A 42,677-nucleotide genomic window follows, 5' to 3' on the forward strand; every position below is an offset into this window, starting at 1 on the left:
TCCGCAGGGCTCGTCACTGGACTGGACGCAACGGCGCAGCCAACAAGGACTGCCCCGATTGTTCAGCGCCGTAGGCTTGGCACGAGAAACCCTGCACCAGGAAGCGCCAGAACTTGCCAGGCGGGCCGATCACGTCGTGATTGACGGACCGCCCCGGATCGCCGCCTTGGCGCGCTCAGCGCTGCTGGCTGCGGATTGCGTGCTGATCCCGGTACAACCCAGTCCCTACGACCTGTGGGCCAGCGCCGAGATGGTGGCACTGATCCGCGAAGCCCAGGTGTTCAGGCCTGCGCTGCGCGCGGCCTTCGTGATCAATCGGCGCGTCAGCACCACCGTGATCGGACGCGAGGCGCGCAGCGCGCTCGCCGATCAGCCCTTGCCCGCGCTGCGCGCCGAGATACGCCAACGCATCGTCTTCGCCGACAGCGTGGCCGCGGGTCGGCTGGCGCGTGAGCTGACACCGGACGGCGCCGCCGCACGCGAAATCACTGCATTGGTCGATGAACTGCTGCGGTGGCCATCATGAGCAGCGGATCAGACAAACGCACGGGCAAACGCATCGCCATTGGCGCGCGTCCGCCCGCGAATCCGCACGCCGAGGCGTGGATTCGCCAGGGCGACGGCGTCGACCTCAACAAGAGCGACCTTTACACGGCTCGCTTAACCCTCGACGTGACGCCCGCACTGCGCGCCCGCATCAAGGTTTCCGCCTTCACGCAGAACACGACGGTCGCCGAGTTGCTGCGCGTCTTGTTGGAACGCGAGTTCCCGGAGAACACACCATGAATGCCCCCAATCTGGCGGCTACGGCTGCCACAACAATCACGGCGGCGCCGTCGCTGCATGCACTCGCCGGCCAGGCCGGCAATGTGCCGTTGACTCGCGTGGCGCTGGCCTTCGTGGAGCAGCGCATCAACCTCTATCTGCGCTTTGGCAACGCGGCGCGCACCCTCCAGCTCGACCGCTGGCGGCGCAGCGCAGTGTTTCTGCCGGCGTCCATTTTCTGCCGCATCCGCTGGGAATCCAACGACTACGGAACGATCCGCTGGCAGCATCATGGTGATGCAGGCTTGCACGCCGCTGGATGCCGTGCAGCGCATTCCCGGCGTGCAGCCTGGCGCGCGCCTGCTGCTGCACGCCGAGGGCGAACAGAAGGTGCGCGCGGTGCTGGTGAATATCGATGCCATTGAGGCGATAGGCATTGCCGCCATCGACGTATCGCCCGCGTACTGGCGCACGTTGAGCAACCGTCTGGCGGCTCGCCTGTCGCTGCCGGACTACACCGCCGAGCGGCACGCCGCCTGGCTGTCCGGGAGGGGGCTGCAATGACGGCCACCACAACCGGCACCGCGTCTGGAATCACGCCAGAACCTCGCTCGCGCCTGCGCGCTCGCATCGTGCTGACCGTCTTGTCCGCCTGCGGCCTTGCTGCGCTGGCTTGGGCATCCTTCGTGCGGCCTGCGGCGCAGGTCGTCTACAACCTATCCGACAGTGTTCCGGTCGGTTGGTATCGCATCAAACCTGCTGACTCGCCGCCACGTCCTTTATCCGTGGACAGCATCGTGCTCACCCCACTTCCGGCTGACGTGGCCGCGCTCGCTGCGCAGCGCGGCTACCTACCATCGCACATCCCGTTGCTCAAACGTGTGGGCGCGGTCGCGCCGCAACACGTCTGCATCGTGGAGGGTGTCGTGCGCATCGACGGCGTGCCTGCGGCCGCCGCGCTGCCTGCTGATCGCATGGGCCGGCCGCTGCCATCCTGGCCGCAATGCCGGCATCTTCATCCGGCCGAACTGTTCCTGTTGAGCACGACCAATCCGGCATCGTTCGACAGTCGTTACTTCGGGCCGATTGCTGCATCCGCCGTGATCGGAACCGCGCAGCCGATCTACCTGGAGAAGCGACCATGACTTTGCCCGACTTCCGGTCTCGCTGGCACATTGGCCGCAGCTCCGCCTGCCTCACGTCCGGCGCGCTGGCGCACGCCATTGACGTGCTATCAGGCGTGTCGCTGCGCATGGGCTCGCCGTGTCGGCGTGCGTGCAGCGCGAGCGCATCCGCGCCGCGCTTTGCACGGCATCGACTGCTGCATTGCGCCGTGCACTCCCCTGTGCAGACCGCTTGCCCCGAACGCGCCATGCCTGCGGCATGGCTGGTGTTCGCCGGCTGGCCGGCTGCGCTTTGCGCAGCGCAGCCGGGGCATCGCATCCCCGTGCCGTCAGGCCGGGGAAAGATGCAGGGCAAGATTGAAGGGTGCGGCACCAAGGTGCGCACAAAGCCAGTCTGCACGTGGGGTTGGCGCGGCACGCGCTCTATCGCGGCACCGTGCCGCGAGTTGGCGCAAAGCCTTGTCGGCCTTGACGAAACCACGTGCGCACCACGCCATGGCCCGATGGCCTGCGCTGGAACCACGTGATGAGCAAGCGCGGCAGTTCGGACGATGAAGACCGTTTCCGCATCCGACCGGGTAAGCCGAAGCAGCGCGGCGATGCCTTTGTTTCGCAGGTGTTGCGTCAGGCCGCCAAAGCGGCCAACGCTACGGGCGGGAAGCGTGGCAAGACGCCTGGCTCACGCCTGGGGCGTGGCCATGTGGCGGCGCGCTTTACCGGTCAGTCGCTATCCGCGTCATCCCGGCGTGTCATGGTCAAGGTGCGTTTGGTGTATCTCAAGCAGGCCGGCGCGCGCTCGACCATCACGCACCTGAGCTACATCGAGCGCGAAGGTGTGGGCCGTGAGCAGGACTCCGGTAAGGCGTATGGTCCGATGACGGACGAGGCTGATACCACTGCCTTCGAGGAACGCGGGCGCAAAGACCGCCATCAATTCCGCCTGATCGTCTCGCCCGAGGATGCCGAACAGCTCGACGACTTGCGCACATACACCCGCCACCTGATGAGCCGCATGGAAGCCGACCTGGGCACGCGCCTGGACTGGGTGGCAGTGGACCACTGGAACACCGACAACCCGCACACCCATGTCGTGCTGCGCGGCAAGGACGACACCGGAAAAGACCTCATCATCTCGCAGCAATACATCACGCAGAGCATGCGCGAACGCGCCGCCGAACTCGCCACCGAATGGTTGGGACTGCGCACCGAACTGGATATCCAGCGCACCATGCAGCGCGAAGTAGAGCAGGAGCGCTGGACTGGATTGGATTGGACGTTGAAGCGCGAGGCTGTGGATGGTCTGGTGCGAGTCGAACGCCTCAGCGAACCCCGGTTGCAACGTCAGCGCCTGCTGCTCGTCGGCCGCCTCCAACGCTTGCAGCGCATGGGGCTGGCGACCGAAGTTCAGCCCAGCGTGTGGACCGTTCATGCCGATGCCGAATTAACCTTGCGGGCGATGGGCGAACGCGGCGACATCATCCGCACGATGCAGCGGGCGATGAGCGGCCAGCAGCGCGAACTGGCGGTGTTTCAGGCTGGCGCGGATGGTCGCTCCATCATCGGCCGCGTGGCCGGCAAGGGGCTGGCCAACGAGCTGTATGACAAGGGCTATCTGATCGTCGATGGCGCCGACGGCAAGGCGCACTATGTCGCGCTGCCGCCGGGGACGGAACTGGATCAATACCCGACCGGCGCGGTGGTGGATGTCAAAGGCTCGACCACCGTGCGCGCGGCGGACAAGACCATCGCCGCGTTGGCGGCGGATGGCGTATACCGCACCGATCATCATTTGGAGATCGCTCAGGCTCGGCCGGATGCCGACCGCGATCCACGCGACGTGATCAGTGCCCATGTGCGCCGGCTCGAAGCATTGCGCCGCGCAGGCATTGTGGAGCGCGTCGCTGAAGGCGTCTGGCGCGTGCCAGGCGACTTACCCGAACAGGGCCGGCGATACGACGCTCAGCGCGTGGACGGCGGTGTAACTGTGGAGCTGAAGTCACATCTGCCCATCGAGCAGCAGGCCCGTGTGATCGGCGCTACCTGGTTGGATCAACAGCTGATAGGCGGCGGCAAGGGACTGTGCGACCTGGGCTTTGGCGGCGAAGTCAGAGGCGCGCTAAAGCAGCGCATCGACTTTCTTGCCGAACAGGGGCTGGCCGAGCGGCACGGGCAACGCGCGATCCTCGCGCCCAACTTGCTGGCGACATTGCGCGGTCGCGAGCTGGCGGAGGCCGCGCGGGAAATCGCGGCACATACCGGCCTAAAACATCAGCCAGTGATCGACGGCCAGCGCGTGGCCGGCATTTATCGGCGTCGGCTCATGCTCGTCAGTGGACGCTACGCGGTGCTTGATGACGGAGTGGGTTTCAGCCTAGTGCCTTGGAAGCCCGTAATCGAACGGCGCCTTGGGCAGCAACTCGCCGCGACCGTAAAAGGCAGCAGCGTGTCCTGGACATTCGGACGGGCCCGCGGTCCGTCCATTGGTTGATGTCATGACCTGCTTGCCGACGTAGCTGGCCGCATTGGCCTGTGCAGTCAACGCCTAAAGCGTGTTAGGCGCAGGAGCGGCAGTGTCGATGATTTTCAGAAGGGCGTCACGCAGCACGTCTCTTTCGTTTGGACTGAGCCGTGCCAACAGCCTGCGTTGTATGCAAGCCGAATGAATCGGCACCGCGCGGACGAGGAGTTCGGCTCCCGTTTTCGTGAGGTGAAGGCTGTAGCGGCGGCGGTCATTCGGGCTGCCGGAGCGCGTGACAAGTTCCCGATCCATCAGGCGCGCCACCATTCTGCTAATCGCCGGTTGACTGAGCCGCACCAAGCCATCGAGATCTGAGAGGGGCAATGACTTGCCAGGTGCGGCGTCAAGGCCAGCGAGCACGTCGAATTCATTAATGCTGAGGCCAACGCTTTCCCCCAACACGGTCTCGAGTTCGGCTGCGACCAGCGCATGTGCGAGTGCCAAGGCGCCAAAGGCCCGTGTGCAGTTGGCGTATGGAGGGTTCTCGCCCTCAGTCTCACTAGCGTGCTTCATCCTCGATCCATGCTCCGTTGCGCTATTTTTTTACCAATAGGGTTGCAAGTATGCATGCGCATGGATATAGTACATGCATGCGCATAGATTTAGTATATCTAAGCTCGTGACTTCCCTCAATCTACTGCCCCATGGGCAGGCCATCGGAGCCATACATCCATGTCTAAATTGAAGATCGCCGTCATCATCGGCAGCACGCGAGATGCCCGGTTCGCCCCCATCCCCGCCCAGTGGATCTTCAAGCTGGCGCAGCAGCGCGAGGACTTGTCCGTGGAGTTGGTGGATGTAAAAACCTTTGATCTCCCGTTCTTCAACGAGAAGATGTCCAACGCGTGGGCGCCGAGCGAGGATGCACGCGCGGTCGCCTGGCAAAAAAAGATTGGCGAATTCGACGGATACATCGTGGTCACGGCGGAGTACAACCGTTCCATCACCGCGTCGCTTAAGAACGCCTTCGATCAAGCCTACGTCGAATGGAGCAGGAAGCCGATCGCTTTTCTCGGCTATGGTGGCTTGGGCGCGGCTTGCGCCATCGAGCATGCACACTCGATCTCCATCGAACTGCAGATGGTGCCGGTAAAGACATCCGTGAACATCGGTGGAGGAGAGTATCTGCGCACAGTACATCAGCGCGAGCCCATCGCCGGAATCGAACAAGTTCTTCTGCCCAGCGCCAAGAAGATGTTGGATGAACTGGTTTGGTGGGGATCTGCCACTAAGACTGCCCGCGAATCACAAGCCTCGAAGACTTGAGGGGAAACGCCCCCGCCAATCCCCTACCCTACTTGTTGATGCGAAGGATACGGTTATGCACGCAATGATCCGATGGAAGATCAAGCCCGACCAAGTGGAACGGGAGCTCGAACTGCTGGCCGCTGTGTACGAAGAGTTGCAGCAGCGAAAGCCAGGGAACTTGGACTACTCAACGTTCCAACTCGATGACAAGGTGACGTTCGTGGCCATGGCGAACATGCCCCACGGCCTCGGTGTACTGGCTGATCTGCCGGCTTTTCACCGATACCGATCAACTCTTGACGCTCGATGCGAGCAACGGCCGATAGTCACTGAACTAGGCGAGATCGGGCTGTACACCTCCGTGCCACGGACCGTCGAAGGGGCCTGACGAGGTGATTGGCGCTCGTACCAAGTGGTAGCGTTGGGGCGCCGTGGGATAGCTTGAGACCTACCGAAGCGGACGGGATACCGTCAGTCCTTCGATCAAACAGCTGACAAAAGCCTGCCTAGTTCGGCTGGCGCCCCAAGTTTCAGCCGTTACCTTGAGGCACCTATCTGCCACTATGCTGTCGCCCGCGGCGTCTCTGGCGCAGCGTCGGCACTCGCGCCGTGCAGGAACATTTTGTCCACCATCATCGGCATGCCGAGGGAGGCAATTTCCCCCCGCAGGGCCGATTCGATCGCCGCATAAAGCAGAAAGTCGTAGGACTTAGCCAGCCACCTGGCCGGCATGTCGATCCTGAAGATGCCGGCCTTTTGCCCGCGCAGAAAGAAGTCTTCAAGCGCATCGCTGAAGAACGAGGCGACGTACCCCTTCACGTCGTGGTCCTTGGCATCGCCAAGGTTCACCCACATGGCGGCGTTCCAAAACAAATAGAACTCGCGCCTCGTCATCAGATGCTCTGTCAGCCGATGGAGCGCATCCACGAACGGCGGTTGCATTAAGTGGGCTTTGTCTAGCGCTTCGCGCATATGGCGCTTGGCACGCTCCATCAGTATTTCAATCACGCCCTCACGGGTCGTGCAGATGCGGTAGAGCGTGCCCTTGCTGGTTCCAGCCGCCCGCGCGAGCTGCTGGAGGTTCGCTCTTGGGTGCTGGGATACCGCAAGCGCGAGCGCGCCTGCCAATTTGTCATCTAGTTCGATGGTCATTTCTGCGTCGCCCTCTGCCTCAATCAACCCATTTGAATCGAGATGGGTCCATTTAAGTCGATTCTTCTAAAACCTGGAGGATACACCAGCCTCTAGATCAGGTCGACCCAGGCCCCCAATGAATCTAGTTAGACTCATTTACATCTTTATGGTACACTACGTGTCTGAATAGCCTCAAGAAGGTGTAATGTGAACTCCAAAAGGCCCCTCATGGCGAAATACACGGCCGGTTTCAAAGCGCTTGGGTTGAGCATCGCGTTGTTCCTTTCTGGCTGCGATGGCGGCCAATCCGACCCTGGGAAGCAGACAGGGGCGCAGCCTGTCGAGGTCGACGTGCGTACGGTGGCGACCGCGGCGCGCGCGTTCACCAGCGAACTGCCAGGACGGATCTCGCCTGTCCGGGTGGCCGAAGTACGAGCCCGCGTCGCCGGCATCGTGCACAAACGTCACTTCGTCGAGGGCGCCTCAGTCAAGGCGGGTGACCTGCTATTCACCATTGACTCGGCCCCGTTCGAGGCAGCGCTGGCGCGCTCTCGAGCTGCTGTTGCACGGGCGGAGGCTCAGCTCAAGCAGGCACAGTCCGTCGCGCGGCGCTATGAGCCGCTCGCAAAGGCAAACGCCGTGAGCCAGCAGGAGTACGACGATGCGATTGCAGCTCTGCAAACGGCACAGGCAGGACATGCTTCTGCGCAGGCGGAGGTCAGGACCGCACAGCTCGACCTGAACTACGCAACGGTGCGAGCCCCAATCTCAGGTCGCGTTGGCCGCAGTCTGGTCAGCGAAGGCGCTCTGGTCGGACAGGGTGAAACCACCCCCATGGCGCTGATCCAGCAGATGGACCCGATCTATGCGGACTTCACCCAACCGGCTAATGCGCTGCTGCGGCTGCGCGAAGCGATTGCTGACGGCACGTTGTCCGCCGACAGCAAAGGCCAACCCAGGGTCAGCATCAGCGTCGAAGGCACACGCTACAAGGCGCAGGGCCACCTGATGTTCTCCGATGTGACGGTCGATCCCGGCACGGGGCAAGTGATGCTGCGCGGCATGTTTCCCAATCCACAGGGTGCCCTGCTGCCTGGGATGTACGTACGCGTCAGCACAGAACAGGGAGTTGACGAGAGGGCCATTTTCCTGCCGCAGCGAGCAGTTCTGCGCGGCCCGGATGGTGTCGCCAAGGTGATGACGGTCTCAGCCGAAGGCACGGCGCAAGAGCGCCCCGTGCAAACCGGCGTCATGCAAGGTTCGGAATGGCAGATCACCGATGGCTTGAAAGCGGGTGACAAGGTAGTCGTCGATGGCGCGGAGAAGCTGACACCCGGTACGCCGGTGACTGTCAAGAAGCCCGCCGAACAGGGCGAGAGGAAGAAGTAAGCCCTTGGATGCCACGCCACAGCGTGGCCCACATCCGCATACGCGCTGACCGACGGAAATCTCAATGCCCAACTTCTTCATACATCGACCCAACTTCGCTTGGGTCATCGCAATCTTCATTGCATTGGCGGGCGTACTCGCTCTGCCATCTCTACCTGTCGCTCAGTACCCCAGCGTGGCGCCTCCGCAGATTCTGATCACGTCCACGTATCCAGGCGCGTCCGCAGAAAGCATCAACACCAGCGTCACGAGCTTAATCGAAGAGGAACTCAACGGTGCCAAGGGGCTGCTGTACTACGAGTCGCAGAGCAACGGGGCCGGTGTTGCAGAAACCTACGTCACCTTCCAGCCGGGCACCAATCCGGCCCTGGCGCAGGTGGATGTCCAGAACCGCATCAAGCGTGTGGAGCCCCGCCTGCCGCGAGCCGTCACGCAACAAGGCCTGCAGGTGGAACAGGCCAGTGCCAACTTCCTGATGATCTACGCCTTGACGTACAAGGAGGGCGATAAGGATCCTGTTGGCCTGGCCGACTACGCCGCGCGCAACGTGAACAACGAAATCCGGCGCGTCCCGGGCGTGGGTCGCGTGCAGATGTTTGCAGCCGAGCGGGCGCTGCGTATATGGGTGGACCCGGCCAAGCTGGTTGGCTACGGCCTTTCTGTCGCCGACGTTGATCGTGCGATCGCGGCACAGAATGCCCAAGTGCCGGGCGGCAGCATCGGCGACCAACCCGGCCAAAAGGACCAGGAAATTTCCGCCACCATAATGGTGCGAGGACAATTGGCGTCGGTTGACGAGTTCTCGCGCATCGTGCTGCGCGCCACTACGGACGGCTCGACCGTCAAGCTGGGTGATGTTGCACGCGTGGAGCTGGGCAGTCAGGACTATCGGTTCTCGTCGCGTTTGAACGGTCGCCCGGCGGCGGCCATTGCGGTGCAATTGTCACCGGGTGCCAACGCGCTACAGACGGCCGAGGGTGTCAAGGCGCGGCTGCAGGAACTATCCACCACATTCCCGAGCGACATCGGATACAGCGTGCCCTATGACACCTCACGCTTTGTCGAGGTGGCGATCAAGAAGGTGATACAGACGCTGGCCGAGGCGATCATCCTCGTCTTTCTGGTGATGTGGTTGTTCCTGCAGAACATCCGCTACACGCTGATCCCCGCCATTGTTGTGCCGGTATCGCTGCTGGGCACGCTAGCAATGATGTTGCCCCTGGGATTTTCGGTGAACATGATGACGATGTTCGGCATGGTGCTCGCGATCGGCATCTTGGTGGACGACGCCATCGTAGTGGTCGAGAACGTCGAGCGCATCATGTCTGAAGAGGGCCTGTCTCCTAAAGACGCCACGATCAAGGCCATGAAGCAGATCAGCGGTGCCATCGTCGGCATCACGCTGGTTCTGACGGCGGTGTTCCTGCCGCTGGCCTTCATGAGCGGGTCGGTGGGCGTGATCTACCGGCAGTTCTCGGTCTCCCTGGCTATCTCCATCCTGTTCTCGGGCTTCTTGGCGCTGACCCTGACGCCGGCGCTGTGCGCCACCCTAATCAAGCCGATTCACAAAGGACACCACGACGAGAAGAAAGGCGTCTTCGGCTGGTTCAACCGGAGTTTTGGTCGCATCACTCACGGCTATGCAGCTACCACCTCGCGCCTAGTGACGCGCAGTGGGCGCGTCATGCTGGTGTACTTAGCAATCGTCGGCGTGCTGGCATTCTCCTATTGGCGCATGCCGTCAGCGTTCCTGCCGACCGAAGACCAGGGGTACATGATTACCGACATCCAGCTGGCGCCGGGTGCGACTTTGCCGCGCACGCTGGCCACAGCCGAGCAAATGGAGCAGTACCAGTCCTCGCGCCCTGCGGTGAAAGACGTGATCTCGGTACTTGGCTTCAGCTTCGCCGGCATGGGCCAGAACGCTGGCTTGGCCTTCACCATCTTCAAGGACTGGTCTGAGCGCTCCAGCGAGGAGTCCGCCATGATCGAAGTGAACAACGCCAATGGTGCTTATCAGGGAATTCAGGACGGGACGTTGTTTGCCGTTGCGCCGCCGTCTATCGAGGGCATGGGTACCTCTGCCGGTTTCTCGCTGCGCTTGCAGGACCGTGCTGGCCTTGGCCGAGAGGCTCTGTTCGCCGCCGGCGCAGAACTCATGGGTAAGGTGTACCAGTCGGGCATGTTCACCTACATCATGATCGAAGGGCTCAAGGACGCCCCTCAGTTGGACCTCAAGATCGACCGCGAAAAGGCCGAGGCGCTGGGTGTGTCCTTCGATGTCATCAATGCGTCGCTGTCTACCGCTTTCGGTTCTGCGCAGATCAATGAATTTCCCAATCAGGGGCGCATGCAGCGCGTCATCGTCCAGGCCGATCCCGGAAGCCGGGCCACCCCGGAGGCGCTGGGCAAGCTCTACGTCACCAATCGTTCCGGCAAGCTGGTCGCATTGGAGGCGTTCAGCGAAATCGGCTGGAAGACCGGACCGATGCAGATCGTCCGCTACAACGGCTATCCCAGCATCAAGTTCACTGGCAGCGTCGTACCTGGCCTCAGCAGCGGCGATGGCATGAAGGAGATTGAGCGGATCGTAGCCGAGCTGCCCAAAGGCATCGGCTACGAATGGACGGGACTTTCCTACCAGGAAAAGGCAGCGGGTTCGCAGGCACCGATGCTCCTGGCGCTTGCGTTGCTGGTCGTGTTCCTGGTGCTGGTGGCGCTGTATGAGAGCTGGAAGATTCCCATGTCGGTGCTACTGATCGTGCCGATTGGCGCTCTCGGTTCGGTCGCTGCAGCCACGCTGCTCGGTATGCCCAACGATGTCTACTTCAAGGTGGGGCTCGTAACGATCATCGGCCTGGCCGCAAAGAACGCCATCCTGATCATTGAGTTTGCCAAGGACTTGCACGCGCAGGGCAAATCGCTGACGGATTCGGCAATGGAGGCAGCGCGCCTGCGTTTCCGCCCCATCGTGATGACTTCGCTGGCCTTCATTCTGGGTGTCGTGCCTTTAGCGATCGCCACTGGCGCTGGCGCCGAGAGCCAGCGTGCCATCGGCACGGGAGTGATTGGCGGAATGCTTAGCGCCACCGTGCTTGGGGTGCTGTTCGTTCCGGTGTTCTTCGTATGGGTGCTGTCCGTCATCAAGCGGCGCGCACGCGCTCGCGTGGATGCAGCGCCGGAGGCTAAGAGAAATGCGTAATGCAAAGATCTGTCTGGTGCTAGCAGCATTCTCGCTGGCATTGAGCGCATGTTCGCTCGCGCCGATCCATAAGCAGCCGGCCACCCCGGTTCCTGCTGCATATCCGTTGCCTGCCGATGAGACCGCAGCCACGGGCGCGGCGATGCCGGATTGGGAGGATTTCATCCAGGAACCGCACCTGCGGCTACTCATCCGGTCCGCACTGATTCACAACCGTGATCTTCGCCAAGCCTTACTCAACATTGAGGCCGCCCAAGCGCAGTATCGGATTCAGCGTGCCGACAGGCTGCCTACCGTCAATGCAAATGGCGCGTTGGACCGGCAACGCATTCCCGATGCCCTGAGCCAGAGCGGGCAAGGTGGTGTGCAATCGACGTATCGCGCCGACATTGGCCTGAGTGCGTTCGAGCTTGACTTGTTCGGCCGCACGCGCAACTTGTCACAAGCGGCGCTGCAAGAGTATCTGGCCACCGAGCAGGCTGCGCGTGGCGTACGTATCAGCCTGATCGCCAACGTCAGCGAGGCTTACGTGCGCTACACCGCAGCACAGACGCGTATCGCACTGACAAGTCAGACCCTTGAGGCGCGCGAGACATCGTTGGAACTCATCCGATTGCGGCTAGGGGTGGGCACTGCTGGCGAGGTGGACTTGCAGGAGTCCATCAGCTTGGTCGAGCAAGCCACAACTGAACTGCTGCGCACACAACGGGAAAGCGAACAGGCGCGAAACGCTCTGCAACTGCTGGTTGGCGAAAACGCACTCGGTGCGACCCTGACCCCAGCATCAATCCAGGGCGCGCTGTTTCAGAACGTTCCTGCGGGCCTGCCGTCCGAACTTCTGACGCGACGCCCGGACGTCGTGGCAGCGGAACATCGTATCCGGGCGCGCAATGCCGACATCGGCGCCGCACGTGCCGCGTTCTTTCCGCGCATCACGCTGACCGGATCGCTCGGCAGCGCCAGCCCGGAACTGTCCGACCTGTTCTCGTCCGGCACCCGCGCCTGGCAGTTTCTTCCTCAGATCACGCTCCCCATCTTCGCTGCCGGCCGCAACCGGGCGAACCTGGACCTGGCGCAGATTCGCAAGGAGTCATCGATCGTCGAGTTCGAGAAAACGATCCAGATCGCTTTCACGGAGGTCGCAGATGCTCTGGTGGCGCGCTCGACGTTGCAGCAGCAGATGGCCTCACAGAGCCGGCTTGTTGCCAGCAGCGAACAAACGCTCAGGCTGGCGGAGCTTCGTTACCGTGGCGGTGTGGATAGCCACCTGCGCTATCTGGATGCCAAGCGACAGGATTTCTCGAACCGTCTGGCGTTGCTCGATACCTGGTCAGCACTTCAGGGCAGCCGCATTGGACTCTACAAGGCCCTCGGAGGCGATGAGGGACGGCTCCGATAGGCTGGCCACGCGACATTCTTTCACGGCAGCAATGGCTGATCGGAATTAACTAAGTAGCAACTATTGATTGGAGATTCTCATGATTCTAGTAACTGGCGCAGCGGGACAATTGGGCAGATCGGTCGTGGAACATTTGCTGGCGCGCGTTCCCGCGCATCGGATCGTAGCGGCCGTCCGGCATCCCGAGAAGGTCGCCGATCTTGCTGCAAGAGGCGTCGTGGTTCGTCGCGCAGATTACGATCACCCCGAGGATTGGCCAGCCGCACTGCAGGGTGTCAGGAAGGTGCTGCTCATCTCGGGGCCCGAGGTCGGCACCAGAATCCGCCATCATAGGACCGTCGTTGAGGCCGCCGCAGCGAGCGGATCGGTCTGGCTAATGGCCTACACGAGCATGCTTCGCGCTGACACGACCGAAGTTCCGTATGCGAGCGAAGACCGCGAGACCGAGCGCCTGATCCGGGAAAGCCGCGTGCCCTATGTCTTCCTGCGGCACGGTTGGTATACGGAGAATTACACGATGAACGCCGGCTATGCCGTACATGAGGGCAAGCTCTACGGCTGCGCAAAGAGCGGCCGTATTTCGGGTGCCAGTCGGATCGACTATGCCGAGGCAGCAGCGACGGTTCTTACCGCTGTGGGGCAGATCAGGCCCGTCTACGAGTTGGCCGGCGACGAGAGCTTCACGCTCTCGGAAGTTGCAGCCGAGATCTCCCGACAGTCAGGTCGTTCCGTCGAATACGTCGACCTACCGGAAGAGGACTATCGGGCGCTGCTGGAGAGCTATGGGCTTTCCAACGGGCTGTCGAGCACCTTGGCCCTTGCCGACACCGGCGCGGCCAATGGCGACGTGTACAGCGAGAGCAAAGATCTGAGCAACCTGATTGGCCGGCCCACGACCTCGCTTGCTACGGCAGTGGAAATCGCATTGGCGGGAGGGGAGCAAACATCGTGAAAACCTACCTGTTTTTGATTGTTGCGATCCTCGGAGAAGTTGGGGCAACCAGCGCGCTCAAGGCGTCAGATGGGTTCACTAAGTTGTGGCCGTCGCTATTGTCGTTTCTGGGATATGGCGTCGCCTTCTACTTTCTGTCTTTGACGCTTCGCACCATTCCCGTGGGCATTGCTTATGCGATATGGGCGGGCTTGGGCATCGTATTAATGGCGCTCATCGGTCTGGTCGCTTTTGGACAGAAACTGGATATACCGGCGATTGTCGGGATAGGACTGATCCTTGCCGGGGTCCTTACGATCAATATCTTCTCCGCCTCAGCGCACCACTAGCCAGTGGCTCATCACCGTTCAGAAAGCAGTCGTTTCAACATCACCGAGATTAGGAGAAGCCATGATTAATTTCGTCAAACTCGCGATTGCAGGGCTGGCCATAGCCGTGAGCAGTACCGCCTTCGCACAGTCGCGCGACATCGCCACCGAAGAAGCCAATCGAAAACTGGTTTTGGCGTTCTACGATCAATTCTTCAATCGACACGATACGGTCACGGCTGCGAAGGTGGTTGCTGACGGATACCGGCAACACAACCCAGAAGTCCCCGACGGCAAAGCCCCGTTCGTTGGGTACTTCACTGAGCTCTTCAAGAGCAACCCCCAATCGAAAGCGCGCATCTTGCGCAGCGCGACAGATGGAGACCTCGTTTATCTGCACGTTCACTCTACCAACGGCGCAGGCGACAGGGGCCAGGCTGTGGTGGACATTTTTCGCGTCAAGGACGGGAAGATCGTCGAACACTGGGATGTGATTCAGAACGTGCCCGAAACAACAGCGAATCAGAACACGATGTTTTGAAATGGCCTCGTGACCAACCAGTTGATCAACGCAATGTTGCGTTGATCAACTGGCTCAATCGCAGGAGGAAGTAGATGGATTTGCGCCATCTTCGATGCTTTATGGCCGTTGCCGAAGAACTTCACTTCGCTCGGGCTGCTGAACGACTGCACATCGAGCAGTCTCCGCTTTCGCGGGCGATCAAGGAACTGGAAGAGGACCTTGGCGCGCCGCTGTTTGCGAGAACAACTCGAAACACTAGATTGACCCGTGCCGGAAAACTGTTTCTCGAGCATGTTCCTCGAGTCTTTGTCGCGTTACAGCAGGCGCGAGACAGCGTAACGGCGGCAGCCAAAGGCTATCACGGTCAGTTGCGCGTCGCGCTGTCGGATGGCATTACTCCCTCGCGCCTTCCAACTCTGCTGGCGCTATGCCGGCAAGAAGATCCCGAAGTTGATATTCGGCTATTTGAGGTGCCACTGGCGCAACAGATCAAAGGATTGCATGACGATCTCTACGACGTTGGATTCGCCCAGGCTTGCGATGTGGGTGACGGACTCGTGGCTGAGCCAGTCTGGCATGACCCGCTAATGGTCGCCGTCCCAGCGCGACACCCATTGCTGGCCTACAAGCGCATCCCGTTAGACGAGGTTCTACGCTATCCCATAGTCATAGTTGACCCGCAGGCGTGTGAAGGTCTCGCCCGGCAGATTGCTAGAGTATTGCGAACAGTGGACCGAGAACCGCTGGTTGCCGAACAGGCCGCTTCGTTCGACTTGATGATGACCCTTGTCTCGGCAGGTTATGCATTGGGCTTGGCGGGCGCAGCGCAGATTGCTGCCAGCCGCGAATCTGGCGTCGTCGCCCGGCCGCTCGCCGGACGATCACCGAAGTTGACAACCTACCTTCTTCGCCTGGATTCCGAAGCATCCGAGTCGCTGGGGCGATTCATTAAGCGGGTTGGCAGTATTGACGTGCGGGAAGACGAAAAACAGACTTCCGCTGATGCCCCTACCACTCAGGATATTGAGCCATGAAGATAAGCATTCCGCTCCTGCTTGCCATGGTGCTAGTGGCCTGCGGTAAACGCGAGCCGTCCCAAACAGTCACTACGCCCGAGCCGACCGACACCGTCGAATCGCTCGCGGCTAATCCGGAACGTCTGAAAGAACTGCGTTCGCAGTGCAAGGCTGATCGCGCCAAGCTCGGCGATGCGCTATGCAATGCAGTGGCCGAGGCCACGCGCCGCCGTTTCATTGGCGATGGCAAGGTGCCGCATACGCCACCCAAAGAGCCACCGAAGTTCTGACTATTGATGGCCGGCCAAAGATCTTTGACTGGTCTTCACAACACGCTGCAATGCGACGCCGCTTGCGGCGTCTTCTTTGTCCGCGCCCCGACCATAAATCTTGCTTTCGCCTCGACCTTTGTCCTGATAACGGTCTTTGACCGGCACTGACACGACACCGAACCTCACGTCTGCGGCACGTCTTCGTGCTTGCGATGTGCAAGAGCAATTCGGAGGTCGGGGTGCAGGGAACCAGTGTGCTGTTCGGTCAGGTGATGACGGTGTTCGGCATCGTCATCGCCGGCGTGTGGGGTGCCACGCAGTGGACGGCCGCAGCCCTGGGTTATCAGCTGCGCCTTGGCTCGCCCTGGTTCGACTTCTTCGGCACGCCGATCTACCACCCGTGGCGGCTGTTCGAGTGGTGGTTTTTCTTCGATGCCTATGCGCCAAAGACCTTCGACATCGGTGGCGCCATCGCGGGCGGCAGTGGCCTCGTTGCGGTGGTCGTCGCCATCGGCATGTCGATCTGGCGCTCTCGACAATCGAAGCTGGTCACGACCTATGGCTCCGCACGATGGGCCGATGCCGCTGAGATTCGCAAGGCCGGACTGACCAGTCCAGCAGGTGTTTTTCTCGGCCTGCATGACGATCAGTACCTGCGCCACGAAGGGCCGGAACACGTCCTGACCTTTGCGCCGACGCGCTCCGGCAAGGGTGTCGGCCTGGTCGTGCCGACCTTGTTGTCGTGGCCCGCATCCGCAGTCATCCACGACATCAAGGGCGAGAACTGGAACATCACGGCCGGCTGGCGCTCGCGCTTCTCGCATTGCCTGCTGTTCAACCCGACCGATCCCAAGTCTGCTGCGTACAACCCGCTGCTGGAGGTACGACGCGGCGCACATGAAGTGCGTGACGTGCAGAACATCGCGGACATTCTGGTGGACCCCGAAGGCGCGTTAGAGAAGCGCAACCATTGGGAGAAGACTTCGCATGCGCTGCTGGTCGGCGCGATTCTGCATGTGCTGTATGCGGGCGAAGACAAGACGCTGCGCGGCGTCGCCAACTTTCTCTCTGATCCGGCGTGCCCGTTCGAGCTGACCTTGCACCGGATGATGACGACGCGTCATCTCGGCGATGTTGCACATCCCGTCGTCGCCTCAGCTGCACGCGAGGTGCTCAACAAGAGCGACAACGAACGCTCTGGCGTGCTGTCCACCGCGATGAGTTTCCTCGGTCTGTACCGCGATCCAACCGTCGCCGAAGTCACGTCACGTTGCGACTGGCGTATTGCCGACCTGATCTCCGCCGAGCATCCGGTGTCGCTATACCTGGTCGTGCCGCCGTCCGACATCAGCCGCACCAAGCCGCTGATCCGGCTGATCCTCAACCAGATCGGTCGCCGCCTGACCGAGTCGCTCGATGGGTCCGATGGCGTGGAGCGCCGCCACAAGCTGCTACTGATGCTCGACGAGTTCCCCGCGCTGGGTCGGCTGGACTTCTTTGAGAGCGCCCTGGCCTTCATGGCGGGCTATGGCCTGCGCGCCTTCCTGATCTCGCAGTCGCTCAACCAGATCGACAAAGCCTACGGCCAGAACCATTCGATCCTGGACAACTGCCATGTGCGCGTGACCTTCGCCACCAATGACGAACGCACGGCCAAACGCATTTCCGAAACACTGGGCACGGCCACCGAACTGCGCGCGCAGCGCAACTATGCCGGTCATCGGCTGGCACCGTGGCTTGGGCACTTGATGGTGTCGCGCCAGGAGACGGCGCGCCCGCTGCTCACGCCCGGCGAGGTGATGCAGCTTCCGCCGGAAGAGTCCGTGGTGATGGTTTCGGGCCATGCACCGATCAAGGCCAGGAAGCTGCGCTACTACGCCGACGCCAACTTCAAGCGCCGCGTGCTGCCACCGCCCGTGCTCGCGGTAGGCGGATACGCAGACATCCCGCCTGCTCGTTCTGACGACTGGAGTGGCTTGGCCATTGATGCCATCCGCTGTCCCGGGGCTTTCCGGTTTCGGTGAGCACGCCGATGAAGGCGGCCCGCGCCAGCAGCCGGAGTTGTCCGAGATCGCCGCCTACGCCCCCGAGGCGGAGAGCCCGGCCAGCGACTTGTCGCTACTCGATGACGACGACTTTCCGCTTCCCCTCCCAAGCCAGCTTGATCCGGCCATGCAGCGCACGGCCCGGCTGGCATCCCTCTACCCTGACGACGGAATCCAGCTATGAGCCAAGCGCGCCTCAATCTCTTTATCCGACCCGACCACGCCAAGCGCCTGGACGAACTGGCCGCCAAGAAAGGCGTGTCCAAGTCCTCCATCGTCGCGGCGGCACTGGCATCTTGGCTGTCGCCGGACGCGGGCGACCAGCGCGAGGCGGCCATCGCCAAACGGCTGGATCGCCTCTCGCGCCAGTTCGAGCGGCTGGAGCGCGACCAGAACATCCAGATAGAGACGCTAGCGCTGTTCGTCCGCTACTTCCTGACAGTCAGCACGCCGGTGCCCGAAGCGCATCAGGACGCGGCCAAGGCCCAGGGCAAGGCGAGGTTCGAGCAGTTCGTTGAACAACTTGGCCGTCACCTGCTGCGGGGGCGCAGCCTGGTACGCGACGTGGTGGACGAGCTGCAGCCGCAGGATCATCCATTGGGGGCGCGGTTGGACGACGCGGCGGTCATGACTGAAACGCGCGAGCGTGTCTCATGAGCGCCGTTCCGAAGCCCGAACCTTCATCCGCAGCGACTTCCCAGGATCGCCGCATCCGCATGCTGCGCACGGCAATGGGACCGCTGATTGCCGCCGCGCTGGACGACCCGGACGTGGTGGAGATCATGCTCAACCCCGACCGGACGTTGTGGATCGACCGGCTTTCCACCGGCCGTGCGCCGATGGGCATAGAGATGTCCGAGGCGGATGGTGAACGCATCATCCGGCTGGTCGCCGCCCATGTCGGCACGGAGGTGCACCGCGGCCAGCCGCTGCTGACCGCCGAGCTTCCCGAAACCGGCGAACGCTTCGAGGGCATCCTGCCGTCCGCAGCGCCCGGCCCAGCCTTCGCGTTGCGCAAGCGTGCCATCAGCATCATCGGCCTGGACCGCTATGTGGCTGACGGCATCCTTTCCGCCGAGCAGGCCGGCTTTCTGCGCCGCGCCGTGCGCGAACGGCAGAACATCCTGATCGCCGGTGGCACCAGCACCGGCAAGACCACGCTCGCCAATGCGTTGTTGGCCGAGATCGCCCTGACCGGCGACCGCGTGCTGGTGCTTGAAGACACCATCGAGCTGCAATGCGCGGCCCGTGACCACGTGCCGCTGCGCACCCGCGCGGGCGTGGTGTCCATGCAGGAGCTGGTGCGCGCCACGATGCGCCTGCGCCCGGATCGCGTGATCGTCGGCGAGGTACGCGGTGGCGAGGCGCTGGATCTCATCAAGGTCTGGGGCACCGGCCATCCGGGCGGCATCGCCACGATCCACGCCAGTTCCGCGCTGGGCGCGCTGCTGCGCGTGGAGCAACTGATTCTCGAAGTGGCTGTGAACCCGCCGCGCGCGCTGATCGCAGAGGCGGTCAACGTCGTGATCTACATCGCTGGCCGAGGCCGCTCGCGCCACATCGAGAGCATTGCCCGCGTGGTCGGCTTCGACGGCGTGGGCTATCACCTGGCGGATGCCCTGCAGCCGCCGCTTCCATCCCTGTCGTTTCCTTCCTCAACCACCCCTGGAGAATTGCCATGACGCACGCCCATATCCCTGCCTTCCGTACTTCCGTAAATCCGCATCCGCGACTCCACTCGCGACTCCATCCGCTTCTGCGTCCAGCACAACAAGGGCTGCTGCTGGGCATCCTGATGCTGTGCCTGGCGACGACAGCGCAGGCGGCAGGTTCCAGCATGCCCTGGGAAGGGCCGCTGACCTCGATTCTGGAATCGATCCAGGGGCCGGTGGCCCGCATCGTGGCGGTGATCATCATCATTTCCACCGGACTGGCGCTGGCGTTCGGCGACACCAGCGGCGGCTTTCGCAAGCTGATTCAGATCGTCTTCGGCCTGTCCATCGCGTTCGCCGCATCGAGCTTCTTCCTGTCGTTCTTCAGCTTCTCCGGCGGAGCCCTCGTATGAGCGTGCAGGCCGAGTTCGCACCGGGCTTCGAGGTGCCGCTGCATCGGTCACTGACCGAACCGATCCTGCTGGGCGGTGCGCCGCGCACGGTCGCCATTGCGAACGGCACGCTGGCTGCCGCCGTCGGGCTGGGCCTGCAACTGTGGATTCCCGGTTTAGTGCTGTGGATCGTCGGCCACTCGCTGGCGGTCTGGGGCGCACGGCTCGATCCGCAATTCATGGCCGTGTTCGCGCGGCATATCAAACACCGCCCGCTGCTGGACGTGTGAGGACGCACCCATGATGAATCTCGCCGAATACCGCCAGCGGCCCGCCCTGCTGGCCGACTGGTTGCCCTGGGTCGGTTTGATTGCGCCAGGCGTCCTGCTCAACAAGGATGGAGCGTTCCAGCGCACGGCCCGCTTTCGTGGGCCGGACCTGGACAGCGCGACACAGGGCGAGTTGATCGCCACGTCCGCGCGGTTGAACAACGCACTGCGCCGACTCGGTTCCGGCTGGGCCTTGTTCGTGGAAGCCGAGCGACGCACGGCTGAGCACTACCCGCAGTCCGACTTTCCCGAACCGCTGTCCTGGCTGGTGGACGAAGAACGCCGGGCATCGTTCGAAGAAGACCATAGCCACTTCGAGAGCAGTTACCACCTGACGCTGGTGTATTTGCCGGCCGAGGAGTCGCGCGCCCGCGCGGCCAAGCTGCTGTACGAGAACACGCCGCAGGGTGGCGTGGACTGGCGGGAACGGTTGACCGCCTTCATCGCGGAGACGGATCGCTTCTTCGATCTGCTCGATGGCGTGATGCCGGAGATCGACTGGCTCGATGACAGCGAGACGTTGACCTATCTGCATGCCACTGTTTCGACCCGCCGCTATCGGGTCGCGATGCCGGAGCATCCGTTTCATCTGGATGCCTTGCTGGCCGACTCTGCCCTGGTCGGCGGGCTGGCGCCCATGCTGGGTGACCAGCATCTTCGCGTGGTGTCCGTGCGCGGATTCCCGACCTCGACCTGGCCGGGACTGCTCGACGATCTGAACCGACTCGGCTTCGCCTACCGCTGGTCCACGCGCTTCCTGTGCATGGACAAGTCCGAAGCCGAGAAGGAGTTGGGCCGCCTGCGTCGCCAATGGTTCGCCAAACGCAAGAACGTCGTCGCGTTGCTGCGCGAGACGATTTTCCAGCAGGAAAGCCCACTGGTCGATACCGACGCCTCGAACAAGGCATCAGATGCGGATGCGGCCCTGCAGGAACTGGGCAGCGATCAAGTCGCCTTTGGCTACGTCACTGCCACGGTGACGGTGTTGGATGCGGACGCTGCCGGAGCCGACGAGAAATTGCGCATGGTGGAGCGCGCCATCCAGGGACGTGGCTTCGTCACGATTCCGGAAACGCTCAACGCCGTGGATGCGTGGCTGTCTTCGACTCCCGGCAACGCCTACGCCAACGTCCGCCAGCCCATCATCTCGACGCTGAACCTGGCGCACCTGATGCCGGTATCGGCGGTGTGGGCCGGGCCGGAGAAGAACGCGCATTTCGATGGGCCGCCACTGATCGTCACGCGCACCGATGGCGCGACGCCGTTCCGGCTGGTGACGCACATCGGCGACGTGGGCCACACGCTGGTGGTCGGGCCGACCGGCATGGGCAAGTCGGTGTTGTTGGCGACGCTGGCGATGCAGTTCCGCCGCTATGCCGGCTCGCGCATCTTCGTCTTCGACATGGGGCGTTCGATGCGCGCCACCATCCTGGGACTCGGCGGTGAGCAATACGACCTCGGGACCGATGGCGATATTGCGTTCCAGCCGCTGGCACGCATCGATCAGGAACGCTACCGCACCTGGGCCGCGGAATGGCTGGAAGGCCGATTGCTGCATGAGGGTGTTGTCGTTGGCCCGGATGAGAAGGTTGCGATCTGGTCGGCGCTCGGCAGCCTGTCCGGTGCGCCAGTGGAGCAGCGCACGCTGACAGGCTTGTCGGTGCTCCTGCAGAGCAATGCGCTGCGCCAGGCCCTGCAGCCCTATGTACTGGGCGGTGCGCACGGCAAATTGCTGGACGCGGATTCGGATCGCCTGGGCACTGGCTCCGTCCAGTGCTTCGAGATGGAAGAGCTGATGCACAGCAAGGCTGCGGTGCTGGCCGTGCTGGGCTATCTGTTCGCGCGCTTCGATGAACGCTTCGACGGTGCGCCCACGCTGTTGATCCTCGACGAAGCCTGGTTGTTCCTGAATGACCCGGTATTCGCCGCGCGCATCCGCCAGTGGTTGAAGACGCTGCGCAAGAAGAACGTCAGCGTGATCTTCGCCACGCAGTCGCTGGCCGACATCCAGAACTCGTCCATCGCTCCAGCCATCGTGGAGAGCTGCGCGAGCCGCATCTTCCTGCCGAACCCGCAGGCGACCGAACCGCAGATCAAGGTGATCTACGAGGGCTTCGGTCTGAACCGTCGCCAGATCGACATCGTGGCCGAGGCGATTCCGAAGCGCGATTACTACTACCAGTCGCGGCTGGGCAACCGGCTGTTCGACCTGGATCTCGGGCCGGTGGCGCTGGCCTTTGCCGGCACTTCGTCGCCGCAGGACCAGCGCGACATCGATGACGTGTCGTCATCTGTTTCTTCCGACTTCGCATCCGCCTGGCTGCGGCATCGCGGCCTCCACTGGGCGGCCGATCTTGTTCCGTCATTTCCATCCATCCCACCACAGGAGCACACGCCATGAAGAAGACCTTGCTTGCCATTGCCGCCGCTGCGTTGATCGGTTGCCTGCCCGTAGCGCACGCGCAGTGGGTCGTGATCGACCCGACCAATCTCACGCAGAACATCATGACCGCCGCACGCACGCTGGAGCAGATCAACAACCAGATACGGCAACTGCAGAACGAAGCGCAGATGCTGATGAACCAAGCGAGGAATCTCACCAGTTTGGACTTCAGCGCGTTGAACGAACTACGCGCCGCGCTGGCCAACACCAATCGCCTGATCCAGGAGGCGCAGGGCCTGGCCTTCGAGGTGTCGCGGATGGACACGGAGTTTCGGCGTCTCTATCCCGAGTCGTACACGGCGGCCATCTCGGGCACGCAGATGGCGCTGGATGCGCGCGAGCGCTGGAAGAATTCGCTGGAGGCGCTGCGCACCGCTACCAAGATGCAAGCGCAAGCGGTGCAGAACTTCGCCTCCGACGAGCGGACGCTGACCGATCTGGTGAATCGGAGCCAGTCGGCCGTCGGCGCATTGCAGGCCACGCAGGCCACCAACCAGCTGCTGGCCCTGCAAGCGCGGCAGTCCATCCAGGCACAGCAACTGCAGATCACCCAGGACCGGGCCGCGGCCGTGGAACAAGCGCGACAGGCGGCCGCCAACGAACGTGCTCGCGAAGTGCGGCGGCGCTTCATCGGTGAGGGCACGCCGTACACGCCCCAGCCCGTGCACTTCTACAACGACTGAGGGCGATGCCATGAACACCGCCCTCGCGATCGTCGCGGCGCTGCTGCTCGCCGCCTGCGGCGAACCGGCACCGAACGCGTCTGTGGATGCGCTGGCGAACGACCCGGTGCGTCTCAAGGTCGTGCGCCAGCACTGCAAGTCCAATCACGCGAAAGCGGACGGAGCGGTGTGCCATGCCGCCGCCGAGGCGTTCCGCAGGCGCTTCTTCGCGGGGACGGGCGGGCCGGACGAGTACCGCACGTTGGCGGACCTGCCGCCGATTCCGCCGAGCTTCGACGAACCCGTCGCGGGGGAGTTGCCATGAACGACGTCGCGATCATCGACCGTTTCCTTCTCGTTTTCTCCACCTACATCGACTCGGGCTTCGGCCTGTTGCGCGGTGAAGTCGCGTTCCTGACCGCGACGTTGGTGGTCATCGACATGACGCTGGCAGGTCTCTTCTGGGCGATGAGCCACGCCAGCGGCAATGGCGACGATGTGATGGCCAAACTGATCAAGAAGGTGCTGTACGTCGGTGCCTTCGCCTACATCATCGGCAACTTCAACCTGCTGGCGGGCATCGTGTTCCGCTCCTTCGCCGGCCTGGGCCTGACAGCCACCGGCTCGATGTTGAGCATGGAGAACTTCCTGCAACCTGGGCGCCTGGCCAAGGTGGGTCTGGATGCCGGCGGGCCGATCTTTCTGCAGATCGACGAGCTGATGGGCTTCCCCGAGGTGTTCGTGAACCTCAACGTCATCACCGTGCTGTTCCTTGCATGGCTGGTGGTGATCCTGACGTTCTTCGTGCTGGCGATCCAGCTTTTCATCACGCTGATCGAGTTCAAGCTGACCACGCTTGCCGGCTTCGTGCTGGTGCCCTTCGCGCTGTGGAACAAGACTTCGTTCCTGGCCGAGAAGGTGCTGGGCAACGTGGTGTCCTCCGGGATCAAGGTGCTGGTGCTGGCGGTGATCGTCGGCATCGGCACCGGACTGTTCTCCGAGTTCCAGACCGTGCCGGACGAACCTTCGATCGATCACGCGCTGGTGGTGATGCTGGCCTCGTTGTCGCTGCTGGGACTGGGAATCTTTGGGCCGGGTATCGCCACGGGGCTGGTGTCTGGAGCGCCGCAGTTGGGCGCGGGTGCGGTAGCCGGTACGGCCTTGGGCGTTGCGGGGACAGCGGCAGCCGTGGGTGCGGCCGCCACCGGTGTTGGTGGCGCTGTCGCGGCGGGCGCACGCATGGCACCAGCCGCAGCAAAGATGGCCGCGAGCGGTGCCCGCTCGATGGCTTCGACCGCCGGCAGCGCGAAGTCCGCCTTTCAAGCCGGTGCCGCAGGTGCCGGCGGCGGACTCAAGGGCGCGGCGGCAGGTTTGGGCAATGTCGCCAAGACCGGCGCGCAGTCGTTCGGGCAGAAGGTGGCCGCTGGCGCCCAGTCGATGAAAGCGCGGGCCGCCGCTGCCATCAAGCCTGACGCCCCCGCTTCCGGTTCGGGCGCAGCCAGCGCCAGCAGCGGCCCGGCCGCTCAAGGCGGTGCCGATGCCGCATCCGCCAATACGCAACAACCCACTTGGGCCAAGCGCCTGCAACGCAAGCAGCAACTGAGTCACGCCGCCACGACCGTCGCCCACACGCTGCGCGGTGGCGACGGCGGTGGCTCGGGCAGCGGTCCCAGCTTGCGCGACGACTCGACTTCCTAAGGAGAACAGCTCATGCGATTCAAACGACCGCAGGTGCGATACGCCGATACGCCGCAACCTGCCACCCCGTATCAATCAGCCGAACAGGTCTGGGACGACCGCATCGGCTCTTCCCGTGTGCAGGCAAAGAACTGGCGGCTGATGGCTTTCGGTTGCCTGGCGCTGGCGTTGCTGATGGCGGGCGGCCTGGTCTGGCGCTCGGCGCAGTCCATCGTGACGCCCTTCGTGGTGGAGGTGGACAACGGCGGGCAGGTGCGCGCTGTCGGTGAAGCCATCACGCCCTACAAGCCCAACGACGCACAGACAGCGCACCATCTGGCTCGCTTCGTCACCCTGGTGCGCTCGCTGTCCATCGACCCCATCGTTGTGCGGCAGAACTGGCTGGATGCCTACGACTACACCACTGACCGCGGCGCGGCCGTACTCAACGACTACGCGCGCACCAACGATCCCTTCGTACGAGTGGGCAAGGAATCGGTGACGGTGCAGGTCACCAGCGTCGTGCGCGCCAGCGATGCGTCGTTCAACGTGCGCTGGACGGAACGTCGCTACGTGAACGGTGCGGCAGCTGGGCTGGAACGGTGGACGGCTGTCGTGTCCATCGTGCTGCAAACGCCGCGCACCGAAGAACGCCTGCGCCGCAACCCACTGGGCATTTATGTCAACGGCTTGTCGTGGAGCCGTGAACTCGACTCAATCGAAGGAGCAAAGCCATGAAAGCGTCTTTACGCATTTACGTTTTTCTGTCCCTGTTGGGTGGCCTTGCGGGCTGCGCCACGCAGGGCAAGCCGCCGCCGGTCATCACGCTGGACGAGCCAGTTGCGGCGCAGGCGCTACCGGAATCGCCCAAGCCGATTGAGGTGGTGGCCGTCCCGCAACCGCTGGCGTTGCCCGCGCAGCTCAAGCCCCTGCCGCTGGAGCCGGAAGCCATCGCCTCCCCAGAGCCGACTGACGAGAAGGTGCGCGTGTCCCGCGCCAATGCGGAGGCGCGCATGGCACCAACCCGCGAGGGATACGTCAATGCGATCCAGGTGTGGCCGTTCACCGATGGCGCGCTGTATCAGGTCTACGCGAGTCCAGGCCGGGTGACGGTGGTATCGCTGCAACCGGGCGAGGAACTGGTGACGGTCGCTGCGGGCGACACCGTGCGCTGGATCGTCGGCGACACGTCCAGCGGCGCCGGGGCCGACTTGCGTGTGAGCGTGTTGGTGAAGCCCACGCGCAGCGGCCTGAAGACCAACCTGGTTATCACGACCAGTCGCCGTACCTACCTGATCGAACTGACCTCGACCGAGAAGGCATGGATGGCGTCGGTGTCCTGGGACTATCCGAAGGACCGCATGCTGGCCTTGCAGCGCCAGGCGCAGGCGGCACAGGTTGCCGCGCCGGTTGATGCCGGCCTGTCATTGGAGAAGATTCGCTTCCGCTATGCGATCAGCGGCAGCAATCCACCATGGAAGCCGCTGCGCGCCTTTGACGACGGCGAGAAGGTCTACATCCAGTTTCCAGGTGGCATCGCGCAGGGCGAACTGCCACCGCTGTTCGTGATCGGCGCACAGGGCGACGGGCAGTTGGTCAACTACCGCTTCCGCTCGCCGTACTACATCGTGGACCGGCTGTTCGGCGCAGCCGAACTGCGCCTCGGCGCGGACAAGGGCGACGTGGTGCGCATCGAGCGCACCGATGGACAGAGGAAATGACCATGAGCCACGACGATGCCGATATTCCGGTGCCGGATGTGCCGCCCAAGGTTCCTCCGGAGAACGTGACGCTGCGCGCCCAGCCACGCCCGGTCACGCGGCTGAACCGCCGCATGCTGGCGATGCTTGCGGGCGGCCTTTCGGTTGCCGTGCTGGGTGCGCTGATGTGGTCGTTGCAACCGCAACGTCGCGGCGGCTCGGAAACGACCGAGTTGTACAACGTCGATCGTGTGTCGCGCTCCGAAGGACTCGACCGATTGCCCGCGGACTATTCCAAGCTGCCGCCGGCGGTGCCGCAGTTGGGTGCGCCGCTGCCGGGTGACCTCGGAGGCCCGATCCACAAAGCCGAGCAACAGGCGCAGGGATACGGCTATCAGCAGACGGGGCATGATTCCGCCGAGGCCGAACGCCTGGCTCGCCTGAAAGAGGCTGAGGAAGCGGCGGCTTCATCGGTGTTCTTCCGCTCGGGTGGAGCGAAGGTGGCCGGTGCGGCATCGGCGCAGGGTACGTCTGCTACCAGCCCGGCCGCGAATGCCGCGTTCGATCCGATGGCTGCTGGCCCGGCCTCCACAGCCGCGCAACCCGCCGACCCTACGGCCGTGCAGAACCGACAGGATCAGAAGGAAGCGTTTTTGAGCAAAGCCGGTTCCACGCAAACACGCAATTCCGGAAACCTTCAAATGCCTGCATCTCCTTACCAGGTGATGGCCGGCGCGGTGATCGCGGCTGCGCTGGTGACAGGCATCAAGTCCGATCTACCGGGCGATGTGATCGCCACAGTGACAGAGCCGGTCTACGACACGGCCACCGGCAAGTTCCTGCTGATACCGCAGGGCGCGCGCCTCATGGGCAAGTACAACAGTCAGGTCAGTTACGGGCAAAGCCGCGTGCAGGTCGTGTGGAATCGGGCCATCCTGCCGGACACGTCCTCCTTCCAGCTCGATAACCTGGTGGGTGCCGATCCAGCCGGCTATGCCGGGCTGGAGGATGGGGTCGATTGGCATTGGGATCGCATCCTTGCTGGCGCCGCCATGACCACGCTGCTGAGCATCGGCGCCGAACTGGCCGCACCGGAGAATCGCCAAGATGGCGATCGCGTCATCATTGCGGGGCGCGATGGCCTGCAGGACACCGTGAACCAAGTTGGTCAAGAGATGACTCGGCGCAATATGAACATCCAGCCGACCTTGACCAGCCGGCCCGGTTTGCCGGTGCGCATCATCGTCAATCGGGATCTGGTGCTGAGGCCGTATCAGCCACTGTTCTTCATCAAAGGGGTACCGCGATGAGCGCGAACAAGCTGCGCCTGGGGCCGCTACCCAAGACGGAGACCGTCAAGCTCACCTTCGCGTGTTCGGCCAGGCTGAAGGCCGATCTGGATCGCTATGCAGCACTGCATGCGCAGGCCTATGGCGAAGCGGTCGATGCGGCGACGCTTATCCCGCACATGCTGGAAGCGTTCATAGCGCGGGATCGGGGGTTCAGAAAACATCCCGTCTCAAGCACCTAGTTCAAGCGTGTGACGCTGCCGGGTATCGACAGGACTTTTGACGTAGCTGGTCCCAGGCTTCCCAAGAATGGCAACCAGCAACCGACAAACCAGCGCTTGCATTTGCAGGGTGACTTTCCCTTGGTCCGCTGCGGGCTGGTTACCTCCGTAAATTGCGAATCCCAGTGGTTGGTCAAAGAACAGCGCCTCGTGGAAGGCGTCATTGCGGACGATCAACAAGACTGCTGCCGCTGTCATCGTGCTGTCCGCCCACTCGGGCACGTGCAAGCCAAATTTCTCGCACATCCATTGGACGCGTTGAGCATGCGGAACCTTTGGTTTCTTCGCCTCCTTGGCGAGGACCAGGCTGAAACAAGCGTCCAGCGCCATGTAAAGGTACTGGAACTGCTCGAAGGGGAGGTTCTGTGGGTATTGCGCCAAGAACAAGGCATGGATAACTGCTGCTACCCGCTTAGGCGCACGTGGCTCGCTGCGCTCCAGTTCCAGGTAGTTCAGTGCCAAGTGGATGGAATCGGCAAGTGTGCAGCGGCTGAGGACGAAATCAACGAGTTCTCCCGGTCTAATGGGCGTCGCATCGAGAAAGCCTGCCTCTGTCGTCGTCAGGCGCATGCCGGTAAAAAAGGACAAGCACCAAACGACGAAATCGATTTCGTCTCGGCTTTCGCTTTTGTGAAGTGTCAGGACATGGGTCTTGGGAAGCCCGAAGACGCGAGCGCTATAGGGCATCGAGCGAATTTCACCGCTCATGAAGTCCTTCTGCTGCTGCGCGCCCGGATAGATCCAATCCTTGAGGACCTTTGGCTCACTCGCAATATCGGCCACGGTACCAACATGGCCGGGAAGCGTCTGGACCGAGAACCGATCGGTTTCCGCGTCAAAAGGCGCTGGGTAGTAGCCGAACTTCACGGAAACCCCGTTGGTTGGCGCATCGATTGGTTGTTCCATCACAGTGCAGGCTGCCTCGCGGTTTTGACGTCGTTGAGCAGTCTAGGCCGACCGTGCTGTTACGGAAGCATCGACAGCTAATTTTTGAGAGGTAGCTTGGATGTCACCCTCCCTGCTTCGCTGCAGCGAGTTGTTCCGATTGCTGCCGATAGCCACCATGGCGCCATACGAACAAAGCTTCTTGAGGACCGTTGATGCTCGCTCGCATTAGTCACACTGCTGCAGATGATGGCGCTGTGCCGCTGAAGGCGCACATGCCCCATCCAGGTACGGATGGCTACGAAGACCTACCGCAGTTTCCGGCCAAATTCCCCCTCCCGTTCCGTCGCACCATTCGCCGTCAGGAGTTGCATCAGATCGTTCCTTTGGCTGAAACGACGATCTATGAAATGGAGCAGCGCGGCGAGTTTCCACGTCGATTCAACCTGACCGCACGCTGCGTTGTATGGGATCTGGAGGAAGTCGAAGCCTGGATTGAGGCTCGCAAGCAAGCCTCTCGGTCCGGTGGTGTCGCTAGGTCGACCGGACCTGACGTCAGACAGCGCAAGCGCCGCCCCGTGCGCGAGGCAACCACTCGGTAGAAACCGGGATCAGGCGATCAACAGCTTCAGCTTTTGCGCCGCTGCCACAGGGAGTCGATGAACCTCCTTGGCCAGATTCACTTCCAACGCCGCACGCGCGGTTTCCAGCATCTTCCGTTCAAGGGCATAGCCGCCCTTCTCTTCCAGCCAGCCCAGCACTTCGGCCAGGTGCCAGATCGAGGCGCTGCCCTCGTGCACCGGTGCAGGAAAGGTAGCGGCATGAGAGAGCATCAGCTTGCGCATCGCCTGACGCGATACGCCCACCAGTTCGGCGACATCGGTCAGGCCAACGAAATCTGGTACGGCCTCCACCAACTTCGCCAGAGGGACGGCACGCTTCACATCGGCCAGCGCACTTCGCACTGCGGCTTGCGCGCTCTCGGCTTCGCGGGTGAACTCCAACGCCATTCGGCCCGGCTGCCCAATGCCTACCAAGGCATCGTCGCAGCCGGCTTCACCCAAACGCTCCACCAGCGCATCGGTATCGCTGTCGTGCTCGGCAAGCTGGTACTTCAAGGTGAAGGTGTATTCCATACGTCATTCCTCGGATGAAGGGTCAACTTCGTTTCGTTGCTTGTGCGTCGTGCAGTTGTCAACGACGCGCTGCAACGCTCGGGCATGGTTGCCAGGGTTCTTCGGCGTGCTCCACACGCTGGTGATGCAGAACTCGCCGCAGCGGCACTCATCGTCGTTGTAGGGGCAGTAGATCCTGCCCCAGGCGTGACTGCCGCCGACCGTGACGCGCCAGCCCTGCGTTTCCGCATGCTTGAGCGCTTCTTCGACTTCCTTCTTCGGATGCGAGGGACGGGCCATTCATGATCTCTAGTATGGGGATGAATCGGCTGGTTGTCAACTGACAACCCGACGCGAAGTGACTTAGACCGATGCACTCAGCACGGGCACGACCGTATTGCTCGGCAACAGCGTGGGCGCGTAGCTACCCCCATCGACCCAGGCATCGACCATATTGGCCCACTCCTGCAGCATGTGGCGCCGCGGCTCGGCGTACTCGGCTTTGTTGTAGATCGAGCGAGATGAACGGCCGTCCTCATGCGCAAGGCACTTCTCGATCCAGTCGCCGTTGAAGCCGACCTCGTTGAGCAGCGTAGAGCCGGTGCGCCGTAGGTCATGCACTGTGAAAGGCTCCAGCGGTAGACCGGCGGCCTTCGCGCGCTCGGACACGATCTGAGTCACGCGGTTGAGCGTCGCCTTGGACATACAGCGGTCGGCGTCGTACCGCGACGGCAGGACGAACTTGGACCCTGCCGCGCAGGTGTGGAGCGCAACGAAGATGTCCATGGCCTGGCGCGACAGATAAACGACGTGCGGATTGCGGCCTTTCATCCGAGCCTTCGGAATCGTCCAGGTCGCATTCTCGAAATCAACCTCGGCCCATGTCGCCTCGATCAATTCGCTCTTTCGTACCAGCGTCAGCAGAATCATGCGCAGCGCCAGGCGAATGGTCGGATACGTGGCCACCGATTCCATCTGTCGATTCATCAGGCGGATCTCCATCGGTGACAGCGCCCGATCCTTGGGCACGAAGGTCGCGATCGAAGCCGCGCCCACGCCGTCGGCTGGGTTGTCCACCTTCTCGCCGTGCAGGATGGCGAAGGCATACACCTGCTTCACGATGTCGCGAACGTGGACGGCTGTGGCGGGCGCGCCGCGGGCCTTCACCTTGTTGCATAAAGCGCGCAGGTCGTCGGAGCTGATTTCGTTGAGTAGCCGGTTCTTGAACGACGGCAGGATGTCCCGATCAACGATGCTCTTGCGCATCGCGCGCGTGCTGTCGGCCATCTTGGCGTCGGCAAGCCATCGGGCAGTCATGTCGCCAAAATTCTTGGCAGCGGTCAGCCGGCGCTTCTCGCGCTGCTTCTCGTGCGCCGGGGACTTGCCCTCGGCAACGGCTTTCTTAGCGTCGAGCAGCTTTTCGCGGGCCATCGCCAGCGAAATGCCGGCCGGCCCGTAACGGCCGATGGTCAGCGTTTCCCGCCGGCCGTTGAGACGGTAATCGTAGCGGAAGGTGACGGTACCGGCGGTCGATACCGTCACGTACATGCCGTCACGGTCGGATGCATTATAAGTCAAAGACTTAGGCTTGAGGTTGCGTAGTGCGGTGTCGGTAAGCATCGAGGTTTTTCCTCCTGTTCATGACGGCTTTTACCGTCAGGGGTCAGGAGACCTGCTGATGCCCGGAAAGCCGCATGAAACAAGCTTTCCAGAGGAGTGATTTACCGTCAAAGACCGATTTGGTCTCGATAGTAAACAAGGAGGTCTCAATCCGGCCTCCGGTTCTGACCGTCACCTCTACCGTCAATCCGCTGCGCTGCCAGGCGATAGTCCCCGATAGCTGCCGTGACATATTTCTTTTTAAATCAACACGTTACGGCGGATTTTCGATTGGTGGCGATAGTCCCCGAAGGACCTGATTTCACTCCCACTCAATCGTCGCTGGCGGCTTGCTGGAGACGTCGTAGGTCACTCGATTGATCCCGCGCACCTCATTGATGATCCGTCCGGACACTTTCTTGAGCAACGCGTAAGGCAGCTCTGCCCAATCCGCAGTCATGAAGTCACTGGTTTGCACGGCGCGCAGGGCCACCACGTAGTCATACGTGCGCCCATCGCCCATGACACCCACGCTTTTCACGGACAGAAATACGGTGAAGGCCTGGCTCGTCAGCTCGTACCAGCTCTTGCCAGTGCCTGGATCGATGAAATTGCGCAGTTCCTGGATGAAGATGTCGTCGGCGCGCCGCAGTAGATCGGCGTATTCCTTCTTCACTTCGCCGAGAATGCGCACGCCCAGGCCCGGCCCGGGGAATGGATGGCGGTACACCATTTCGGGCGGCAGCCCGAGGGCGACGCCCAGTTCGCGCACCTCATCCTTGAACAGATCGCGCAGCGGCTCCAGCAGCTTCAAGCCGAGCTGCTCAGGTAGACCGCCGACGTTGTGGTGGCTCTTGATGGTGACGGCCTTCTTGCTCTTGGCGCCACCCGACTCGATCACATCGGGATAGATCGTGCCTTGCGCGAGGAAGGTGGCACCTTTGTGGCCCTTGTCTCCCGCCTTCAGTTTGGCGGCCTCTTGCTTGAACACCGTCACGAACTCGCCGCCGATGATCTTGCGCTTGGCTTCCGGGTCGTTCACGCCTGCCAGCTTGCCCAGGAACAGATCGCTCGCATCGACGCGAATGACATTCGCATGCAGCTTGCCCTGGAACATCTCCATGACCAAGTCGCCTTCGTTCAAACGCAGCAGGCCGTGGTCCACGAAAACGCAGGTCAGCTGATCGCCGATGGCGCGGTGAATCAGCGCGGCGGCCACCGACGAATCGACCCCACCGGACAGCCCCAGGATGACTTCTTCGTCGCCCACTTGGTCTCGGATTTTCTGGACCGCTTCGGAGATGTAGTCCCCCATGATCCAGTCGGGACGCACGCCGCAGATGCCGAGCACGAAACGCTCCAGCAGCGCCTTGCCCTGCACGGTGTGCGTGACTTCAGGATGAAACTGCACCGCATAGAACTTGCGCTCTTCATCCGCCATCCCGGCGATGGGGCAGCTCTCGGTGCTGGCCATGAGCTTGAAGCCCGGGGGCAGTTCCGTGACCTTGTCGCCATGGCTCATCCACACGTTGAGCATGCCGTGGCCTTCTTCCGTGGTGAAGTCGGCAATGTCGCGCAGCAGCTCCGTGTGGCCCCGTGCACGCACCGCCGCGAAACCGAACTCGCGCTTGTGCCCGCCCTCGACCTTGCCGCCCAGTTGATGGGCCATGGCCTGCATGCCGTAGCAGATGCCCAGGACGGGAACGCCCAGTTCGAACACGGCTTGCGGGGCCTTGTCGGTGGTGTCCTCGTACACGCTGGCATGGCTGCCGGAGAGGATCACCCCTTTGAGCGAACCGTCCTTGGCATATTCGCGGATCCATTCATCCGTGACATCGCAGGGGTGCACTTCGCTGAGCACATGCGCCTCGCGCACACGACGCGCGATGAGTTGGGTGACCTGGGAGCCAAAATCGAGGATGAGGATTTTCTGGTGTTGCATGGCAGGCGTCGGGGGGAGGAAAAAACAAAGGCCCGAACACCGCAAGAAGGGTTCGGGCCTGTGGTGGCGACAAGATCAGTCGGCGCGGTAGTTGGGCGCTTCCTTCGTGATCTGCACATCGTGGACATGGCTTTCGCGGATGCCTGCGGTGGTGATCTCGACGAACTCGGCCTTGTTGTTCATTTCTTCGATCGTGGCGCAACCACAGTAACCCATGGCGGCGCGCACACCGCCCGCCATCTGGAACACGATGGAGACCATCGACCCCTTGTAGGGCACACGGCCTTCAATGCCTTCCGGCACCAGTTTGTCCGCATTGGGGTTGCCCGTGCTGGATTCCTGGAAGTAACGGTCCGCACTGCCCTGCTGCATGGCGCCGATGCTGCCCATCCCGCGGTAGCTTTTATAGCTGCGGCCCTGGAACAGGATGACCTCGCCCGGCGCTTCTTCCGTGCCGGCGAACATGCCGCCCATCATCACGGCGCTGGCGCCGGCCGCCAAGGCCTTGGCGATATCGCCGGAATAACGGATGCCGCCATCGGCGATGAGAGGAACGCCCGTGCCCCGGAGCGCCGTGGCCACGTTGTCGATGGCCATGATCTGCGGCACGCCCACACCCGCCACGATGCGGGTCGTACAGATGGAGCCTGGGCCGATACCGACCTTGACACCATCGGCGCCGGCTTCCACCAAGGCTAACGCGGCAGCGCCCGTGGCAATGTTGCCGCCGATCACGTCGATCTGCGGGTAGTTCTGCTTGACCCAGCGCACCCGGTCGATCACGCCCTTGCTGTGGCCGTGGGCCGTGTCCACCACGATGGCATCGACACCGGCCTTCACCAGCGCTTCGACGCGCTCTTCCGTGCCCTCGCCCACGCCGACAGCCGCGCCGACGCGCAGGCGGCCAGCGGCATCCCGCGCGGCATTGGGAAAGCTGGTCTGCTTGGTGATGTCCTTGACCGTGATCAAGCCCTTGAGCTCGAACGCGTCATTGACCACCAACAGCCGCTCGAGCTTGTGCTTGTTGAGCAAGGCCTTGGCCGCCGCGGGAGAAGTGCCTTCCTTCTCGTTGACCGTGATGAGCTTGTCGCGCGGCGTCATGATTTCATGCACCTTGACGTCGTAGCGCGTTTCAAAGCGCAGGTCGCGCCCCGTCACAATGCCGACGACCTTGCCACCGTCGCACACCGGAAAACCCGAGATGCCCAGTTGCTCCGACAGTTGCGACACCTGCAGCACGGTGTGCTCGGGCGTGATGACGACGGGGTCGCGAACGACACCGGACTCGTACCGCTTGACCTTGGCCACGTGGGCGGCCTGCTCCTGCGGCGTGAGGTTTTTGTGCACGATCCCCATCCCACCCTCTTGCGCGATGGCAATGGCCAGACGCGCTTCGGTAACCGTGTCCATGGCGGCGGACACCAGCGGCAGGTTCAGGGAAATATTGCGGGAGAGTCGCGTCGCGAGGGACGTGTCCTTGGGGAGGACCTGGGAGTACGCTGGCACCAGCAACACATCGTCGAAGGTGAGCGCTTTTCCAAGAAGGCGCATGAGAAAGCTCCAAAAAAAGGATTGTACCTGCGGGCCGTGCGTGCGCTCGCGTTGTGGCTTGGCAACCATGGCGCCAAGGGGCTTCGACCGCTAAACTTGCGTCGCATGAAAACCTCCCAGCTTCTTTTGGCCGCCCTCGCCTGCACGTGGGCCATGGGCGCTGCGGCGCAATGGCAGTGGATCGACAAGGACGGCCGCAAGGTGTACAGCGACCGGCCGCCGCCAGCGGAGATTCCGCAAAAGAGCATTCTCAAGCAGCCCGGCGGCAATGCGATCTCGGCCCGCCCGGTTGCGGTGCCGCCTGCGGCGGATGGGGCGTCTGCCGCCATGGCGGCAGCCAGTGCGCCACGCCCCACCGGGAAAGACAGGGAACTGGAAGAGCGCAAGGCCCAGGCCGACGCGGCGGAGGCCGCGAAGAAGAAGGCCGAAGAGGAGCGCCAGGCCAAGCTGCGGGCCGAAAACTGCGAGCGGGCACGGCAATCCAAGGCAGCGATGACATCCGGCCAATTGTTCAGCCAGACCAATGCACAGGGAGAGCGCGTGTTCATGGACGAGTCCGCCAAGGCCGCGGAGGCCCGCCGCGCCGACAGCGTGATCGCGTCCGAGTGCGCGCCGCGCTGAGCTCAAAACCCGGCTCGTTTACTGGATGACCGCCCGCGCGGGCATCTCTAACACCCCCGTGCCCGCCACCCCTCAGTAGCCGGCCTTCGCACCCGGCCTGCGCTGCGCGAACAGGCCGGTGGACCGGGCCCCCTGGCGGGCGAAACGCTCGCGCCGCGCCACCTTGGGGTCCACCACCAAAGGCCGGTACAGCTCCACCCGGTCACCGTCCTGCAAAACCTGGTCGGGCGCCACCACCCTGCCCCATACGCCGCAGGCGCTGCCGCCCGCATTCAGCCCGCAGGCCTTCAATGCATCGGCCAGGGTGGAGCCCCTGGGCAACGGCAAGACCCGCTCCACGGTCGATCGGGGTGCCGAGGAGTGCACCACGGTGACCGTCAGGCACTCCACCGCCGCCCCAGCAGCGGATGCGTCCGGCTTTTCAGCCATACACCTGCTCGGCGCGCTGGATGAACGCGTCCACCATCGTGCCGGCAATGCGATCGAAAACGGGCCCGACCAAGGCCGCCAGCGCCACGCTGTCGAAACCGTAGTTCAACGTGAGCTCGACCTTGCAGGCGCGTTGCGAGCCATCTCCCACCGGGTGAAAGATCCAGTCGCCGTCCAGCTGGGAGAACGGCCCTTTGACCAGGCGCATCTGAACGCGGCGCCCGGCCTCCTGCGTGTTGCGCGTGACGAATGTCTTGCGCAGCCCGCCCAGCGCGATGCCGACCTCGGCCGTCATGCCTTGCGCGTCCTGGTCCAGCACGGCCGCATGGTCACACCAGGGCAGGAACTCCGGGTACTTGGCCACATCGGTGACGAGGGCGAACATTTCCTCGGGGCTGTACCAGATCAGGACGGACTTGTTGACGTTTTTCATGGATGAAGCAAGGCGCCATGGGCAAAGGGCCGGATGCCCTACGGAGGGCCTGGAGCGCGTGGGCCTAAAATCTTGGAAGCGAGACGACAACGATTGTAGGGAGGGCTTTCATCTCCCGGTTTGCGCCGCACCTATAACCCATGGCCAAAAAACCCGAAACACAGTCCCGCATCGCCGACAACAAAAAGGCAGCCTACAACTACTTCTTCGAGGAACGCTACGAAGCCGGCATGGTGCTGCACGGCTGGGAGGTCAAGGCACTGCGCGAAGGCAAGGTGCAACTGACCGACGGCTACGTGGTGATCCGCGAAGGCGAGCTGTTCCTGATCGGCTGCCAGATCAACGCCCTGAAGACCGCCTCGACCCACGTCAGCCCCGAGGCGGCGCGCACCAAGAAACTGCTGCTGCACCGGCAGGAGATCGACCGCCTGATCAACAATGTCGAGCAAAAGGGGTACACGCTGGTGCCGCTCAACCTGCACTGGAAGGATGGCCTGGTGAAGTGCGATTTCGCGCTGGCCAAGGGCAAGGCGGAGCACGACAAGCGCGACACCATCAAGGACCGCGAAGGCAAGCGCGAGGTCGAGCGCGCGATGAAAAGCCGCCACCGGTAATTTTTTCGGTGGCGCAGGGAATAAAAGCGCATCCTTCGGTGTTCATCCAGGTGCAGGGCCGCATTTCGCGTCGCCCGCACCCGATCGACTGGAGACACCCATGATCCGCATCGCTTCCTCCGTGGCCACCGCCGCCTTTGCACTGGCGCTGGCCGGCTGCTCTTCCATGATGACGGCGCCGGCTGGCGTCCAGGCCAAGGACGGCGCACTGACCGGCCCCAACGGCATGACCCTCTACACCTTCGACCGCGATGCGACGGGCAGCGGCAAATCGGTCTGCAACGGCCCCTGCGCCACCAACTGGCCACCGCTGATGGCCGGCAACGCCACCCCGACCGGCGACTACAGCGTGGTGCGCCGCGATGACGGCAGCAGCCAGCTGGCCTACAAGGGCAAGCCGCTGTACTACTGGGCCAAGGACGCCAAGCCAGGCGATCGCACCGGCGACGGCGTCAACCAGGTCTGGCACACCGCCAAGCCCTGATCCGGGACCGGCCCAGCGCCCGCCCCCATGGACCGGATCGTCGAGCACCTGCCCAGCCTGCGCCGCTATGCGCGGGCCCTGACCGGCAATGCATGGGCCGCGGACGATCTGGTGCAGGACACGCTGGAGCGCGCGTGCCGCAAGTGGCTGCTCTGGCGGTCGGGCAGCGATCTGCGGGCCTGGCTCTTCACCCTGATGCACCACCTGTACCTGAACCAGCAGCGCTCGGCTTCGGCCCTGCCGCTGCTGGACATCGAGGCCGTGCAGGACAGCCTTCAGGCCCCCGCACCCGCATCGGACGACGCCATCGACCTCGATCGCTGCCTGCAGCGCCTGCCCCCCGACCAGCGCGCGGTGCTGCTGCTGGTCACGCTCGAAGACATGGACTACGCGCAGACAGCCCGCGTGCTGCAGATCCCCGTCGGCACGGTGATGTCGCGCCTGTCCCGCGCCCGGGCACGGCTGCGCGAGCTGATGCACGCGCCCGCCACGGCGCGCCCGGCGCCCGGTGACGCCCCGCCCGCGCTGCGCCGCATGAAGTGAGGACCCCATGGCCTCCCACGACGACCCCCCCATTTCCGAGGACGCATTGCACGCCCTGACCGACGGACGGCTTTCGGCCGCGCAGGCCGAGGCCCTGCGCGCCCGCCTCGCCCGCGATGCCGAGACCCAGGCCACCGCAGCGGCCTGGCAGGCCCAGCGCGCGCAATTGCAGGCCCTGCACGCCGCCTGGGACGCGGCCCCGGTGCCAGACAGCCTGCAGCGCGCGGCCGGCCGCCTGGAGGCCGTGCGGGAGCGAGAGGCCCGCTGGTGGCGCCTGGGCGGAATGGCCGCCTCGCTGCTCCTCGCCTTCGGTCTGGGCTGGACCGTGCACGGGCAATGGCCCACCGACCACCGCGCCCAGGCCGCCGGCCGCATGGCCGATGCCGCACCTGCCGTCGCCCGCCGATTCGCCCAACAGGCCGCCGTGGCGCACGCGGTGTACCAGCCGGAGCAGCGTCACCCCGTGGAGGTGGCCGCCGCCCAGCAGGAGCATCTGGTGCAGTGGCTGTCCAAGCGGCTCGGGCGGCCGCTCAGGATTCCCGTGCTGGCGGCCCAGGGGTACGAGCTGGTGGGCGGGCGGCTGCTGCCGGGTGACACGGGCGCACGGGCCCAGTTCATGTACCAGAACGCCGCCGGAGAGCGCGTCACCCTGTACCTCGGCGCCTTGGCGGCGGGCCAGCCCGGTGCGGCCGACACGGCCTTCCGCTTCGATGCGGACGGCCCGGTGCCCTGCTTTTACTGGACGGATGGCGGCTTCGGCTACGCGCTCAGCGGCGCCCTGCCGCGCGCCGCCCTGCTGGGGCTGGCGACGGCGGTGCATCCGCAGTTGTGATGGCCGCGCTCAGCGCAGCGCGGCCAGCGGGTGGGCATGGGCCGGCCACGGGCTCTCGAAGAACGGAGCCACCATCTCCGGCGTCACGTCCTCGATGCGCGCCGGGCTCCAGCGCGGGGTGTGGTCCTTGTCCACCGCCAGGGCCCGGATGCCTTCGACCGTTTCGCTCTGGCCGGGGCGCAAGAAAAAGCAGTGGCGCACCATGTCGCGCTCCATGCGCAGATCGGCGGCCAGGTCCATGCCGCGGGCGCGGCGGATCTGCTCCAGCACCACGTGCAGCATGAGCGGCGAGCGCTTGCGCAAGGTGGCTGCCGTGGTGAGGGCCCAGTCGGTGCCGGCGGCCTCCAGCGCGGCCACGATGGCCTGGACGCTGTCCAACGCGAAATATCGATCGATTTCGGCCGATGCCTTAGTATTCATTGCCTCTTTTGCTACAAATTTAGTAGCAATCGACGCCTGCACCGCCGCTGCGTCGGTGAAGGACTCCGTGCCCAGCGCATCCCAGACCGCCGCCTGCCGATCGGACGGCAGGCATCCGTCGGCCAGGCCCAGCGCCACCGCATCGCCTGCGCCGATGGTGTCGCCCGTCAGGCCCAGCCATTCGCCGGCGTGTCCCGGGCAACGCGACAGGAAGTAGCCGCCCCCCACGTCCGGAAACAGGCCGATGGCCGTCTCGGGCATGGCCATCTTCGTGCGCTCGGTCACGATGCGCAGGCTGGCCCCCTGGCTGATGCCCATACCGCCGCCCATCACGATGCCGTCCATGAACGCGATATAGGGCTTGCCGTAGTGGTGGATCAGGTGGTTGAGCGCGTATTCCTCGGTGAAGAAGTCCTCCAGCCTCGGATCGCCCTGGCTGCCCGCCTGGTGCAGAAAGCGGATGTCGCCGCCCGCGCAGAAGGCGCCGAACGGGCCTTCCTTGTTGCTGCCGCGAATGGCCACCGCCAGGATGCGCTCGTCGTCCTGCCATGCCAGCAGGGTCTCCATGAGCGCGCGCACCATGCCCAGCGACAGCGCATTCAGTGCCCGGGGGCGGTTGAGGGTGATGAACCCCACCTGCCCGCGCACTTGGGCCAAAACCTCTGCGGCCGCTGCCGTCGTCGTCTCCGTCATCGCTGTTCCTTTTTTCAATCGGTTCACGGTCTGAAAGGCCCGCTCGCACGCTGGCGGCCGGCCCGGGCGGAATCTTAGGGCCTGTGGCCCGCGGCGAATGTCAGGCGGTGGACAGGTGCCGGCACCTCGCACGCAACAAAGCACGCAGCGATGCACGGGAGCGCGTTTAAGGCCCGGCTAAGCCAGCCGCCCGGCGCGCGCGGCACACTGGCCATCCCCCACAACGATCGCGCCCTCGATGCCCCATCCCCCGCTTGCCAAGACGTCCGCCTGGTCGCTGATCCGCCCCTACTGGTTCTCGCAGGAGCGCTGGCCCGCGCGGGGCCTGCTGGCACTGATCGTGGCGATGAACCTGGGCATCGTGTACATCAACGTGCGCATCAACGCCTGGAGCGCGGATTTCTTCAACGCCCTGGAGGCGCGGGACACGGCCCGTTTCGGGCCCCTGCTGCTGCTGTTCACCGGGCTGGCGCTGGCCTACATCGTCCTGGCCGTGTATGCGCTGTACTTCAAGCAGATGCTGGGCTTTCGCTGGCGCCGGTGGCTCACGACCGACTACCTGCAGCGGTGGCTGCACGGCAACGCGTTCTACCGCATCGAGCGCGACCGGCTGGCCGACAACCCGGACCAGCGCATCGCCGATGACCTCAGCAGCCTGGCGACCACCACCCTCGCGCTGACGCTGGACCTGCTGTCCACGGTGGTCACCCTCGGTTCGTTCGTTGTGATCCTCTGGTCGGTGGGCGGGCCGCTGCTGGTGCATGTGGCGGGCTACAGCGCCACCATTCCGGGCTACATGGTCTGGGCCGCTGCGGCCTATGCCCTGGTGGGCTCGGTCGCCATGCAGGCCTTCGGCCACCGCCTCGTGGCCGTGAACTACCGCCAGCAGCAGGTGGAGGCGCACTTCCGCTTCGGCCTGGTGCGGGTACGCGAAAACGCGGAGCCCATTGCGCTGTACGACGGCGCACGGGCCGAAGCCGCCCACTCCGCCACCCTGTTCGGCCGCATCCAGGACAACTGGCGGATGGTGATGCGCTACACCAAGCGCCTCACGCTGGTGAACTCGCTGTATGCGCAGGTGGCCGTGGTGCTGCCGCTCGCGCTGGCGGCGCCGCGGTACTTCGCGGGCGCCTACAGCTTCGGGGTCCTGATGCAGATCAGCCGGGCCTTCGACACGGTGAGCGGAGCGATGTCCTGGTTCATCAACAGCTACGGCACGCTGGCGGAATGGCGCGCCACGGTGAACCGGCTGGCCGAGTTGCGCGACGTGCTCGCCACCGTGCCTGCCGCGCCGTCCGAAGGAATCCAGTGGCGAGCCGGGGACGGCTCCGTGCTGGCGACGCACGGCCTGCAACTGGCCCTGCCCGGCGGCGCCACGCTGCTTCGCGTGCCCGACCTGCGCATCGCACCCGGCGAGCGCTGGCTGCTGCGGGGCCCCTCCGGTGCGGGCAAGAGCACCCTGCTGCGCGCGCTGGCAGGCTTGTGGGACTTCGGCAGCGGCACCATCGAGCGGCCGCGCGCGCGGATGCTCTTCGTGCCGCAGCGCAGCTACCTGCCGATGGGGAGCCTGGCCGATGCGCTCGCCTACCCGGACACGGCCGGCGAACACACCGAAGCGCAGGTGCGCGAGGCACTGCAGGCGGTGGGGCTTGCGCCGTTCAGCGGCCTGCTCGGCGAGGTCGCGCCCTGGGCCCAGCGCCTGTCGCCCGGCGAGCAGCAGCGCCTGGCCTTCGCGCGCGTGCTGCTGCAGCAACCCGAATGGGTGCTGCTGGACGAGGCCACCAGCGCACTGGACCCGGCGGCCGAGCGCATGCTCTACACGCTGCTGGCCGAGCGCCTGCCTGCCGCCACGGTCATCAGCGTGGGCCACCGGGACGCTCTGGCCGACTTCCATGCGCGCGAATGCGTGCTGGCGCCGAGCCACGCACCGCAGGCGATCGCCACCTCTACCCTGCCCGGGCAAGGCGCCCCAGCCGGGGAGACCGCCCTGCCTGCCTGAGCCCTGGGGCACCGCAGGAAGAGCAACGAGAAGAAGAAAAAGGCACCTTGCGGTGCCTTTCTCGAAGCCAGTGACCCGTCCTGAATGAGGTTGACACCTTTCTGTTCATCAGAAAGGAAAGTCAAGTGGATCAATGGGTTAAGAGAACGCAGAAGGACTACACACTGGCCTTTAAGCTGGCGGTGGTGGATCAGGTA

At 63.6% G+C, this 42,677-nt stretch carries 45 protein-coding genes and 2 pseudogenes (1 of these 47 running past the window's edge); 36 read left to right on the forward strand and 11 right to left on the reverse strand.

All coding sequences use genetic code 11. The annotated features are described in order from the left end of the window. The 6 genes and pseudogenes from parA to AVMA1855_RS09660 all read left to right on the forward strand — a co-directional run. Positions 1 to 526: the 3' portion of a ParA family partition ATPase gene (parA, locus tag AVMA1855_RS09635; protein WP_284425530.1), read on the forward strand. 113 nt of this gene lie to the left of the window's left edge; the window shows 526 of its 639 coding nt (coding positions 114–639); its start codon lies beyond the left edge, outside the window; its stop codon occupies positions 524 to 526. After that, on the forward strand, positions 523 to 786 hold the full coding sequence (locus AVMA1855_RS09640) for a chromosome partitioning protein ParB (RefSeq protein ID WP_284425575.1): 264 nt from the start codon (positions 523 to 525) through the stop codon (positions 784 to 786). The genes parA and AVMA1855_RS09640 overlap by 4 nt, the downstream gene beginning before the upstream one ends. Beyond that, a pseudogene (locus AVMA1855_RS09645) lies at positions 783 to 1,329 on the forward strand (DUF2840 domain-containing protein). Before AVMA1855_RS09640 ends, AVMA1855_RS09645 begins: the two are co-directional and overlap by 4 nt. Next, on the forward strand, positions 1,326 to 1,910 hold the full coding sequence (locus AVMA1855_RS09650; protein ID WP_284425531.1) for a S26 family signal peptidase: 585 nt from the start codon (positions 1,326 to 1,328) through the stop codon (positions 1,908 to 1,910). Before AVMA1855_RS09645 ends, AVMA1855_RS09650 begins: the two are co-directional and overlap by 4 nt. Continuing rightward, a complete protein-coding gene (locus AVMA1855_RS09655) occupies positions 1,907 to 2,416 on the forward strand; it encodes a hypothetical protein (protein WP_284425532.1) in 510 nt (169 codons plus the stop codon). Before AVMA1855_RS09650 ends, AVMA1855_RS09655 begins: the two co-directional genes overlap by 4 nt. Then, the gene (locus AVMA1855_RS09660; protein ID WP_284425533.1) at positions 2,416 to 4,377 is read left to right on the forward strand and encodes a relaxase/mobilization nuclease and DUF3363 domain-containing protein; all 1,962 of its coding nucleotides are present in this window, start codon (positions 2,416 to 2,418) and stop codon (positions 4,375 to 4,377) included. The genes AVMA1855_RS09655 and AVMA1855_RS09660 overlap by 1 nt, the downstream gene beginning before the upstream one ends. Before the next feature lie 54 nt (positions 4,378 to 4,431). Here AVMA1855_RS09660 and AVMA1855_RS09665 read toward each other — a convergent pair whose 3' ends face one another. After that, the gene (locus tag AVMA1855_RS09665) at positions 4,432 to 4,851 is read right to left on the reverse strand and encodes a MarR family winged helix-turn-helix transcriptional regulator (RefSeq protein ID WP_284425534.1); all 420 of its coding nucleotides are present in this window, start codon (positions 4,849 to 4,851) and stop codon (positions 4,432 to 4,434) included. A gap of 228 nt (positions 4,852 to 5,079) precedes the next feature. Between AVMA1855_RS09665 and AVMA1855_RS09670 the strand changes: the two genes are divergently transcribed. Together AVMA1855_RS09670 and AVMA1855_RS09675 are read left to right on the forward strand one after the other, a co-directional pair. Next, on the forward strand, positions 5,080 to 5,673 hold the full coding sequence (locus tag AVMA1855_RS09670) for an NADPH-dependent FMN reductase (RefSeq protein ID WP_284425535.1): 594 nt from the start codon (positions 5,080 to 5,082) through the stop codon (positions 5,671 to 5,673). Between the two features lie 55 nt (positions 5,674 to 5,728). After that, entirely contained in the window at positions 5,729 to 6,043 is a 315-nt protein-coding gene (locus AVMA1855_RS09675) for a hypothetical protein (RefSeq protein WP_284425536.1), read from the forward strand. A 173-nt stretch (positions 6,044 to 6,216) separates the two neighbouring features. Here AVMA1855_RS09675 and AVMA1855_RS09680 read toward each other — a convergent pair whose 3' ends face one another. Beyond that, positions 6,217 to 6,807 carry a TetR/AcrR family transcriptional regulator gene (locus AVMA1855_RS09680; RefSeq protein ID WP_284425537.1) on the reverse strand — a complete coding sequence of 197 codons (591 nt, stop codon included), beginning with the start codon at positions 6,805 to 6,807 and terminating at the stop codon, positions 6,217 to 6,219. A gap of 210 nt (positions 6,808 to 7,017) precedes the next feature. Between AVMA1855_RS09680 and AVMA1855_RS09685 the strand changes: the two genes are divergently transcribed. From AVMA1855_RS09685 to AVMA1855_RS09785, 21 genes and pseudogenes are all read left to right on the forward strand, one after another. Beyond that, positions 7,018 to 8,178, forward strand: coding sequence for an efflux RND transporter periplasmic adaptor subunit (locus tag AVMA1855_RS09685; RefSeq protein ID WP_284425538.1), 1,161 nt, complete (start codon positions 7,018 to 7,020; stop codon positions 8,176 to 8,178). A gap of 64 nt (positions 8,179 to 8,242) precedes the next feature. Next, the gene (locus AVMA1855_RS09690) at positions 8,243 to 11,380 is read left to right on the forward strand and encodes a multidrug efflux RND transporter permease subunit (protein ID WP_284425539.1); all 3,138 of its coding nucleotides are present in this window, start codon (positions 8,243 to 8,245) and stop codon (positions 11,378 to 11,380) included. Further along, entirely contained in the window at positions 11,373 to 12,779 is a 1,407-nt protein-coding gene (locus AVMA1855_RS09695; protein WP_284425540.1) for an efflux transporter outer membrane subunit, read from the forward strand. The genes AVMA1855_RS09690 and AVMA1855_RS09695 overlap by 8 nt, the downstream gene beginning before the upstream one ends. Positions 12,780 to 12,858: 79 nt before the next feature. Further along, on the forward strand, positions 12,859 to 13,731 hold the full coding sequence (locus tag AVMA1855_RS09700) for an SDR family oxidoreductase (RefSeq protein ID WP_284425541.1): 873 nt from the start codon (positions 12,859 to 12,861) through the stop codon (positions 13,729 to 13,731). Then, positions 13,728 to 14,060, forward strand: coding sequence for a DMT family transporter (locus AVMA1855_RS09705; RefSeq protein WP_284425542.1), 333 nt, complete (start codon positions 13,728 to 13,730; stop codon positions 14,058 to 14,060). The genes AVMA1855_RS09700 and AVMA1855_RS09705 overlap by 4 nt, the downstream gene beginning before the upstream one ends. Positions 14,061 to 14,121: 61 nt before the next feature. Next, positions 14,122 to 14,580, forward strand: coding sequence for a nuclear transport factor 2 family protein (locus AVMA1855_RS09710; protein ID WP_284425543.1), 459 nt, complete (start codon positions 14,122 to 14,124; stop codon positions 14,578 to 14,580). Between the two features lie 74 nt (positions 14,581 to 14,654). Continuing rightward, positions 14,655 to 15,596: a LysR family transcriptional regulator gene (locus AVMA1855_RS09715; RefSeq protein WP_284425544.1), complete on the forward strand. Its 942-nt coding sequence runs from the start codon at positions 14,655 to 14,657 to the stop codon at positions 15,594 to 15,596. Beyond that, positions 15,593 to 15,868: an EexN family lipoprotein gene (locus AVMA1855_RS09720; protein ID WP_284425545.1), complete on the forward strand. Its 276-nt coding sequence runs from the start codon at positions 15,593 to 15,595 to the stop codon at positions 15,866 to 15,868. Before AVMA1855_RS09715 ends, AVMA1855_RS09720 begins: the two co-directional genes overlap by 4 nt. 221 nt (positions 15,869 to 16,089) lie before the next feature. Then, a pseudogene (locus AVMA1855_RS09725) lies at positions 16,090 to 18,079 on the forward strand (conjugal transfer protein TraG). Continuing rightward, a complete protein-coding gene (locus AVMA1855_RS09730) occupies positions 18,076 to 18,552 on the forward strand; it encodes a CopG family transcriptional regulator (protein WP_284425546.1) in 477 nt (158 codons plus the stop codon). Before AVMA1855_RS09725 ends, AVMA1855_RS09730 begins: the two are co-directional and overlap by 4 nt. Further along, a complete protein-coding gene (gene trbB, locus AVMA1855_RS09735; protein ID WP_284425547.1) occupies positions 18,549 to 19,577 on the forward strand; it encodes a P-type conjugative transfer ATPase TrbB in 1,029 nt (342 codons plus the stop codon). Before AVMA1855_RS09730 ends, trbB begins: the two co-directional genes overlap by 4 nt. Beyond that, the gene (locus tag AVMA1855_RS09740) at positions 19,574 to 19,960 is read left to right on the forward strand and encodes a TrbC/VirB2 family type IV secretion system protein (protein ID WP_284425548.1); all 387 of its coding nucleotides are present in this window, start codon (positions 19,574 to 19,576) and stop codon (positions 19,958 to 19,960) included. The genes trbB and AVMA1855_RS09740 overlap by 4 nt, the downstream gene beginning before the upstream one ends. Next, positions 19,957 to 20,229: a VirB3 family type IV secretion system protein gene (locus AVMA1855_RS09745; protein WP_046977703.1), complete on the forward strand. Its 273-nt coding sequence runs from the start codon at positions 19,957 to 19,959 to the stop codon at positions 20,227 to 20,229. The genes AVMA1855_RS09740 and AVMA1855_RS09745 overlap by 4 nt, the downstream gene beginning before the upstream one ends. A 10-nt stretch (positions 20,230 to 20,239) precedes the next feature. Beyond that, a complete protein-coding gene (trbE, locus tag AVMA1855_RS09750; protein WP_284425549.1) occupies positions 20,240 to 22,669 on the forward strand; it encodes a conjugal transfer protein TrbE in 2,430 nt (809 codons plus the stop codon). Continuing rightward, positions 22,666 to 23,394 (forward strand): P-type conjugative transfer protein TrbJ, encoded by a 729-nt coding sequence (trbJ, locus tag AVMA1855_RS09755; protein WP_284425550.1) that lies wholly within the window; start codon positions 22,666 to 22,668, stop codon positions 23,392 to 23,394. Before trbE ends, trbJ begins: the two co-directional genes overlap by 4 nt. Positions 23,395 to 23,404: 10 nt before the next feature. Beyond that, on the forward strand, positions 23,405 to 23,698 hold the full coding sequence (locus tag AVMA1855_RS09760) for an EexN family lipoprotein (RefSeq protein WP_284425551.1): 294 nt from the start codon (positions 23,405 to 23,407) through the stop codon (positions 23,696 to 23,698). Beyond that, complete coding sequence (gene trbL / locus AVMA1855_RS09765; protein WP_284425552.1) at positions 23,695 to 25,071, forward strand: P-type conjugative transfer protein TrbL; 1,377 nt, start codon at positions 23,695 to 23,697, stop codon at positions 25,069 to 25,071. The genes AVMA1855_RS09760 and trbL overlap by 4 nt, the downstream gene beginning before the upstream one ends. A gap of 12 nt (positions 25,072 to 25,083) precedes the next feature. Then, positions 25,084 to 25,788 (forward strand): conjugal transfer protein TrbF, encoded by a 705-nt coding sequence (trbF, locus tag AVMA1855_RS09770; RefSeq protein ID WP_046977698.1) that lies wholly within the window; start codon positions 25,084 to 25,086, stop codon positions 25,786 to 25,788. After that, entirely contained in the window at positions 25,785 to 26,771 is a 987-nt protein-coding gene (gene trbG / locus AVMA1855_RS09775; RefSeq protein ID WP_284425553.1) for a P-type conjugative transfer protein TrbG, read from the forward strand. The genes trbF and trbG overlap by 4 nt, the downstream gene beginning before the upstream one ends. Before the next feature lie 2 nt (positions 26,772 to 26,773). Continuing rightward, positions 26,774 to 28,060 (forward strand): TraB/TrbI/VirB10 family type IV secretion system protein, encoded by a 1,287-nt coding sequence (locus AVMA1855_RS09780; RefSeq protein ID WP_284425554.1) that lies wholly within the window; start codon positions 26,774 to 26,776, stop codon positions 28,058 to 28,060. After that, positions 28,057 to 28,281 carry a DUF2274 domain-containing protein gene (locus AVMA1855_RS09785; RefSeq protein ID WP_284425555.1) on the forward strand — a complete coding sequence of 75 codons (225 nt, stop codon included), beginning with the start codon at positions 28,057 to 28,059 and terminating at the stop codon, positions 28,279 to 28,281. Before AVMA1855_RS09780 ends, AVMA1855_RS09785 begins: the two co-directional genes overlap by 4 nt. On the opposite strand, the gene AVMA1855_RS09790 is transcribed toward AVMA1855_RS09785, so the two are convergent. Beyond that, positions 28,270 to 29,226, reverse strand: coding sequence for a hypothetical protein (locus AVMA1855_RS09790; protein ID WP_284425556.1), 957 nt, complete (start codon positions 29,224 to 29,226; stop codon positions 28,270 to 28,272). The two genes, AVMA1855_RS09785 and AVMA1855_RS09790, sit on opposite strands and share 12 nt — an antisense overlap. A 194-nt stretch (positions 29,227 to 29,420) precedes the next feature. Between AVMA1855_RS09790 and AVMA1855_RS09795 the strand changes: the two genes are divergently transcribed. Continuing rightward, positions 29,421 to 29,807, forward strand: coding sequence for a helix-turn-helix transcriptional regulator (locus AVMA1855_RS09795; RefSeq protein WP_284425557.1), 387 nt, complete (start codon positions 29,421 to 29,423; stop codon positions 29,805 to 29,807). Positions 29,808 to 29,816: 9 nt separating this feature from the next. On the opposite strand, the gene AVMA1855_RS09800 is transcribed toward AVMA1855_RS09795, so the two are convergent. The 5 genes from AVMA1855_RS09800 to guaB all read right to left on the reverse strand — a co-directional run bounded on the left by AVMA1855_RS09800 (position 29,817) and on the right by guaB (position 35,412). Further along, positions 29,817 to 30,341 (reverse strand): helix-turn-helix transcriptional regulator, encoded by a 525-nt coding sequence (locus AVMA1855_RS09800; RefSeq protein ID WP_284425558.1) that lies wholly within the window; start codon positions 30,339 to 30,341, stop codon positions 29,817 to 29,819. Between the two features lie 3 nt (positions 30,342 to 30,344). Further along, entirely contained in the window at positions 30,345 to 30,620 is a 276-nt protein-coding gene (locus AVMA1855_RS09805) for a hypothetical protein (protein WP_284425559.1), read from the reverse strand. Positions 30,621 to 30,683: 63 nt separating this feature from the next. Beyond that, entirely contained in the window at positions 30,684 to 31,940 is a 1,257-nt protein-coding gene (locus tag AVMA1855_RS09810) for a tyrosine-type recombinase/integrase (protein WP_284425560.1), read from the reverse strand. 301 nt (positions 31,941 to 32,241) lie between these two features. Beyond that, the gene (guaA, locus tag AVMA1855_RS09815) at positions 32,242 to 33,861 is read right to left on the reverse strand and encodes a glutamine-hydrolyzing GMP synthase (protein WP_284425561.1); all 1,620 of its coding nucleotides are present in this window, start codon (positions 33,859 to 33,861) and stop codon (positions 32,242 to 32,244) included. A gap of 75 nt (positions 33,862 to 33,936) precedes the next feature. Beyond that, on the reverse strand, positions 33,937 to 35,412 hold the full coding sequence (guaB, locus tag AVMA1855_RS09820; RefSeq protein WP_272552260.1) for an IMP dehydrogenase: 1,476 nt from the start codon (positions 35,410 to 35,412) through the stop codon (positions 33,937 to 33,939). Positions 35,413 to 35,517: 105 nt separating this feature from the next. Between guaB and AVMA1855_RS09825 the strand changes: the two genes are divergently transcribed. Then, positions 35,518 to 36,033 carry a DUF4124 domain-containing protein gene (locus AVMA1855_RS09825; RefSeq protein WP_284425562.1) on the forward strand — a complete coding sequence of 172 codons (516 nt, stop codon included), beginning with the start codon at positions 35,518 to 35,520 and terminating at the stop codon, positions 36,031 to 36,033. 72 nt (positions 36,034 to 36,105) lie between these two features. Here AVMA1855_RS09825 and AVMA1855_RS09830 read toward each other — a convergent pair whose 3' ends face one another. Then, the gene (locus AVMA1855_RS09830) at positions 36,106 to 36,462 is read right to left on the reverse strand and encodes an RnfH family protein (RefSeq protein ID WP_284425563.1); all 357 of its coding nucleotides are present in this window, start codon (positions 36,460 to 36,462) and stop codon (positions 36,106 to 36,108) included. Then, entirely contained in the window at positions 36,455 to 36,895 is a 441-nt protein-coding gene (locus AVMA1855_RS09835; RefSeq protein ID WP_284425564.1) for a type II toxin-antitoxin system RatA family toxin, read from the reverse strand. Before AVMA1855_RS09835 ends, AVMA1855_RS09830 begins: the two co-directional genes overlap by 8 nt. 140 nt (positions 36,896 to 37,035) lie before the next feature. Here AVMA1855_RS09835 and smpB point away from each other — a divergent pair, with 140 nt between their 5' ends. From smpB to AVMA1855_RS09855, 4 genes are all read left to right on the forward strand, one after another. Further along, entirely contained in the window at positions 37,036 to 37,509 is a 474-nt protein-coding gene (gene smpB / locus AVMA1855_RS09840; protein WP_284425565.1) for an SsrA-binding protein SmpB, read from the forward strand. A gap of 100 nt (positions 37,510 to 37,609) precedes the next feature. Beyond that, positions 37,610 to 37,993 (forward strand): COG4315 family predicted lipoprotein, encoded by a 384-nt coding sequence (locus AVMA1855_RS09845; protein WP_272568718.1) that lies wholly within the window; start codon positions 37,610 to 37,612, stop codon positions 37,991 to 37,993. 27 nt (positions 37,994 to 38,020) lie between these two features. Beyond that, a complete protein-coding gene (locus AVMA1855_RS09850; RefSeq protein ID WP_284412157.1) occupies positions 38,021 to 38,536 on the forward strand; it encodes an RNA polymerase sigma factor in 516 nt (171 codons plus the stop codon). 7 nt (positions 38,537 to 38,543) lie between these two features. Next, positions 38,544 to 39,368 carry an anti-sigma factor family protein gene (locus AVMA1855_RS09855; protein ID WP_284425566.1) on the forward strand — a complete coding sequence of 275 codons (825 nt, stop codon included), beginning with the start codon at positions 38,544 to 38,546 and terminating at the stop codon, positions 39,366 to 39,368. A gap of 9 nt (positions 39,369 to 39,377) precedes the next feature. On the opposite strand, the gene AVMA1855_RS09860 is transcribed toward AVMA1855_RS09855, so the two are convergent. Continuing rightward, positions 39,378 to 40,481: an enoyl-CoA hydratase/isomerase family protein gene (locus AVMA1855_RS09860; RefSeq protein ID WP_284425567.1), complete on the reverse strand. Its 1,104-nt coding sequence runs from the start codon at positions 40,479 to 40,481 to the stop codon at positions 39,378 to 39,380. A 238-nt stretch (positions 40,482 to 40,719) separates the two neighbouring features. Between AVMA1855_RS09860 and AVMA1855_RS09865 the strand changes: the two genes are divergently transcribed. Next, a complete protein-coding gene (locus AVMA1855_RS09865) occupies positions 40,720 to 42,480 on the forward strand; it encodes an ABC transporter ATP-binding protein/permease (protein ID WP_284425568.1) in 1,761 nt (586 codons plus the stop codon). Positions 42,481 to 42,677: the final 197 nt, after the last annotated feature.

It is taken from the genome of Acidovorax sp. SUPP1855, from assembly GCF_030158955.1.
Taxonomy (GTDB): Bacteria; Pseudomonadota; Gammaproteobacteria; order Burkholderiales; family Burkholderiaceae_C; genus Paracidovorax.

Excerpts from the sequence above, each read along its gene's own strand:
- smpB (WP_284425565.1), top strand. The coding sequence starts at position 37,036 with ATGGCCAAAAAACCCGAAACACAGTCCCGCATCGCCGACAACAAAAAG.
- trbF (WP_046977698.1), top strand. The coding sequence starts at position 25,084 with ATGCGATTCAAACGACCGCAGGTGCGATACGCCGATACGCCGCAACCT.
- AVMA1855_RS09700 (WP_284425541.1), top strand. The coding sequence starts at position 12,859 with ATGATTCTAGTAACTGGCGCAGCGGGACAATTGGGCAGATCGGTCGTG.
- AVMA1855_RS09760 (WP_284425551.1), top strand. The coding sequence starts at position 23,405 with ATGAACACCGCCCTCGCGATCGTCGCGGCGCTGCTGCTCGCCGCCTGC.
- AVMA1855_RS09805 (WP_284425559.1), bottom strand. The coding sequence starts at position 30,620 with ATGGCCCGTCCCTCGCATCCGAAGAAGGAAGTCGAAGAAGCGCTCAAG.
- AVMA1855_RS09855 (WP_284425566.1), top strand. The coding sequence starts at position 38,544 with ATGGCCTCCCACGACGACCCCCCCATTTCCGAGGACGCATTGCACGCC.
- AVMA1855_RS09715 (WP_284425544.1), top strand. The coding sequence starts at position 14,655 with ATGGATTTGCGCCATCTTCGATGCTTTATGGCCGTTGCCGAAGAACTT.
- AVMA1855_RS09670 (WP_284425535.1), top strand. The coding sequence starts at position 5,080 with ATGTCTAAATTGAAGATCGCCGTCATCATCGGCAGCACGCGAGATGCC.
- guaB (WP_272552260.1), bottom strand. The coding sequence starts at position 35,412 with ATGCGCCTTCTTGGAAAAGCGCTCACCTTCGACGATGTGTTGCTGGTG.
- AVMA1855_RS09675 (WP_284425536.1), top strand. The coding sequence starts at position 5,729 with ATGCACGCAATGATCCGATGGAAGATCAAGCCCGACCAAGTGGAACGG.
- AVMA1855_RS09655 (WP_284425532.1), top strand. The coding sequence starts at position 1,907 with ATGACTTTGCCCGACTTCCGGTCTCGCTGGCACATTGGCCGCAGCTCC.
- AVMA1855_RS09685 (WP_284425538.1), top strand. The coding sequence starts at position 7,018 with ATGGCGAAATACACGGCCGGTTTCAAAGCGCTTGGGTTGAGCATCGCG.
- AVMA1855_RS09695 (WP_284425540.1), top strand. The coding sequence starts at position 11,373 with ATGCGTAATGCAAAGATCTGTCTGGTGCTAGCAGCATTCTCGCTGGCA.
- AVMA1855_RS09660 (WP_284425533.1), top strand. The coding sequence starts at position 2,416 with ATGAGCAAGCGCGGCAGTTCGGACGATGAAGACCGTTTCCGCATCCGA.
- AVMA1855_RS09810 (WP_284425560.1), bottom strand. The coding sequence starts at position 31,940 with ATGCTTACCGACACCGCACTACGCAACCTCAAGCCTAAGTCTTTGACT.
- AVMA1855_RS09720 (WP_284425545.1), top strand. The coding sequence starts at position 15,593 with ATGAAGATAAGCATTCCGCTCCTGCTTGCCATGGTGCTAGTGGCCTGC.
- trbG (WP_284425553.1), top strand. The coding sequence starts at position 25,785 with ATGAAAGCGTCTTTACGCATTTACGTTTTTCTGTCCCTGTTGGGTGGC.
- AVMA1855_RS09830 (WP_284425563.1), bottom strand. The coding sequence starts at position 36,462 with ATGGCTGAAAAGCCGGACGCATCCGCTGCTGGGGCGGCGGTGGAGTGC.
- trbB (WP_284425547.1), top strand. The coding sequence starts at position 18,549 with ATGAGCGCCGTTCCGAAGCCCGAACCTTCATCCGCAGCGACTTCCCAG.
- AVMA1855_RS09790 (WP_284425556.1), bottom strand. The coding sequence starts at position 29,226 with ATGGAACAACCAATCGATGCGCCAACCAACGGGGTTTCCGTGAAGTTC.
- AVMA1855_RS09690 (WP_284425539.1), top strand. The coding sequence starts at position 8,243 with ATGCCCAACTTCTTCATACATCGACCCAACTTCGCTTGGGTCATCGCA.
- AVMA1855_RS09785 (WP_284425555.1), top strand. The coding sequence starts at position 28,057 with ATGAGCGCGAACAAGCTGCGCCTGGGGCCGCTACCCAAGACGGAGACC.
- trbE (WP_284425549.1), top strand. The coding sequence starts at position 20,240 with ATGATGAATCTCGCCGAATACCGCCAGCGGCCCGCCCTGCTGGCCGAC.
- AVMA1855_RS09835 (WP_284425564.1), bottom strand. The coding sequence starts at position 36,895 with ATGAAAAACGTCAACAAGTCCGTCCTGATCTGGTACAGCCCCGAGGAA.
- AVMA1855_RS09680 (WP_284425537.1), bottom strand. The coding sequence starts at position 6,807 with ATGACCATCGAACTAGATGACAAATTGGCAGGCGCGCTCGCGCTTGCG.
- trbL (WP_284425552.1), top strand. The coding sequence starts at position 23,695 with ATGAACGACGTCGCGATCATCGACCGTTTCCTTCTCGTTTTCTCCACC.
- AVMA1855_RS09745 (WP_046977703.1), top strand. The coding sequence starts at position 19,957 with ATGAGCGTGCAGGCCGAGTTCGCACCGGGCTTCGAGGTGCCGCTGCAT.
- AVMA1855_RS09865 (WP_284425568.1), top strand. The coding sequence starts at position 40,720 with ATGCCCCATCCCCCGCTTGCCAAGACGTCCGCCTGGTCGCTGATCCGC.
- AVMA1855_RS09710 (WP_284425543.1), top strand. The coding sequence starts at position 14,122 with ATGATTAATTTCGTCAAACTCGCGATTGCAGGGCTGGCCATAGCCGTG.
- AVMA1855_RS09740 (WP_284425548.1), top strand. The coding sequence starts at position 19,574 with ATGACGCACGCCCATATCCCTGCCTTCCGTACTTCCGTAAATCCGCAT.
- AVMA1855_RS09730 (WP_284425546.1), top strand. The coding sequence starts at position 18,076 with ATGAGCCAAGCGCGCCTCAATCTCTTTATCCGACCCGACCACGCCAAG.
- AVMA1855_RS09825 (WP_284425562.1), top strand. The coding sequence starts at position 35,518 with ATGAAAACCTCCCAGCTTCTTTTGGCCGCCCTCGCCTGCACGTGGGCC.
- AVMA1855_RS09780 (WP_284425554.1), top strand. The coding sequence starts at position 26,774 with ATGAGCCACGACGATGCCGATATTCCGGTGCCGGATGTGCCGCCCAAG.
- AVMA1855_RS09795 (WP_284425557.1), top strand. The coding sequence starts at position 29,421 with ATGCTCGCTCGCATTAGTCACACTGCTGCAGATGATGGCGCTGTGCCG.
- AVMA1855_RS09860 (WP_284425567.1), bottom strand. The coding sequence starts at position 40,481 with ATGACGGAGACGACGACGGCAGCGGCCGCAGAGGTTTTGGCCCAAGTG.
- AVMA1855_RS09650 (WP_284425531.1), top strand. The coding sequence starts at position 1,326 with ATGACGGCCACCACAACCGGCACCGCGTCTGGAATCACGCCAGAACCT.
- AVMA1855_RS09850 (WP_284412157.1), top strand. The coding sequence starts at position 38,021 with ATGGACCGGATCGTCGAGCACCTGCCCAGCCTGCGCCGCTATGCGCGG.
- AVMA1855_RS09640 (WP_284425575.1), top strand. The coding sequence starts at position 523 with ATGAGCAGCGGATCAGACAAACGCACGGGCAAACGCATCGCCATTGGC.
- AVMA1855_RS09845 (WP_272568718.1), top strand. The coding sequence starts at position 37,610 with ATGATCCGCATCGCTTCCTCCGTGGCCACCGCCGCCTTTGCACTGGCG.
- AVMA1855_RS09800 (WP_284425558.1), bottom strand. The coding sequence starts at position 30,341 with ATGGAATACACCTTCACCTTGAAGTACCAGCTTGCCGAGCACGACAGC.
- trbJ (WP_284425550.1), top strand. The coding sequence starts at position 22,666 with ATGAAGAAGACCTTGCTTGCCATTGCCGCCGCTGCGTTGATCGGTTGC.
- guaA (WP_284425561.1), bottom strand. The coding sequence starts at position 33,861 with ATGCAACACCAGAAAATCCTCATCCTCGATTTTGGCTCCCAGGTCACC.